Origin of the sequence: Pseudomonas delhiensis (assembly GCF_900187975.1) — a bacterium.
GTDB classification, from domain to species: Bacteria; Pseudomonadota; Gammaproteobacteria; order Pseudomonadales; family Pseudomonadaceae; genus Pseudomonas; species Pseudomonas delhiensis.
The window spans coordinates 1-56,192 of the sequence record NZ_FZPC01000022.1 but is presented as its reverse complement, the minus strand read 5'-3'; the positions used below and the strand labels follow the sequence as shown (position 1 = coordinate 56,192).

The following is a 56,192-nucleotide window of genomic DNA, read 5'->3' as shown; positions in this document are numbered from 1 at the left end:
CAACCGCTCGCTGGAGCAACGCCGGGCCCTGAACAGCCCGATGAAGGACGTGGCCGGGGTGCTGCGTTCCTTCGACTACGCCGCCGCCATGGCCGAGCGCAACCTGCAGAGCGCCGACGTCTCGGAGGAGGCGGTGCAGGTGCGTCGCGCCATCGCCCAGCGCTACCGCACCCAGGCCCGCGACGCCTTCCTCGATGCCTACCGCCTGGCGGCCGCCGGGCTGCCCCACGAATGGCACGGGCGCGAGGGGGAGGGCGCGGCCATGGCGCTGTTCAGCCTGGAGAAGGCGGCCTACGAAGTGGTCTACGAGAGCGGCCACCGGCCCGACTGGGTCGGGGTGCCGCTGCTGGGAATGCTGGAGCTCGCGCTCCACCTGCTGGGAGGAAGGACATGACACAGGCGTCGCACGACGACGAACGCAACCACCTGGAACGGCTGCAGCGGGCCGAGCACGGCGACCCCTTCGCCTTCCTCGGCGCGCACCCGGAGGGCGGCGGCTGGCGCGTGCGGGCCTGGTTGCCGGGGGCCTTCGCCTGCGAGCTGCTGGGCCGCGAGGGCGAGTTCCTCGCGGCCATGGAGCAGCAGGACGCCAGCGGGCTGTTCAGCGCCCACCTGGCTGCGCGCCAGGCCTACCTGCTGCGCATCCACTGGCCCGAGGGCGAGCAGATCACCGAGGACCCGTACGCCTTCGGCCCGCTGCTGGGCGACACCGACCTCTACCTGTTCGCCGAGGGCAACCACCGCCACCTCGGCCAGTGCTTCGGCGCCCAGGCCATGACCCTGGACGGCGTGGCCGGGGTGCGCTTCGCGGTGTGGGCGCCCAACGCCCGGCGCGTGTCGGTGGTGGGCGACTTCAACGCCTGGGACGGGCGCCGCCACGCCATGCGCCTGCGCTACCCCAGCGGCGTCTGGGAGCTGTTCGTGCCGCGCCTGCAGCCCGGCGAGGTCTACAAGTATGAAATCCTCGGCCCCGGCGGCCTGCTGCCGCTGAAGGCCGACCCGCTGGCGCTGGCCACCGAGCGGCCGCCGGCCACCGGCTCGCGGGTGGCCGAGCCCACCCCGCGGCAATGGCGGGACGCGCGCTGGATGCGCGAGCGCCACGGCCGCCAGGGGCCGCAAAGCCCGCTGGCGATCTACGAGCTGCACGCCGGTTCCTGGCAGACCCTGGACGGCCGGCCGCCGAGCTGGGACGAGCTGGCCGAGCGGCTGATCCCCTACCTGCAGGACATGGGCTTCACCCACGTCGAGCTGATGCCGGTCATGGAACACCCCTTCGGCGGCTCCTGGGGCTACCAGCCGCTGTCGCTGTTCGCGCCCACCGCGCGCTACGGCAGCCCGACGCAGTTCGCCGCCTTCGTCGAGCGCTGCCACCTGGCCGGCATCGGCGTCATCCTCGACTGGGTGCCGGCGCATTTCCCCACCGACGAGCACGGCCTGGGGCAGTTCGACGGCACCGCGCTGTACGAGTACGCGCACCCCTTCGAGGGCTTCCACCCGGACTGGGACACTTACATCTACAACCTCGGCCGCACCGAGGTGCACGGCTTCCTGCTGGCCTCGGCGCTGCACTGGCTGCGCGAGTACCACGTCGACGGCCTGCGCGTCGACGCCGTGGCCTCGATGCTCTACCGCGACTACTCGCGCAAGGAAGGCGAGTGGATCCCCAACCGCCACGGCGGGCGCGAGAACCTGGAGGCCATCGAGTTCCTCCGCCACCTCAACGAAGTGGTGGCCGCCGAGGTGCCCGACGCCCTGGTGATCGCCGAGGAATCCACCGCCTGGCCCGGCGTCAGCCGGCCGGTGGCCGAGGGCGGGCTGGGCTTCTCGCACAAGTGGAACATGGGCTGGATGCACGACACCCTGGCCTACATCCGCGAGGACCCGCTGTACCGCGGCTACCACCACCACCGCCTGACCTTCGGCCTGCTGTACGCCTTCACCGAGCGCTTCATCCTGCCCATCTCCCACGACGAGGTGGTGCACGGCAAGGGCTCGCTGCTGGCCAAGATGCCCGGCGACCGCTGGCGCCAGTTCGCCAACCTGCGCCTGTACCTGAGCCTGATGTGGACGCACCCGGGGCGCAAGCTGCTGTTCATGGGTTGCGAGTTCGGCCAGTGGCGCGAATGGGACCACGACGACCAACTGGACTGGTACCTGCTGCGCTACGCCGAGCACCTGGGGGTGCAGGCGCTGGTGCGCGACCTCAACGGCCTGTACCGCGGGCTGCCGGCGCTGCACCAGCTGGACGACGGCCCCGAGGGCTTCCACTGGCTGATCGGCGACGACCAGCGCAACAGCGTCTACGCCTGGCTGCGCCTGGACCGCGAGCGTTCGCCGCTGCTGGTGGTGCACAACTTCACCCCCCAGCCGCGCGAGGGCTACCGGGTGGGGGTGCCGCTGCAGGGCGCCTGGCGCGTGCGCCTGAACTCCGACGGCGCCGCCTACGCCGGCTCCGACGCCGGCAGCCGCGAGCGCTGCGAGACGCTCCCGGAACCCTCCCATGGCCAGCCGTACTCGCTGCTGCTGGACCTGCCGCCGCTGGGCAGCCTGATCCTGGAACCGGCTCCCGATGCGGGGCTGTAGCCACGGGAGCGCGGGCCAACGGCGGATAACCGCGAACGGTTATTCGCCCTACGGGCCAGGGAGGCATGGATTCATCTGCGATTTCGCAACGGGGCTCGGCCTATCGCGGACGGAGTCCGCTCCTACTGTTCCAGGAAGCACGGATGTAGGAGCGGGCCCTGCCCGCGATTCGCGCGCAGGGCGCGCTTCTACAGGGGAATGGCATGGCTCGGGCGTAGGAGCGGACTCCGTCCGCGATTGGACTCGCCGGCCATGCCGGACGCCCCGGTGGCACGGATGACGGCGGATAACCATAACCGGTCCGAAGCACGACCCCCATCCTACGGCGCATTCTCCGCCGCCCGCGCCAGGCGTCGCTGGCGGCGGCGCAGGCGGCGGGCCCGGCGTTCCAGCCAGAGGTAGACCAGGCAGGCGAGGAACAGCGGCACCAGGAAGTACAGCACCCGGTAGCCGATCAGCGCCGCCAGCAGGGTGCCGCGGCCCAGGTGGTCGTGGAGGATGGCGATGAACACCGCCTCCAGCACCCCCAGCCCGGCGGGCACGTGCAGCACCACCCCGGCGATGCTGCTGATCAGCAGGGTCGCCAGCACTTCCGTGTAGCTGGCCCTGTCCGGCAGCAGCACGCTCACCAGCAGCGCCATCAGCGACCAGTTGGCCGCCCCCATGGCGCCCTGCAGCAGCGCCAGGCGCCAGCTCGGCAGGGCCAGGCTGTACTGCCGCCAGCCCCAGGCGCGGCGCCGGGCGAAGCGGCAGGCCAGGGGGTAGGCCACGCTCAGGGCCAGCAGCAGGGCGCCGATCAGCCGCAGGCCGTTGCGGCCCACCGACCAGTCGTCCGGCAGGTCGGGGTAGCCGGCGACGAACAGCGCGCCGGCCAGCAGCAGGTAGCCGTACCAGTTGGTCACCAGGCTGAAGCTGAGGATGCGGGTGATGTCCGCCGCGCTCATGCCCAGGCGGCCGTACAGGCGGTAGCGCAGGGCCACGCCGCCGACCCAGGAGCTGAGGTTGAGGTTGAAGGCGTTGCACACGAAGGCCACGGTGAACACCCGCCGCACCGGCAGCGGGTGGCCGATGTAGTAGCGGCTGAGCACGTCGAAGCTGCTGAACACCGCGTAGCTGGCCAGGCTGATGGCCAGCCCCAGGAGCAGGGTGGTGGCGCGGTACTCGCGCAGCAGGTGGAACACCTCCTGCCAATCGGTGGCGCGGATCAGCAGGAACAGCAGCACCGGCAGCAGCACCAGCAGGGCGATGGAGAACCCGCGCCGGGCCAGCTTCCAGGCCTGCTTGTGCCGCTCCCGCGGCGCGGCGGCGTTCATGGCCGCACCCGCGGGGCGTCCGCCGCCGGCTCGCCATCCAGCCCCCGTGGCGAGCGCAGCTTCTGCCGGTGCGCCGGCAACTGCCCGGCGATGGCCGGGAAATGGCGCAGGAAGTGGAAGCTCAGGAACACCAGGGGCGCGCGCCACCAGTAGCCGCGGCGCGCCACCTTGCGGCTGATGCGCCGGCAGTTGTCGCGGGCCAGGGCGTCCAGGTGCGCTTCCAGCGCCTGGGCGAAACCCGCGTCGTCGATCATCAGGTTGCCCTCCAGGTTCAGCGACAGGCTCAGCGGGTCCAGGTTGCTCGAACCCACCGTGGCCCAGCGGCCGTCGGCCACCGCCACCTTGCCGTGCAGCGGGCGGTCGCAGTACTCGTAGATCCGTACGCCATCGCGCAGCAGGGTGTCGTAGAGCAGCTTGCTGCACAGGCGCACCAGCGGCATGTCCGGCAGGCCCTGGAGGATCAGGCGCACCTCCACGCCGCGCTGCGCGGCCTGGCGCAGCGCCCGCAGCAGGCGGTAGCCGGGGAAGAAATAGGCGTTGGCGATGGTCAGCCGCCGGCGCGCGCCCTGGATCGCCGCCAGGTAGTGCCGCTCGATGGCCGTGCTGCGCGGGCCGTTGTCGCGCAGCACCAGGCAGGCGCGGGTCTCGCCGGCCAGGCTCGGCAGGCCGGGCGGCAGCCGCTCGGGGGTGCTGCCGTACTCCTCCAGCAGGGCCAGGCTGGCCTGGCGGATGTCCTGGGCCACCGGGCCCTGCACCAGCACCGCGTAGTCCTGCTTGGCCATGGCGCCGAAGTCGGCCAGGTGGTCGGCGCTGAAGTTGATGCCGCCGACGAAGGCGGTGCTGCCGTCCACCACCAGCAGCTTGCGGTGCAGGCGGCGGAACAGGTTGGTGCGCAGGCCCAGCAGCCGCGGGCGCGGGTCGAACAGGTGCAGGCGCACCCCGGCCTCCAGCAGGCTGCCGATGTAGTCCGTGCCCAGGTCGGCGGTGCCGTAGCCGTCGACGATCAGCTCGACCCGCACGCCGCGCCGGGCCGCCGCCAGCAATGCCTTGCGCAAGGCCAGGCCGACCTTGTCCTCGTAGATGATGAAGGTCTCCAGCAGCACCTCGCGGCGGGCCCTGGCGATGGCCTCGAACACCCGCGGGTAGAAGGCCTCGCCGTTGACCAGCAGTTCGACGCGGTTGCCCGCGTGCCAGCGCTCGTTCATGGGCTCACCTCGGCGAGCAGGGGAAGATGGTCGGACAGGTGCGGCCAGGGCCGGTTGCCCAGCACCTGGCTGGCGTGCACCCGCAGGTTGCGCAGGTAGATGCGGTCCAGGCGCAGCAGCGGCCAGCGCGCCGGGAAGCTGCGCGGGGCGCCCGCCTTGTGGGCGAAGGCCGGCGCCAGGCCGCAGCCGGCGAGCAGGGCGCCGGCCTGGCAGCGCCAGTCGTTGAAGTCGCCGGCGACGATCAGCGGCGCCTGGGCGGGGAGGCTTTCCACCAGGCGGCAGAGCAGCGCCAGTTGCTGCCGCCGCTGCGCCTCGCGCAGCCCCAGGTGCACGCACACGGCGTGCAGCGGGGCGCCGCCGGGCAGGTCGATGCAGGCGTGCAGCAGGCCGCGCTGCTCGTTGCCGGCGATGGAGATGTCGTGGTTGTCGTGGCTGAGGATCGGGTAGCGCGAGAGCAGGGCGTTGCCGTGGTGGCCCTCGGGGTAGACGGCGTTGCGGCCGTAGGCGAAGGCCGGCCACATGCTGTCGGCGAGGAACTCGTAGTGCGGCGTGGCCGGCCAGCCGGGGTGGCGCCCGGCGTGCAGCTGGTGCTCGCCGTGCACTTCCTGGAGGAACACCAGGTCCGCCGCGGTGGCGCGCACCGCCTCGCGCAGCTCGTGGAGGATGAAGCGGCGGTTGAAGGCGTTGAAGCCCTTGTGGGTGTTCACCGTCAGCACCCGCAGCGAAAGGCCGCAGGCCGTCGCCTGGCCGGCGCCGGCGCGGGCCGGCTGGTTCATGCCCAGCCCTCCACCGCGGCGCCCGGCACCTGCTGCTGCGGCAGGTGGACGTCGAGCAGCTGCATCAGGCGGAAGGCATCGAAGGGCGCGCGCACCTTGATGTCGTTGTCGAAGTAGCAGTACAGCTCGCGGTGCCGGCGGTCGCCGCGCCTGTCCGCGTCGATCAGCTCGGCATCCGCGGGCTGCAGGCCGTTGCGCCACAGGCGGATGCGCTCGCACCAGCGGCGCAGGGCCTTCTCGCCGTAGCCGCTGGCATAGAGTTCCTCGGCGCCGTGCAGGCGCAGGTAGGTGAAGTCCGGGGCGGTGAGGTCCTCGGCGTAGGGCCACTTCGACGGCGCGTCGGCCATTACCAGGGCCACGCCGTGCCGGCGCAGCTGGTCGGTGAACCCGGGGGTGCAGAAGCTCTTGTGGCGCACCTCCAGGGCGTGGCGCAGGGGGAAGCGCCGGCCTGGCGGGCGCTGCCCGTGGCGCAGGCGCTCGTCCGCGGAGCCCGCCAGTTCGGCCGCCGCATGGCTGTCGCGCGGCAGCAAGGCGAGGAAGTCTTCCAGCAGTTCGCCGCTGTAGGCCAGGCTGGGCGGCAGCTGCCAGAGGAAGGCGCCGAGCTTCTCGTCCAGCTCCAGGGGGCCGGAGGCGAAGAAGTTGGCCAGGCCCTGTTCCGGCTCGCGCAGGCGCCGCAGGTGGGTGACGAAGCGCGGGCCCTTGACGCTGAAGCGGAAGCCCTCGGGGGTCTGCGCCTTCCACTGGCGGTAGCGCTCGGGCGTCTGCAGGCCGTAGAAGGAGCCGTTCAGCTCGATGCTGGCGAAGGCATGGGAGGCATAGCGCAGCTCCTCGCGCTGGGGCAGGCCCTTGGGGTAGAACTCGCCGCGCCAGGGGGCGTAGCGCCAGCCGGAAATGCCGATGTGCAGGCCGTCCGTTCCCATGGCGTCACTCCGTGGCGGGCGGCGCCGGCTGGCGGACGCGTTCCTCGTCGCCCGCGGCGGCGTGCCGGCGCTGCGGTTGCAGCTCCACCTTCACCCAGCCGGTCCGGCGCTGGTCGAACGCCTCGAAGGCGGCGATGGCGTCGCTGATGGGCTTGACCTGGGTGAGCACCTTGGCCGGGTCGATGCGCCCGCTCAGCACCAGTTCGATCAGCTGCGGGATGTACTTGCGGTGGTGGCAGTTGCCCATCTTCAGCGTCAGGTTGCGGTTCATCGCGATGCCGATGGGGAAGGTCCGCGAGTCCGGCCCGTACACGCCGATGATGCCGAGGGTGCCGGCCTTGGCCAGGCCGGCCACCGCCCAGTCGAGCACCTGGGCCGGCGCGTTGCCCGGCGTCCAGGGCGACTCGTGGCCTTCGCTGGGCGCCGGGGTGACCTCGCCGTGGCTGCGCTCGGCATCCACCCCGACGGCGTCGATGGCGCGGTCCACGCCGATGCCGTCGGTGAGCCAGAGCAGCGCCTGCAGCGGGTCCTCGCGCTCGAAGTCGATCACCTCCGCGCCCTGCTGGCGGGCCATGTGCAGGCGGTCGGGGTGGCGGTCGATGGCGAACACCCGCGAGGCGCCCTTCAGCAGCGCGCTGGCGATGGCGAACTGGCCCACCGGGCCGCAACCGAACACCGCCACCGTGTCGCCGCTGCCCACCTCGGCCAGCTCGGCGCCGAACCAGCCGGTGGGGAAGATGTCGGACAGCAGGATCGCCTGGTCGTCGCTGATCTGCGAGGGCAGGCGGATGAGCCCGATGTTGGCGTAGGGGATGCGCGCCTTCTCGGCCTGCAGCCCGTGGAACGCGCCGTTGGCCTCGGGCCCGCCGAAGAAGGCGGTGCCGGCGCGCTGGCCGCCGGGGTTGGCGACGTCGCACTGGGCGTAGTAGCCGGCGCGGCAGTACACGCAGTTGCCGCAGGCGATGGTGGAGGGGACCACCACCCGGTCGCCCACCTGCAGGTTGCGCACCTCGTCGCCCAGTTCCTCGACTATGCCCACGCCTTCGTGGCCGAGGATGGTGCCGGGCCTCATGCCGCCCACGCTGCCGCGCACGAAGTGCAGGTCGGTGCCGCAGATCGCCGAGGCGGTGAGGCGCACGATGGCGTCGTTGGGCTGGCGCAGCGTCGGCTCCGGGACCTCGTCCAGGCGGATGTCGCCGACGTCGTGGAATACCACAGCTTTCATGTCGTTCTCCCGCTGTGCGGACGGCCACGGCCCGGGCGGCGCCGTGGCCAGGGGGCTGGTCAGTGGGCCTGGGCCACGCCGCGCAGCACGGTGTCGCTGGCCTGGGCGTCGCGGCAGGCGGCGATGTTGCCGAGGGAGACCACGCCCACCAGGCGCTTCTCGCGGGTCAGCACCGGCAGCCGGCGCATCTTCACCTGCGCCATGTTGCGGGCCACGTGCTGCACTTCCTCGTCCTCGAAGCAGTAGTGGATGTCGCCGCTCATCACCCGCGACACCGGGGTATCCACCCCCAGCCCGGCGGCCACCGCGCGAACGACGATGTCGCGGTCGGTGACCATGCCCACCAGGCGGTCGCCGTCGTTGACCAGCAAGGCGCCACTGTCGATCCGCGCCATGGCCGCGGCCGCCTCTTGCAGCGAGGTGTCGGGGGCGGTGGTCTGGACGTTGCGCGTCATGATTTCGCTGATTTTCATGCTGTCCTCCATAGCGGTTGCGGTTGGGGACGCCTTCGCGGGCGCCTATAGCTTCCGACTGGACGCCGGGGGCACCGTTCAGGCGGATTTCATCCGATTGTCCGGGGGAGGGTGTGCTGGCGCCGAAAGCGGATAACACAGCGTCAGCCGGCAGGTTCGTAGGGCGAATAACCGTTCGCGGTTATCCGCCGTCGTTCCATGCACCCAGGCCCGACGCAAACGGCGGATAACGCCGTAGGCGTTATGCGCCCTACGGGAAACCACGCCCGTCACCCATCCCCCTCCTTGCGCAACACGAACAACGCCAGCGCCCGCGGGCCCAGGTCGAAGGCGGCGTCGAAGCCGTGCACCAGGCCGTCGTCCAGGGCCGGCGGCTCGGCCATGGTGTCCAGCAGGCATTGCCAGTCGCGGCCCTGGGCCACGCCGGGGAGTTGGAACTGCAGCGGCTCGTGGTGGGCATTGAGCAACAGCAGCAGGGTGGCGTCGGCGCCGCTGCGGCGGATGCCGGTGGGTTGCGCGCGGCCGTCCAGGAGCATGCCCAGGCAGCGGGCCTGGGGCGTTTCCCAGTCTTCCTGGGTCATCTCGCGGCCGTCGGGGGCCAGCCAGGTCACATCCTTCACCCCCAGCTCGGCGTTGTACTCGCCGACCAGGAAGCGCCCGCGGCGCAGGATCGGGTAGCGCCGCCGCAGGCGGATCAGGTAGCGGGTGAAGGCCTGCAGCTGGCGGCCCTCGTCGTCGAGGTTCCAGTCGATCCAGCCCAGTTCGTTGTCCTGGCAGTAGACGTTGTTGTTGCCCTGCTGGGTGCGGCTGAACTCGTCGCCGGCCAGCAGCATGGGGGTGCCCTGGGCCAGCAGCAGGGTGGCCATCAGGTTGCACATCTGCCGCAGGCGCAGCTGGCGGATCGCCGGGTCGCCCGTGGGGCCTTCCTCGCCGTGGTTCCAGGAACGGTTGTCGTCGTGGCCGTCGCGGTTGTCCTCGCCGTTGGCCTCGTTGTGCTTGTGGTCGTAGGACACCACGTCGCGCAGGGTGAAGCCGTCGTGGGCGGTGATGAAGTTGACCGAGGCGTAGGGCCGGCGGCCGCGGTGGTTGTACAGGTCGCCGGAGGCGGTGAGGCGCCGCGCCAGGTCCGGCAGCTGGCCCTCGTCGCCGCGCCAGTAGCTGCGCAGGGTGTCGCGGAAGCGGTCGTTCCATTCCACCCAGCCGGGCGGGAAGCGGCCCACCTGGTAGCCACCGGGGCCGCAGTCCCAGGGTTCGGCGATCAGCTTGCGGTGGCTGAGCAGCGGGTCCTGGCGGCAGGCCACCAGGAAGCTGTGGCGCTCGTCGAAGCCTTCGGCGTAGCGGCCGAGGATGGAGGCGAGGTCGAAGCGGAAGCCGTCCACGCGCATCTCGGTGGCCCAGTAGCGCAGCGAGTCGGTGACCATCTGCAGCACGCAGGGGTGGCTGAGGTCCAGGGTGTTGCCGGTGCCGGAGTCGTTCACGTAGTAGCGCCGGTCGTCGGCCTGCAGGCGGTAGTAGGAGACGTTGTCGATGCCGCGCATGCTCAGCGTCGGGCCCAGCTCGTTGCCCTCGGCGGTGTGGTTGTAGACCACGTCGAGGATCAGCTCGATGCCGGCGTCGTGCAGGTGCGCCACCATTTCCTTGAACTCGTTGACCTGGCCGCTGGCCAGGTAGCGGGCGTGGGGGGCGAAGAAGGCGATGCTGTTGTAGCCCCAGTAGTTGCTCATGCCCTTTTCCAGCAGGTGCTTGTCGTCGACGAAGCCGTGCACCGGCAGCAGCTCCAGGCTGGTGATGCCCAGGTGGCGCAGGTGCTTGATCAGCTCGGCGTTCATCAGCCCCGCGCAGGTGCCGCGCAGGCGCTCGGGCACCGCCGGGTGGCGCATGCTGATGCCGCGCAGGTGCGCCTCGTAGAGCAGCGTCTCGTCCCAGGGGATGCGGGTGAACTGCTGCTCGCCCCAGGTGAAGGCCGGGTCGATGACCTTGCACCTGGGCACGAAGGGCGCGCTGTCGCGCGTGTCGAAGCTCAGGTCCGCGTCGGGCGAGCCGATGGTGTAGCCGAACAGCGCCTCGGACCAGCGCAGCTGGCCCACCAGCTGGCGGGCGTAGGGGTCGATCAGCAGCTTGTTGGGGTTGAAGCGGTGCCCGGCGTCCGGCTCGAAGGGGCCGTGCACGCGGTAGCCGTAGATCTGCCCGGGGTGGGCGTCGGGCAGGTAGCCGTGCCAGATCTCGTCGCTGTATTCGGGCAGCTCGATGCGTTCCAGCTCGCGCTTGCCGCTGGCGTCGAACAGGCATAGTTCGACGCGGGTGGCGTGGGCCGAGAACAGCGCGAAGTTGACGCCCAGGCCGTCCCAGGTGGCACCCAGGGGGAAGGGACGGCCTTCGGTGACTCGCGAGTGCGAGCGTTTGCTCATGAGGGGGTCCTCTGCTTGCCGATGGGGCGGGGAAGGCGCCGGGCTCAGCCCTCGTCAGGGCGCTCGGGGTCGGCGGCGGGCAGCTTGCCCTTGCGCCGCGGCGGTTTCTGCAGCAGGGCCGGCTTCTCCGGCGCCTCGCCGGGGGCCTCGCGCTGGGCGATCTGTTCCTGCTCGGCCTCGGCCAGGCTGCGGGCCATCCGCCAGTGGCGTTCGGCCTGGCCCTCGGGGCGGCCTTCGGATTCCCAGATCTGGTGGGCCAGTTCGCGTACCCGGCGTTCGTCGATGTTCATGGGCTTGCCTCCTCGTCGGCGCAGGTCAGCAGGTTGGCCGGCAGCTCGCCCAGCAGGGCGGCCACCGCCAGTTCGGCGTCGTCGTCGCGGTGCCCGCCGACCAGGCCCTGCCAGTGGCGGCCGGCCAGCCCGGCCGGCAGGCGCACGCGGGTGTCGCCCCAGCGCTCGGCGTCCACCCGCGGCAGCGGCGTGTCTTCCAGCAGGCCCGCGCACAGCCGCGGCACCAGCACCAGCAGGTGCCGGCCGGCATGGCTTCGCAGGAAGGCGAGCAGGCAGCCGGCGTGCTCGCCGTGCAGGTCGAGGGGCTGGTAGCCGCCGTGCTCGAACAGTTGCGGCCAGCGCCGGCGCAGCTGCAGCGCCTGGTGCAGCAGGGCCTGCTTGATGCGCCCGTCGCGCCAGTGCTCCAGCAGCTGCGGCCAGTCGGGGTTCGCTTGCAGGGTGGCCTGGCGCCGGGCGTAGTCCGGGGTGCGGCGGTTGTCCGGGTCGACCAGGCTGAAGTCCCAGAACTCGCAGCCCTGGTACAGGTCCGGCACCCCGGGGGCGGTGCAGCGCAGCAGGCACTGGGCCAGGCCGTTGAGGGCGCCGGCGGGCATCAGCGCCCGGGCCGCCGCGGCCACGGCGCCGCGCAGTTCCCGGCCGGCGGGTTGCAGGAGCAGGGTGTCGAGGAAGTCCGCGCAGGCGCTTTCGTAGGCCTGCACGGGGGCGCTCCAGTCGGTTTCCAGCTTGGCTTCGCGCAGCGCCTTGAGCTGCCACCGGGCGATGCGTTGGTGGTAGGCGCGCAGCCCCTCGGCGTCGTCCTCGGCCAGCTCGTGAGGCCAACTGGCCAGCAGGCACTGGTAGAGGATCAGCTCGTCGCCGCCGCTGGGCGCGGGGGGCGTCCCGGGGTGGCGCAGGGCCGCGGCCAGGGGGCGCCACTGCGCGACCTGCTCGGCGAACCAGGGGGCGCGTTCGCTCAGCGCGGCCAGGCGGGCGCGGCAGTCCTCGCCGCGCTTGTGGTCGTGGGTGGCGGTGGCCAGCAGGGCGCGGGGGAATTCGGCCAGGCGCACCTGGCAGGCGGCGTGGAATTCCGCGGGTGGCGCCGCCAGGCGCTGCGGGTCGAAGCCCACGTCGTTGCGTCCCAGGGCGGCGGCGTGGCGGTAGCAGGCGGTGTCTTCCAGGGCCTTGGCGGCGATGGGCGGGGTCAGTTGCTGGAAGCGCGCCAGCACCTGCCGGCGCTTCTGCCGCAGCGGCCCGGGCGGCACCGCGCGCAGGGGCTCGCCGCCCAGCACCCGGCCGAGCCAGGCCAGGGTGCGCCGGTCATGCTCGTCCAGGCGTTCCTCCGCGGCGCCGCGGGCCTGTTCGAAATAGCGCCGGTCCTGGGCCGAACGGCCGCAGGCGCCGGCGTAGGTGCGGTACACCGGGAAGGCCCGCAGCAGCTGGAACAGCGCGCGGCGGATGGAGCCCAGGGGCAGGTCACGGCTGGCCAGGTCGGTGCGCGCCAGTTGCCAGAGCTCCTGGGCCATGCCTTCCAGGTCGCCGGCGAAGGCGCCGCCCAGCACCCATTCGCGGGCCGCCAGGCGTTCGTCGTCGAAGCCCTGGCGGCGGCCGCTGGTCTGCTCCCAAAGCGCCCGCAGGGGGATTTCGCCGCGCGGGTCGTGCTGCAGCAGCGACACCTGGTTCATGAAGTCGTAGCCGCTGCTGCCGTCCACCCGCCAGTCGGCCGGCAGCCGTTCGCCGACGGCGAGGATCTTCTCCACGTACAGCGGCGCCGTTCCGTCGCGGAATGCCCGGCGCAGGCGCCGGCAGTAGCCGCGCGGGTCGGCCAGGCCGTCGACGTGGTCGATGCGCAGGCCGTCCACCAGGCCTTCCTGCATCAGTTGCAGGAGGTAGGCGTGGCAGGCGCCGAACACGTCCGGCAGCTCCACGCGCAGGCCGACCAGTTCGTTGATGTCGAAGAAGCGCCGCCAGTTGATGTCGTCGGCCGCCACCCGCCAGTTGGCCAGGCGGTAGTGCTGGTGCTCCAGCAGGCGGTGCAGGGGCCGCCAGTCCTGGCCCTCGGCCACCTGGTAGAAGCCCAGCAGGCGTTCGCACAGCGCCCCGTCGCCCAGCAGTGCCGCCAGGCGCCGGCACAGGGCGGTGGCCAGCACGCGGGCCTGGGGGTGGCCGCGCAGTTCGGCGAAGCGCGGCGCCAGTTCGTACAGCGGGCCTTCGCCGGCATGCACCAGGATCATCCCGTAGGTGGCCGGGCACACCGGGAAGCACTGCTCGCCGTAGTGCAGCTGGAAGCAGCCGGCGTGCTCGGCGAAGCCCAGGCGGATGCGCCCGGCCCGCAGTTCGTCGAAGTAGTCGCCGCCCAGGCAGGGCAGCAGCACCTGGCGGTCCAGCAGCGGGTCGTCGCTGCGCCAGTGGATGTCGAAGAAGTGCGCGTAGGGGCTGGCCAGGCCCCAGCGCAGCACGTCCTGCCACCAGGGGTTGGCCTGGCCGATGCGCATGTGGTTGGCCACGGTGTCGACGATCAGCCCCATGCCGCGCAGGCGCAGGCCGCCGACCAGCCGGCGCAGGGCCGCCTCGCCGCCCAGCTCGGGGTTGATGCGGGTGGGGTCGACCACGTCGTAGCCGTGGCCGGAGCCGGGCTGGGCGGTGAGCAGCGGCGAGGCGTAGAGGTGGCTGATGCCCAGTTCGGCGAAGTAGTCCAGCCAGGGCAGGGCGTCGTCCAGGGTGAAGTCGCGGTTGAACTGCAGCCGCAGGGTGGCGCGGATGGCGTTCATGAGTCGTGCCCCCGGCGCGCCTGGTCCAGGCGTTCCAGGCGCGCGTTCACCGCGGGGATGTCGAGCATCTGAGCGGCCCGGGCCGGGTAGCGCCGGCGCCAGTTCGGGTGTTCGTCGCCGGGGCCGGGCAGGTTGGGCTGCTCGATGCTGCCCAGGGCGTCTTCCAGGGGCAGCAGCACCAGCGGCGCCGGGGTGCGGCCGACGAACTCGATGGCGCCGTCCAGCGGCTCGCGGGCGATGCCGTTCCCGGCCAGCGCCCGGGCCAGGCCCTGGACGTCCCGCTGGCGTTCCTCGCGGTCGTGCCGTGCCTGTTCCTCGCTGCGCTGGCCCAGGCGCTCGCGCCAGTCGATGTCGTGGCCCTGGCGCCAGCCCTCCAGGCTCGGCAGGTCGTGGGTGGTGGTGGTGGCCAGGGCCGCGTCCGGCCAGTGCGCCGGGGCGTGGAAGTGGCCGCCGGCCTGCTCGAACAGCAGCACCCGCATGCCCAGGATGCCGTGTTCGGCGAGCCGCTCACGCAGGCCCCCGGGGATGGTGCCGAGGTCTTCGCCGATGATCAGCGCCCGGGCCCGCCGGGCCTCCAGGCAGATGAGCCGGAGCAGGTCGTCCAGCGGGTATTCCAGGTAGGCGCCGGCTTCCGGCGGTGCGCCCTCGGGGATCACCCACAGGCGGCGCAGCCCCAGCACATGGTCGATGCGCAGGCCGCCGGGGTAGCGCAGGTTGGCCCGCAGCATCTCGATGAAGGCGCGGTAGCCGTGCAGGCGCAGGCCGTGGGGCGAGAAGGCGCAGATGCCCCAGTTCTGCCCGGCGCGGTTGAGCACGTCGGGCGGGGCGCCGACGCTGACCCCGGCCAGCAGTTCGTCCTGCCGCATCCAGGCCTGGCTGCCGCGTGGGTCGGCGCCCACCGCGAGGTCGGCGATCAGGCCGATGCCCATGCCGGCGTCGCGCGCCGCCCGCTGGGTGTGTTGCAGGCAGCGCGCCAGCAGCCATTGGCAGAACTGCTGGAAGTCGATTTCCTCCGGCTGTTCGAGCATGAACTGGCGCACGCCTTCGGCCTCCGGGCGGAGGAATGCCGCCGGCCAGTGGCGCCAGTCCAGGCCGTCGCCGGCCTCGCCGCGGCGGCGTTGCAGGGCCTGGAAGCAGCAGTGCTGCAGCAGGGCCTCGCCACCCTCGTGGCGGAAGCGCTGGAAGTCACGCTGCAGGCCGGCGTCGGCCCGGGCGAAGCCGCCATGCAGTTGCCGCAGCAGGCGCTCGCGGGCCCGGGCGCTGCCTGGCCAGTCCACCAGGGGCAGGCTTTCCAGCTCGTGCAGTTCCTCGCCCAGCCCGGCCTCGGCGATGGCCTGCTCCACCGCGGCCTGGCCGAAGACCTGGCGCGGCGCGGCGTGCAGTTCGTTGAAGAACAGCCGGCTGGAGGGCGAGTAGGGGCTGCAGGCCTGGCGGGCGGCGGCGAACATGGCATGCAGCGGGCTGATGGCCAGGGCGTCGGCGCCCTTGGCGGCGGCGCTGCGGGCCAGGGCCTCCAGCGCCGCCAGGTCGCCCAGGCCACCGTCGCCGGGCTCGCGCAGGGCATACAGCTGCGCCGCCAGGCCCCAGGCGTGGCGGCGCCCATCGCAGAGTTCCTGCACCTGGGGGCAGCGGGGCGGGGCGACGGCCAGGCTCAGCTCCCGCTCGGCCAGTTGCAGGCGGTAGTAGCCGCATCGGGCCACGGGGGGCAGGGCGCTGGCCTCGTCCAGGCGCCCCTCGATGTCCTCGCCGTGCTCGGGGACCAGCCGGAACGCCTCGTTGGGCCTGGCCAGGGGGCCCAGTTGCAGCGGCCGGCCCTGGTCCAGGGTCAGCAGCGAGGGCGGCGCGGCGCGCTCCTGGCGCACCTGGCCGAGGCTCTGGCGCAGCTGCCCGGGGCTCTGCGCCGGCAACCCCAGGGCCTCCAGCACCTGGCGCAACACCTCGGGGCTGGCCTGCTGCGGGCGGTTGTCGGCATCCACCCAGTCGAGCTTCAGGCCCGCCTCGCCGGCCAGTTCGCGCAGCAGCGCATCGCTCATGGGCTGTCCTCCAGGCTCAGGGCCAGGCTGCCGGGGGCGAGCCGGCCGGCGCGGTAGTCGGCGACTTCCTGGCCTTCGCAGAAGAGGATCTGCGTCTGCGCCGCCGGCGCCTCGACGAAGACTTCCTCGCTGCCCAGGTTGAGCTCGATGCGCCACAGGCTGCCATCGCCCAGGCGCCAGCGCGCGCTCACCGCCGCCTCGCCCAGGGGCACCGCGCCCAGGGCGCGGGTGCCGTCCAGGCGTGGGATGAGCCAGGCGTGGCGCAGCTCCAGCAGGCGCCGGTAATGGGCGCGCCAGGCGCTGTCGGCGTGTTCCGGGCGCGGCCGCGAGGCGACGAAGGTCTCGTAGTCGTTGGGCTCGGGGAGGGCGCCGGAGAAGCGGCCGAAGGCTGCGAACTCCTGGCGCCGCCCGTCGCTGACCGCCTTGGCCAGGTCGCCCTGGTAGTCGGTGAAATAGAGGAAGGGGTTGCGCTCGCCCCATTCCTCGCCCATGAACAGCATCGGCACCATGGGCGCCAGCAGCACCAGGGCCACCGCCACGCGCAGGCGCTCGGGACGGCTCAGGGCGATCAGGCGCTCGCCCAGGGCGCGGTTGCCGACCTGGTCGTGGTTCTGCAGGAAGGCCACGAAGGCCAGCGGCGACAGCTCGGCGCTGGGTTCGCCGCGCACCCGCCCGCGGTAGTCGCGCTGGCCCTGGAAGACGAAGCCCTCGGCCAGGCAGGCGCACAGCTTGGCGGTGGTGGCCCCGGCGTAGTCGGCGTAGTAGCCCTCGCGCTCGCCGGTCAGCAGGTGGTGCAGCACGTGGTGCAGGTCGTCGTTCCACTGCGCGTCGAAGCCCTGGCGCAGCAGGCTCGCCTGGTTGTCCTCGTTCTCCAGCACCAGGTGCAGGTGGCGGCCCTGGGCGGCGCTGCGGGCGCGCCCGGCCAGCTCGACCAGGAAGGCCTTGTCGGCGATGGCGTGCACGGCGTCCAGGCGCAGGCCGTCGACGCGGTAGTCGCGCACCCACATCTCGGCGTTGCCGATGAAGAACTCGCGCACCGCCGGGCGGGCGAAGTCGATGGCGTGGCCCCAGGGCGTGGGTTGCTCGCCGAAGAAGCCCGAGGCGTATTCGCCCAGGTAGTTGCCCTGGGGGCCGAAGTGGTTGTAGACCACGTCGACGAAGACCATCAGGCCCAGCAGGTGGGCCTGGTCGATCAGCCGCCTGAGGTTCTCCGGGGTGCCATAGGCCGAGGCGGGGGCGTAGGGCAGCACGCCGTCGTAGCCCCAGTTGCGGCGCCCGGGGAAGGCGTTGAGCGGCATCAGTTCGATGGCGGTGACGCCCAGTTCGACCAGCCCCGGGAGGAAGTCGAGCAGGGCGCCGAAGCCGTCGAACAGGCCCACGTGCAGTTCGTAGAGCACCGTCTCGTGCCAGGGCCGGCCGCGCCACTCGCGGCTCTGCCAGGCGTAGGCGGTGGGGTCCTGCACCAGGCTGTCGGCCTCCACGCCGCCGGCCTGGGCCCGCGAGGCCGGGTCGGCCACCGACAGCCGCTCGTCGATGCAGAAGCGGTAGGCGCTGCCGGCCGCGCAGGGGATTTCCAGGCTGTACCAGCCGTCGTCCAGGGCCTGCATGGGCAGGCGGCTGCCGTCGCCCAGCTGCAGGTCCACCCGGCGCGCGTCCGGCGCCCAGATGGCGAAGCGCGTCAGCCCGTCGGGCTGCGGCAGGGCTCCGGCCCGGGGCATCTGGCGGCTCATCGGCGCACGCTCACGGGCAGTTCCGCGAGCAGGTCGCGGTACAGCCGGGTATAGGGGCGCACCGCCTTGCTCCAGTACTGCGGGGCTTCCATGGCCTTGCAGCGCATGGCGTTGAGCAGTTCGGGGTAGCGGTGGATGTTCAGCGCGCGCTGCACCGCTTCGAAGTAGCTGTCCGGGTCGCCCTCGCGGAACAGCAGGCCGGTGACGCCGTCGACGATGGTGTCGGCCAGGCCGCCGGTGCAGCGGGCGATGGGCAGCGAGCCGAGGCGCTGGGCGTACATCTGGCTCAGCCCGCAGGGTTCGTAGCGCGAGGGCATCAGCAGGAAGTCGCTGGCGGCGTAGATGCGCCGCGCCTCGGTCTCGTCGAAGCCGATGCGCACGCCGACGCGCCCCGGGTAGCGCTCGGCCAGTTGCGCCATGGCCCGCTCCAGCGGCGGCTCGCCGCGGCCGATCGCCACCAGGCGGCCGCCGGCCTCGACCATGCGGTCGGCGATGGCCAGGGTCAGGTCGATGCCTTTCTGCTGCACCAGGCGCGAGACCACGGCGAACAGCGGGCCGCGCCCGGGCAGCAGGCCGAAGCTGCGCTCCACGTACTCGGCATTGCGCCGCTTGCCTTGCAGGCGGCGGGCGTCGAAGCGCGCCACCAGGTGCGGGTCGCTGCGCGCGTCCCAGCTGGCGTCGATGCCATGGGTGATGCCGCTCAGGCGGCCTTCCCGGCGGCGCTGCGCGAGCACGCCCTGCAGGCCGCAGCCGAAGGCCTCGCCGGTGATCTCGCGGGCGTAGGTCTCGCTGACGGTGGTGATGTGGCTGGCATGGTTGATGCCCGCCTTGAGGAACGACAGCTTGCCGTAGAACTCCATGCTCTCCGGCAGCCCGGCGTGCTCGGGCAGGCCCAGCTCGGCGCAGCTGCCCAGGGGGCAGGCGCCCTGGTAGCCGAGGTTGTGGATGGTCAGCACGCTGGGCGTGGCCTGCCCGCGCCAGGCCATGTAGGCCGGAGCCAGGGCGCTGGGCCAGTCGTTGACGTGGAGCAGGTCGGGGCACCAGCCGGGGGTGGCCAGGCCGGCGGCCATGTCGGCGGCGGCCAGGCTCAGGCGGGCGAAGCGGATGTGGTTGTCCGGCCATTCGTTGCCGGCGTCGTCGCCATAGGGCGTGCCCTCGCGGTCGTAGAGTTCGGGGCAGATGACCACGTAGACGCGCAGGCCGTCGGCCAGTTGCAGCTCGCCGATGTCGCAGGGCGGCAGCGCGGCCTGGCCCGGCAGGTGGCCGACCACCCGGCAGGCGACCGCGCCCTTGAGCACCTGGCGGTAGCCGGGCAGCAGCACGCGGATGTCGTGCTCGGCCAGCAGCGCCCGCGGCAGGGCGGCGGAGACGTCGCCCAGGCCGCCGGCCTTGACGAAGTCGGTGAGCTCCGATGTGACGAAGAGGATCCGCCTGCGCCGCACGGGGGTGACTTCCGCCGTCAGGGAAAACGGCGGCAGCGTAGGTGGGCAGGGGTCTTCCAGGCGGGCATCGGCCAGCAGGTTTCGCATCTTCCACTTCCTCTTTGCAGTGGGCCGGACAATCCTGCCGGCCTTCGTTGGGAGTCTCCGCTTCGCCGGCGACCTCTTCAGGGGGACCGGGCCGCGCGGTGCGAAGTTTCGATTTTCTGCCGGGCCGGGCCGGCGTTCGCCGCTGCGGAACGCACTGCGGGGCAGGCGGCCCGGGCCCAGTACGCAAAGCAGGCTCCGTACCAGGCGGTGCGCTTGTTTCAGGCCGTTGATTCAGAAGGGGAAATGGTGGGTCTGATGGCGTTGTGATGCGGGCGCGTTGCACGACCGGGATGGAGGTGCCGCGCATTTTGCAGGGGTGGGTGGGGGCCGTGGTTTTGTTCGATGATTCGTGCGGCCGCGCCGGACGCCCGGTAGCACGGCCGACGGCGGATAACCGCGAACGGTTATTCGCCCTACGGACTTGCCGGCTGACGCTGTGTTGTCCGACTGCTCGGGACAGCCCTCTCTTCCTTACAGAGAAAGGGGCGGACTTCGCCCACGCACCTCTGCCAAACCCTGACGCCGCTCCCCCTCCCTAACCCTCCCCCGCAAGCGGGAGAGGGGACCGTTCGGTGCGCTGCGGCACCACGAAGCTCCCGGGTTCCCCGTAGGGCGCATAACGCCTGCGGCGTTATCCGCCGGGAGGATTTCGCCCAGGTGTTCCCGGGTCATTCGCCAGTGGCGTTCGGCCTGGCCGCTGGGGCGGCCTTCGGCTTCCCGGATTTCGCGGGCCTTCTGGCGTATCTGCGCCTCGCGGTCCTGGTCCGTCGCCCTGTCCTCGCTTCATCGACTCCGTAGAACCACTGACTGCGGGCACAGTCGAGTGTTCATACGCCACGCACGAAGGGAGCGGCCGCATGATCCACGCCGAGAATCGACGTATCGTCATCGCCACCTCGCCGCAGGCCGACCCTGCGCCCGAGGACGCCTGCAGCAACCGCGAGCTGGCCCGCTGGCTGGCGGAAATCCAGGGGCTGGAGTTCTTCGACGGCCCGCCCGCGGCACGGGACCCGCGGCGACGCTACTACTGGGTGCCCAGCGACACCCTGGTGGGCCGCGAGCAGGCCCGCCGGCTGGGCGTGCAGGGGCCGCTGGACCTGTTCGGCGGCTATGTCGAGCAGGCCCACCAGGCCGGCAAGGCGATCGTCCACCCGCTGATCGAGCACGCCGCGCTCACCCCGCGGGGCTGGGCGGCCGGCTTCGCCGAGCGGGTGGCGTCGGTGGTGCTGGATGGCCACAGCGCGTTCTGCCGCCAGGACGCCTGGCGCTGCGCCAGCGCGCGCCTGCCGCGTGGCCCGCAGCGGCTCAAGCCGGCGGGCGGGCGCGGCGGCCTGGGGCAGCGGGTGGTGGCCGACGCGGACGAACTGGAGGCGGCGCTGGCCGGCTACGACGAGGCGGACTTGCTGGCCGGCCTGGCCATCGAGGACGACCTCGCCGAGGTGCGCACCCTCAGCGTCGGCCAGGCCCAGGTCAGCGGCGTGCTGCTGTCCTACCATGGCTTCCAGCAGCAGAACCGCAATGCCCGCGGCGAGCTGGTCTACGGCGGCTCCGACCTGCTGGTGGTGCGCGGCGACTTCGACGCCCTGCTGGGGCTGGACCTGGCCGCCGAGGTTCGCCTGGCGATCCAGCAGGGCCGGGCCTTCGACCGCGCCGCCAGCCAGTGCCTGCCGCACTTCTTCGCTTCGCGGCGCAACTACGACATCGCCCAGGGCGTGGATGCCCGGGGCCGCCAGCGCAGCGGCGTGCTGGAGCAGTCCTGGCGCGTGGGCGGCGCCACCGGCGCCGAGCTGGCCGCCCTGCAGGCCTTCGTGGCGGACCCGGCGCTGCAGGCGGTGCGCGCCTCGTCCTTCGAGATCTTCGAGGACAAGGCGCTGCCGGCCAACGCCCGGGTGATCTACCGCGGCCCCGACCGGCATGGCGACTTCCTGCTGAAATACGCAATGGTGGAGGACCTATGACGCCTTATGACGAGCGCATCGACATCAACGTCGACTCCCTGCGCCTGCAGGGCAACTTCCTCAGCCCGCGTACCCATGTGCCCGGCGTGCTCTTCGTGCACGGCTGGGGCGGCAGCCAGCAGCGCGACCTCAGGCGCGCCCGCGGCATCGCCGGCCTGGGCTGCGTGTGCCTGACCTTCGACCTGCGCGGGCACGGCGCCGAGGAGCGCCAGCGCGAGTGGATCACCCGCGAGCACAACCTGCGCGACCTGCTGGCCGCCTACGACCGCCTGGCCGCGCACCCGCAGATCGACCCCGGGGCCATCGCCGTGGTCGGCACCAGCTATGGCGGCTACCTCGCCTGCATCCTCAGCGAGCTGCGCAAGATCCGCTGGCTGGCCCTGCGCGTGCCGGCGCTGTACCGCGACGAGGACTGGGACCGGCCCAAGCGCGAGCTGCCGCGGGACGACCTGATGGCCTACCGCTCCAGCCGCGTGCCGGCGGCGAGCAACCGCGCCCTGCGCGCCTGCGCCGCCTTCACCGGCGACGTGCTGCTGGTGCAGTCGGAGCACGACGACTTCATCCCCCGCGCGACCATCCTCAGCTACCGGGCCGCCTTCCAGCAGACCCACTCGCTGACGCACCGGATCATCGACGCGGCCGATCATGCGCTGAGCACCGAGCTGGCCCAGGACGCCTATACCGACATCCTGGTGCGCTGGATCACCGAGATGGTGGTGGGCGAGCGCGCCAACCGCCTGGTGCTGGGCTGACGCGGGCCGGGGCGGGGCCGCCCCGGCGGCCGCCGTCACCTGGAGGGGGGCGCCGGGGCCGGGCCCTGGACCATCCGCAGGTGCTGCCGGTCTGTGAGATGGCCCCGGGGCATGGGGCCCACAGGGTTGACGGGGCCTGGCGGGGCGGGTTCAGACTTTCCACCCGGCGGGCCCCTTTTGGCGGCCGATGAGGTGCGCCCCGCGAAGCTGTGCTTTGCTGAAGCGATTCGGTGGAGGAACGCCATGTCAGGAACGATCGCCAGCAACGCGCAACTGGTGGAGGACGCCCGCTATCGGTTGCTGATGGAGGCGGTGACGGACTACGCCATCTACATGCTCGACCCCAACGGCCTGGTCGGCAGCTGGAGTTCCGGGGCACAACGGCTCAAGGGCTACGAGGCCCGCGAGATCATCGGCCGGCATTTCTCCTGTTTCTACCTGCCCGCCGACCGCGAGGCGGGGCTGCCCGAGCGGGCGCTGGCCACCGCGGCTCGCGAGGGGCGCTACGAAAGCGAGGGCTGGCGGCTGCACCGCGACGGCTCGACCTTCTGGGCCCACGTGGTGATGGACGCGGTGCGCGACGACAGCGGCGAGCTGCTGGGCTACGTGAAGATCACCCGCGACCGCACCGCCCAGCACGAGACCGAGCAGGCGCTGCGCCGCAGCGAGGAACAGTTCCGCCTGCTGGTCAACGGCGTGTCCGACTACGCGCTGTACATGCTCGAGCCGGACGGCCGGGTGGCCAGCTGGAACTCCGGGGCGCAGCGGATCAAGGGCTACCGCCCCGAGGAGATCATCGGCCGGCATTTCTCCTGCTTCTACACCGTCGAGGATTGCAACGACGGCGTACCCGAGCGCAGCCTGAACATCGCCCTGGCCGAGGGGCGCTACGAGGAGGAAGGGCTGCAGGTGCGCAAGGATGGCAGCCGCTTCTGGGCCAACCTGGTGATCGACCCGGTCCACGACGACGCGGGCACTCTGCTGGGCTTCGCCAAGATCACCCGCGACATCACCGACAAGCGCTACGCCCAGGAGGAGCTGGAGCGGGCGCGCAACGAGCTGATCCAGTCGCAGAAGATGGAGTCCCTGGGGCAGCTCACCGGCGGCGTCGCCCACGACTTCAACAACCTGCTCACGGTGATCATCGGCGGCCTGCAACTGCTGCACCGGCACCTGCCGGCCGACGCCGAGCGCGTCCAGGACATCTGGCGCAACGCCCTGGAGGCCACCCGCCGCGGCGCCCAGCTGACGCAGCGGATGCTCGCCTTCGCCCGCAAGCAGCGGCTGTTCCCGCAGCCGATCGAGCTGCCGACGCTGCTGCAGGACATGAGCGAGCTGCTGCTCAGCTCGCTGGGGCCGACCATCACCATCGAGACGCGTTTCCCCCTGCACCTGAACCGGATGATGAGCGACCAGAACCAGCTGGAGCTGTCGATCATCAACCTGGCGACCAACGCCCGCGACGCCATGCCCCAGGGCGGCGCCATCACCATCTCGGCGCGCAACGAGACGCTGCTGGACGGCCAGCGCACCAACCTGGCCGGCGGCGACTACGTGTGCCTGGCGATCTCCGACACGGGGCAGGGCATGGATGCCGAGACCCTGCGCCGGGCGGCGGAGCCCTTCTACACCACCAAGGCCACCGGCAAGGGCACCGGCCTGGGCTTGTCCATCGTCCATGGCATCGCCCAGCAGCAGGGCGGCGCGCTGATGCTGCACAGCGCGCCGGGGCAGGGCACCACCGCGGAAATCTGGCTGCCGGCGGTGCTCCCCGCGGTGGACGGCGAAGAGGACGCCCAGGAAATTGCGGCCCAGGCGGCTATGCCGGAAAGGGTGGAACTGAGCGTGCTCATCGTCGACGACGACCCGCTGGTGCTGACCGGCACCGCGGCCCTGCTGCTGGAGCTGGGCTGCGAAGTGCGCCGCGCCGACTCCTCGCAGCATGCGCTGGAGCTGCTGGCGAAGGAGGGGGAGGCGTTCGACCTGCTGCTGACCGACTACGCGATGCCCGACCTGGACGGCATGCAGCTGATCCAGCGCGCCCGGCAGGCGCTCCCGACGCTGTGCTGCGTGCTGATGACCGGCTACCCGGCACGCCTGGAAGGCTGCCCCGCGTCACTGCGGCGCCTGGCCAAGCCCTTCGACCGCGAGCAGTTGCTGGCGCTGCTGGTGGAGGTGCAGGCCGAGGCCGGAAAAACCGAACCAAACTGACGCGGCGCTTCCAAAGCAAGGGTGACAGCCACCCTTGCCCAGGAGGTACGCCATGGTCCCTTTCATCCAGCTCCAGCGGCTCATCCAGCTCCAGCGGCCCCAGCCCGAGCAGCCGCCGACGCTTCCCGACCGGGAAAGCCAGGTGCCCGAGGAGTTCCCCGAGGAAGTGCCCATGCGGCAACCCCCGGAGGAGCCGCTGCCGCCGCCGCACTCACTGCTCCAGGTATTCGCCGCTGCCGGCCATGCTCTGCCCCCAGAGTTCCAGGAAGGCGAAGGCCGTGGTCAGTAGCGCCAGGAAGCCGAAGCCGAGGATGCACGAGGCGTAGAACACCGCCGAGCGCCGACGCAGGTGCATGAACACCGGCAGCCCGCTGAACAGCAGGAAGGCCGAGCAGGCCGTGGCCAGCGCCGCGGCGAGCAGCATCACCCAGCGGTAGGGCACCAGCGCCACCACCCCGGCCAGCATCAGCGGCACGGCGATGGTGGTGGTGAAGGCCATGCTGCGGCCGATGTCCGGCCGGCTCTCGGTGCGGAACAGCACCCAGCGCACCAGGTAGGCCATGATCACCACCCCGCAGAGAAAGCCCAGGTAGCACCACAGCGCCAGCAGCGCCCCGCTGCTGGCGCTCAGGTATTGCACCTGGTCGTTGCCCGGCAGTTGCCAGCCCACCTGGGTGGTGCCGATGAACAGGCAGACCGCCGGGATCAGCGGCAAGGCCAGCCACAGCGGCACGAAGGCCCGCGGGTGGCGGTCGACGCTGGCGCTGAGGTCGCCCCAGGCATGTTTCGGTTGGGTCAGCAGGGTCGTGAACGGGATCATCGATGAGCCTCCTTCCGTTGCGGCGGGCCGTCAGCGGGAATGTTTGGTGGGGTCGTCCGGCCGTTCGCTTTCCAGCAGCGAGCCGGGGTCCTCGTTGCCCGGGTCGTTGATGCCGCCGGCGGGCGGCGGCGTGGTTTCCTGCAGGGGGATGTCCATCGGCAGGACGGTGGCCCCGGACACCTCCTTGAGCCGCGGCAGCAACTCGTCGCGGAAGCGTTGCTGCTGCTCCTCGGACAGCGCGGCGAAACCGTGTTCGAGGATGTAGCGGGCGAGTATCTCCTCGCGGCTGTCCGGCTCCAGGCTGCCCTGGGCGAACAGTTGCCGCAGCGCAGCCGTGAACGCGGCGTCCCGATGGTCGTTCCAACCCATGTGCCAGTCCTCCTGTCGGTCGGTGGATGCCCGCGGGCATGCGGCCGGCGGTCTCTCGGAGGACTGGGGGGGCGGTGGCCACGTTCAGCCACCGGGACGAACGGTAGGTCGCCGCGGCGCCGGTCCAGGCGATGGAACCTTGGCCGCGCGGGCCGGCCCACCGCAGACATCGAACGAGCCGAGGAGGTGCGCCATGACCACGTTCGTATCCCTGATGCTGATCGCCGCCGCAGTGATCATCGTGCTGCTGGACCTGTGGGCTATCGTCAGCGTGTTCCGCAGCGACAAGGGCGTGAACGCCAAGGCCCTGTGGGCGCTGCTGATCGCCATTTTCCCGGTGCTGGGCCTGGCCATCTGGGGCATCGCCGGGCCCCGCGGCCTGGCCCAGCCGCCCGGCTCGACGGAACAGGGCGAGTGAGCGGGAACGGCCGGTTCAGTCGGGCTGCAGCGGGTTGTGCGAAGTCTTCAGGCGCTCTATCTGCTCGGCCGGTGTGCCGATCAGCAGGTGGGCGAACAGCCAGGGCTCCATGCCCATGCAGCGGGCGTGGATGCACAGCTCGGCCCAGCCCTTGCGCAGGCGGTAGGCCTGTTCGTCCTCGTTTTCCTCGAGGCGGGAGCGCTTAATCTCCTGCGCCAGGGCAGGGATGCGACGAAGAAACTCCGCCACCGCAGCCTGCTGCTGCGCGGGACTCAATAGGGTTCGCATGGAGGGGGGAGCAACCTGACAGGAGGGAAGGCCCCGAAGACAGCCGGGGAAGAGTGCTGCGGAAGAACTGGAAAAGTAATCCTCTGACCACGATGACTCAAGCGAAAAAAGGTATTGGTTGAAATTATGAATACGAGGCAGAGCAGGGAAATCGGGGGATTATCCGTAGGCCGCGTATTCAGCGGATTTCGGGATGGGTGGCATTACCTTGATATCAGCATGATGCGGCCTGCCGCTGCGCCTTCTTCATGCAATATGCAGGAATCGACTTTATAGGCTCGATATTTCGAACATGGCTTGCGCAGCCCCTGGCGCTCTGCCTGAATGATTCGGGCGAACTCCCCTTACTTATGGCCCCAGGGACGGGGCGCTTCTTTTGTCCTTTTGCATCGCCTGCCCGCGCATTTCGCCGCATTCTTCCTTCCCATGGAGCACCTGCAACGAGGGCCGCGCGCAGTCGCCGGCGCGGCACGATCGACATTGGCGAAAGTGCTGGCCGGCAGGAAGGCTGAAGATGGCCTCAGCGGATAGTGAGATGTCTGCGCAACGCCTTGAGTCTTTCCAGTTCCGCGGCCGAAGTGCCGATCAACATATGGGCGAACAGCCAGGGCTCCAGCCCGGTGCACCTGGCTTGCGCACAAAGTTCGGCCCAGCCTTTCCTGAGTCGATAGGCGTCCAGGTCTTCATCGCTGGCCAGTTGTGAAAGTTCTATCTCCCTGGCCAGGGTGGGTACCAGGCGCAGGTAGACATCGACCGCCTCTTTTTGCTGTTGCGGGGAGAGCAATCTTTCCATCGGGCGACTTCACGTTCCAGGGGTTGATTTCTGCAAGACGCCGACAGGTTTGCGGAAAGGAAAACTAAGGCAAGCACCGGGCTGTTTCAAGTTGGAAAACCGGCCGGAAGAGATTTTGAATATAACCTTGGCAAAGTGTGTTCCGAATGCCCGGTTATATGCAGGAAAACCACCCGCAATAGCGTCACGATAGCCACTGGATATCAGGCGAATTGCACGACGACATGGCAAAATGCATGCGGTATCAAGGCCTTGCGAGGGCTTTCAACAGTATTTTCAATGGATGTGGCATCGCCCTGGAGTTGTTCCTAGAATCCTTCTGGTTCCTTTGTTCAGATGCCTTGCTTCAGGGATGAAGCTTCTTTTTCATTCGGTTCCCCCCAATAAGCCCCAGGGCCCGGCGCGGCCCTCCGACCGCGCCGGGGCAAGGTCACTTGCGTGCCTCGCCGTGGCTGTGCTGGCCAACCTGGCGGGCCTTTTCCGAGACCGGTTGATGTCGCTGCGCACGTTGCCGCCGGTGGTGCCGCTGCCCTGGCGGCCGGCCGGCTGGCCGAGCAGCGCCGCCTTGACCTGGCAATGGCCGCTGAGCCCGCGCTTGAGCATCAGCGCCGCGGCGCCCACTTCCAGCCAGCCCTGCAGGCCGCCGCGACGGAAGCCGTTGCGCACGCCGGCCAGGCCCAGGGCCACCGAGAACAGCCGCTCCCAGCGGCCCAGGTTCGGTGTACTCATCTGTTGTCCCTCCGTCTGTTCGGTGAATGGGCGTCAGGCCGCCTGCAGGGCCTTGCCGATGGCCGCGTCGAAGGCCGGCAGGTCGTCGGGGTTGCGCGAGGTGACCAGGGTCCAGCCCCGGGCCGGGCAGACCATGACCTCGGCGTCCACCCAGTCGGCCCCGGCATTGACCAGGTCGGTGCGCACGCTGGAATAGGAGGTCAGCGTCTTGCCGGAAACCACGCCGGCGTCGATCAGCAGCCAGGGCCCATGGCAGATGGCGGCGACTGTCTTGCCGGCCTCGGAGAACTCGCGGACCAGGCGCTGCGCATCGGCATCCTGGCGCAGGGTGTCGGCGTTCACCGTGCCGCCGGGAATCACCAGGGCATCGTAGTCCGCGGCGCTCAGGCCCTGGAGACGGGCATCGGAGGTCACCTTCAGGTCCTTCTCGCTGTCCTTGAGCCAGGTCTGGGCCTCGCCGCCCTCGACGCTGCCATGGGTGACGCTGGCGCCTTGCTCCTTCAGGGCCTGCAGCGGGCGCAGCAACTCGTCGCGCTCGATGCCGGCGTTGGCGGTGATGATCAGGACCTTCTTGCCTTGCAGGTTCGTACTCATGGTCGGGCTCCTTCGCTGAACGGTGGCTGGCCACGCTTCGCGGCGCGGCACTCACCAGGGTTTGGAACCCCTGGCGGCGACGAGTTCGAAAGAATTGCCCAACGGAAAAGGCGCGCCGTTGCTCGGTGCGTTCGAACCCCCGGCCGGCCCGGCAGTCGCAACAGGCAGGACCGGCGGCGAACGCCGGCAAGCCATCGACCCACGCGGGAGACACGCCATGAGCTACGACTGGGACCTGATCGAACAACTGCTGCTGCACGCCCAGCAATGCGCCGACGAACCCTACAAGGCCCGCGAGTACGGCGAGGAAGTGGCCGAGGAACGCATCGCCCGGGGCGAGCCCCTGGAAGGCAGCGTCGACCACGTCAAGCGCGTGGCGGGCGACCTGGAAGGCGTGCTGTTCGATGGCGGCTTCATCCAGGACCGGCCGCGCGACCACGGCGGCACCGGCAACAACTTCGAGCTGACCGACCGCGGCCTGCGCCTGCTGACGCTGATCGGCCGCAGCTTCCCGGAGCACCTGGTGTTCCGCCGGCTGCTCGACGAGCAGGGCGAGGAGGCACTGACGGCGGGCGCCTTCGACGCCCTGGCCGCCCGCGCCGCCCGGGACCGCGTCGACGACAAGCCGATGGCGTGAGGCGAGGTCAGGGCGGGGATGGCTGCGGATCGTTCCATGTTGCAACGCAGCCGTGAACATTCCGGTCGATAGCCGGAGAGAACTTGCTTCAAATATTCCGCATATACCTGGCACTACGAAAAATGCGGTTTTTACCCCCATGCAGAGAACAAGATCGTATTGGCAGGCATGTTCACAAGGCTCCCGGCCTGGAACGCGTAGTTTGGGCCGGATGGGCTGCCAGCGCATATGCGATATCGCCGTATCGAATGAGCGAGCCTGGAATGAAGATTGAAAACGAGGTGATTTCCCCGAAGGCCTGCCTTATGGTTCGGCAGGCATATCCGAATGTATGCTTTCGGCACTCCAGGTGTTTGGATTCGCAGAGTGCGTCCGGTATATTCTTCGATTGGAAAAACTTTTGTTGAAGAGGTTTCCCATGTCCAAGCTGGCAGAATTTCGCGCGGCCGAAAAAGCGCTCGCCGAACAGATCGCCCATCTGGAGTCGCTGAAGAACGACGACAAACTCCAGAAGGAAATCGAGTTCGAGAAAAAACTGAAGAAACTCATGGAGGCCTATGGAAAATCACTGCGCGACCTGATCCTCATCCTCGATCCGCAGGCGCTCAGCGCCGCGCCTTCGCGCGCCGACCGGGGCGCGAAGACGCGGCGTCGCGAGCGAGCGATCAAGGTCTACCGGAACCCGCACAGCGGCGAAGTCGTGGAAACCAAGGGCGGCAACCATAAAGTGCTGAAGGCCTGGAAGACGGAATATGGCGCCGACGTCATCGATTCCTGGCTGCAGAAGTAAGTACCTTCGGGAAGTTGCTCCGCTAGACCCGGCTAGACTTTTGGGATCAGTGACGCCCCTGCGTCCTGGCGCGCTTTCTTTCAGGGTTTCATTGGTGTTCCGTCACCGTGGCGATAGTGGTTCTGCCATGGTTTGCCTTTCGCTCGTATGATTCAAGTCGTGCACCTGGCCGGCGCTGTATCGCGGCAGGAATGTGTATCTGCAGGCTGGTCAGGAAAGCCGGGGCCGCCATCTTCGCCATCAATTCAACGCACTTGCGGGGGTGTCGCTGTTTTCCTGGGCGACCATGACCGGGCTGCTCGACGGGGGCGCGCCTGTCAGGGCGACGGGCTGTAGAGCCTGGGCAGGCTGTGGTGGGGAACGTGGATGAGGTTGAGTTGGTAGCGGCGCGCCCATTCCACGGTCAGCGCGGTGGGCGCCGAGAGGCTGACCAGGGTGCCGACGCGGGCCCGCACCGCCTTGTGGACGAGTTCCAGGCCGCAACGGCTGGTGACGACGACGAAGCCCTCGGCGGGGTCGACGCGCGCCTGGGCCATGGCGCCTATCAGCTTGTCCAGGGCGTTGTGCCGGCCGATGTCCTCGCGGCACAGGCGCACTTCGCCCTGGCCGTCGAGGTACAGGGCGGCGTGCAGGGCGCCGCTGCCGCGGGCGGCGGTCTGGGCGAGGCCGATGCGCTCGCGCAGGCCTTCCAGCAGGCCCGCCTCCGGCAGCGGCGCGAAACGCAGCGGGGTCAGCGCCGGCAGCGCCTGGTCCAGCGCCTCGACGCCGCAGATGCCGCAGCCGCCGGTGCCGGCCAGTTGCCGGCGGCGCTCCTTCAGCGCCCAGAAGGCGCGGTTGGCTATTTCGACCTGCGCCAGGTACGCCTCGCCGGAACGGCTGACTTTCATATCGTGGATTTCATCCAGGGACGTGACGATTTCATTGGTCAGGCTGAAGCCCCTGACGAAATCTTCCATATTGCCGGGCGATACCATCATCACGGCCTGGTTGATGCCGTTGTAACTGATGGCCAGTGCGGCCTCCTGGGCAAGTACGGCCTCGCCGATAATCCAGTTCTCGCCCAACTCCACATAACTGTAGGCTTGCGCGGGGTCGGGTGGCGCATTGATGTCGGATGTATCGGTTCGCGTTTCGTCGATCAGCACCATCACGACACCCTTGAGTCCTGTTGCCTGTCTTTCAGGTTACGCACGTGGCCAAATAGCGTCCAATCGCTTCTTCCGATCCGCCGATAAGACATCTCTATGGCGCAAACGACGTATTGCATGGGGTTTGAAAACGGCTTCAGGGCTACGGGCGGCTAGCCGCCGGTCACGTTCATGAAGCGGAGGATCTGCACCTCGCCGCCGACCTCGAAGTGGTGGCGCTGGGGCTTCAGGCGCATGGCCTGGCGGATCGCCCGGTCCAGCCGCTCGGCGTCGCCGGGGTGGGCGCGCAGCACCTGCTTGAGGTCGGCCGAATGTTCGTTGCCCAGGCACAGCAGCAGGCGGCCCTCGACGGTCAGGCGCACGCGGTTGCAAGTGCCGCAGAAGTTGTGGCTGTGCGGCGAGATGAAGCCGATGCGGATGTCCGGCGCCTCGGCCAGGCGGCAGTAGCGGGACGGGCCCTGGGTGGATTCGGCGGATTCGATGAGGCTGAACTTCTCGCCGATGCGTTCGCGCACCTCGTCGCTGGAGCAGTAGGACTCGCCACGCTGGTGCTCGCTGATGACGCCCAGGGGCATTTCCTTGATGAAGGAAATGTCCAGCTGGCGGTCGATGGCGAAGCGCACCAGGTCGACCACTTCGTGGTCGTTGCGGCCCTTGAGCACCACGCAGTTGAGCTTGGTGTGGCGAAAGCCCGCGCGGCGCGCGGCGTCGATGCCGGCGATCACCTGGTCGAGGTCGCCGGTGCGGGTGAGCGCCTTGAAGCGCTGCGCATCCAGGCTGTCGAGGCTGATGTTCAGCCGCGCGAGGCCGGCGTCGTGCAGCGGTTGCGCCAGGCGCTGCAGCTGCGAGCCGTTGCTGGTCATGCACAGCTCGCGCAGGCCGGGGAGGGCGGCGATGCGCGCGCACAGCTCGACGATGCCCTGGCGCACCAGGGGCTCGCCGCCGGTGAGGCGGATCTTGCGCGTGCCCAGGGCGACGAAGCGCTCCGCCACGCGGTACAGCTCGTCGAGGCTGAGGATGCGCTGGCGGGGCAGGAACTGCATGTTCTCGGCCATGCAGTACACGCAGCGGAAGTCGCAGCGGTCGGTCACCGACATGCGCAAGTAATCGATCTTGCGATTGAAACCGTCGATGAGTTCGCCAGTGGTGTTGTTCAATTCAGAGTTGCCTCTCGAGTTGATCGCTCGTTGCTCTTTGCACGCATGCATTGATGTTTCAATCAATAACCTGGCGATCTTCGGAATGAGGCTAGCCAGCCACTATTGGAGCGTCAAATTGCTTTTGATTACCGGTTGATAAGAACGCTCTATCAAGTGGCTCAATTATCCTGGAAAACGCTCTGGATCGGGAGCGGGAGGGCTGATAGACGGTTCTGATCGGGGCGTAATTTATTTCGATTGGACGCAATGTCTGATTCTCAATAGCCTGAGATCACAAGGCGAGCCAATGTCTCTCCGGTTTCCAGGCCACGGCTTTGGAAGATGAACCCGAATGCAACTTCAATTCGCGGCGAAGAAGAAGTTTCGCCCGCAGTAGTTGCTCGTCCGGAGTTCGATATCGGTACGCCCGTAGTGTCGCCTTTTTCTGCCTGAGAACTTTCATTCTCTGCGTGTAATCGAGGAATGCCTGAATGAGCCAAGACGAACACATAAGGAGCTATACCGCGCCGGCCGCCGGCTGGGGCGCGCTCAAGAGCGTGACCAAGAGTTGGCTGGGCAGCGAGAACGCCGTCAAGAACCTGCGGGCGATGCTCAAGACCAACCAGAACAGCGGCTTCGACTGCCCCGGTTGCGCCTGGGGCGAGTCCCCCGAGAACGGCCTGGTGAAGTTCTGCGAGAACGGCGCCAAGGCGGTCAACTGGGAGTCCACCGGGCGCTCCGTCGACCCCGACTTCTTCGCCAAGTACAGCGTCAGCGCGCTGGCCGGGCAGAGCGACTACTGGCTCGAATACCAGGGCCGGCTCACCCACCCCATGCGCTACGACGCGGCCACCGACCACTACGTGGAGACCACCTGGGAGGAGGCCTTCGCCCTGGTCGCCCGGCACCTGAAGGCGCTGAAGTCGCCGGACGAGGCGGAGTTCTACACCTCCGGCCGGGCCAGCAACGAGGCGGCCTTCCTCTACCAGCTGTTCGTCCGCGCCTTCGGCACCAACAACTTCCCCGACTGCTCGAACATGTGCCACGAGGCCAGCGGCCTGGGCATGGCGGAAACCCTCGGGGTGGGCAAGGGCACCGTGGTCTTCGACGACCTGGAGAAGGCCGACGCCATCTTCGTCATCGGCCAGAACCCCGGCACCAACCACCCGCGCATGCTCGAACCGCTGCGCGAGGCCGTGCACCGCGGCGCCCAGGTGATCTGCATCAACCCGCTGAAGGAGCGCGGCCTGGAGCGCTTCCAGCACCCGCAGCACCCCCTGGAGATGCTGAGCAACGGCTCGGAGCCGACCAACACCGCCTACTTCCGCCCGGCCCTGGGCGGCGACATGGCGATGTTCCGCGGCATGGCCAAGTTCCTCCTGCAGTGGGAACGCGAGGCCCAGGCCAACGGCGAGCCGCCGGTGTTCGACCATGCCTTCATCCGCGAGCACACCAGCGGCCTGGACGCCTACCTGGCGGCGGTGGACGCCACCCCCTGGGAGCACATCGTCGGCCAGTCCGGCCTGAGCATGGCCGAGCTGGAGCTGGCGGCGCGCATGTACCGCCGCGCCGAGCGGGTGATCATGTGCTGGGCCATGGGCCTGACGCAGCACCGCCACTCGGTGCCGACCATCCAGGAGGTGGTCAACCTGCAGCTGCTGCGCGGCAACGTCGGCAAGCCCGGCGCCGGCCTGTCGCCGGTGCGCGGCCACAGCAACGTGCAGGGCGACCGCACCATGGGCATCGACGAGAAACCGCCGACCTGGCTGCTGGACGCCCTGGAGAAACGCTTCAAGTTCAAGGTGCCGCGTGGCCACGGCGACAACGCCGTGCTGGCCATCCAGGCCATGGAAGCCAGGCGCGCCAAGGTGTTCCTGGCCCTGGGCGGCAACTTCGCCCAGGCCACCCCGGACACCCCGCGCACCCACGCCGCGCTGCGCAACTGCGAGCTGACCGTGCACATCGCCACCAAGCTCAACCGTTCGCACCTGGTCACCGGCCGCGACGCGCTGATCCTGCCGTGCCTGGGCCGCACCGAGGTCGACCTGCAGGCCGACGGGCCCCAGGGTGTCACCGTGGAAGACACCTTCAGCATGGTGCACATCTCCCACGGCCAGCTGAAGCCGCGCTCGCCGCACCTGCGCTCGGAGCCGGCGATCATCGCCGGCATCGCCAAGGCCACCCTGGGCAACCAGCCGATCGACTGGGACTGGGCCATCGCCGACTACGGGCACATCCGCGACCTGATCGCCGACGTCATCCCCGGCTTCGCCGACTTCAACGCCCGGCTGCGGCACCCCGGCGGCTTCCACCTGGGCAACGACGCGGCCGAGCGGGTCTGGAAGACCACCAGCGGCAAGGCCCGCTTCACCCCCAGCGAACTGCCGCAGGAGCTGGTCAACCAGGCGGTGCTGGCGCGCGGCGAGCGGCCCGACCTGATCCTCCAGACGCTGCGTTCCCACGACCAGTACAACACCACCCTGTACGGCCTGGACGACCGCTACCGCGGGGTGTTCGGCCTGCGCGAGGTGGTCTTCGCCAACGAGCGGGACATCCGCCGCCTGGGCTTCGCCCCGGGCGACAAGGTCGACCTGGTATCGCTGTGGGAAGACGGCATCGAGCGTCGCGTCAGCGGCTTCCAGCTGGTGGCCTACGACCTGCCGGCGGGGCAGGCGGCGGCCTATTACCCGGAAACCAATCCGCTGGTACCGCTGGAAAGCTATGGCGAGCGCACCTTCACGCCGACTTCCAAGTTCATCGCGATCAGGCTCGAGAAAGCCCGGGAAGACAGCCTGATTCATTGCGCCCTAGCGCCGATTCCCACCACCGGCCGGGGCCGCGCGCCCCGGCCTCATTCCCCTGCAAGGAGAACCCCGATGGAAAGAACCCTCGGTGCCCTGGCCTGCGCCGCCGGCCTGCTCATGGCCGCTGGCGCGTCCGCCGCCGCCAACCCACCGTGGTGCTGGTCCACGGCGCCTTCGCCGACGCCTCCAGCTGGAACGGCGTGACGCGCATTCTCGGACACGACGGCTACAGCGTGGTGGCCGCCGCCAACCCGCTGCACGGCGTCGCCAGCGACGGCGCCTACGTCGCCAACATCCTCGCCAGCCTGAACACGCCGGTGGTGCTGGTCGGGCACTCCTACGGCGGCAACGTCAAGGCGCTGGTCTACGTCGCCGCCTTCGCCCCGGAGGCGGGGGAGAGCGCCGCCGACGTGCCCGCCGCACGCCAGCGGAGTCGGGGATCGAGGAGGGGAGCCAGGCGAATGCCTGGCTCCCGGCCTGACCAGCCACGTATGAAGGCGAGCAGTGATGGTGTCGGCCTGGGTGGTCGGCATCCCGTGCGGGAAGCCGGGACCCAGTGGTCCCTGTCGTGGCCGTCCCAGACCAGGCTCGAGCGCCCATGCCCGCGGCGCACGAACGGCTCGGGCCGTTTCATCGCCCGGCCATCCGGTCACTGCAGGATTGAAGTAAGCTTCAAGGTCAACGCTTTCCCCGAGGGTGCTGCATGAGAATTGGAGAACTGGCGAAGCTCAGTGGGCTGGCGCCTTCGCGCATTCGCTTCTACGAGGCGAGCGGCCTGATCAACTCGGTCGAGCGCAAGGCCAACGGCTACCGCGACTACGCCCCGGATACCCTGTGGATCCTGGAGATCATCACCGGCGCCCAGGGTGCGGGCTTCTCGCTGGAGGAGATCCGCCACCTGCTGCCGCTGAACCCCAGTGGCTGGAAGCACGACGAGTTGCTGGAGGGGCTCAAGCGCAAGGTGGGAGAGATCGAGGTGCTGCAGAAGCGCCTGGCGCAGAGCAGGGCGCAGTTGCTCGTGGCCATCGAGAGCATCGAGAACAAGCCCGAAGGGATGCAATGCGCCGACAACACCCAGCGGGTGCTGGACCGCCTGCGCCAGGAAATGGACGTGGCGGCGGAAAAGAAAAGTCAGGCCATGCGGGCCTGACTTCGACTGCCTGCAGCTGACGCTGCGGCGTCAGTTCCTGCCGACGAGGGTGTTCAGCGGCCTGGGCGCATAGAGCGCGCTCTGGAACTGCGGAACGTATTCGTACTTCATCATCTTCCCGAGCTTCAACGCCCTGATGTAGGCGGAAAGTTCCCCGTCGCCGAGGATCAGCCGCGCCGAGTCGCCATCGGTGCTGGATGCATGGCTGAGCTGGCGCGAAACCGCATAGCCATAGGTCAGTTCACCCTTCGGGTCGGTATTGGTGAAACTGTTGGTGACCCACTCGTCATCCTTCGAGAGGTCGGCCAGTTTGTCGGCCTTGAACACGACATCCACTTTTCCGGTCCGGCTATCGACGATGTCGTAGGCCACGCTGCGCTCGTCTTCCCTGACATCGATGCCGGTGAGCCACTTCGGCAGGTTGTAGCCCACGACGCCGCGGACTCTTGCCAACTCGGTATTCACCGGAAGTTTGAGCACATAGCCCCAATAGTCCCTGGACAGCGACTGGCCGATCAGCGAGATGGGGCCGAGGTTGGACTTGCCGGGCTTGTTGGTGATGATGGAAAGCGCGACTTCGTTATAACTGTCGTTGTCGCAGTAATGGTAGGAATAAGCGGTAAAGGCCACCAGGCCCCGCCCCGGCCAGACCTGCAGCGGCTGCACCTGTTCCAGTACCCTGGCCGGCATCAGTTCCTTCAACTTCGCCAGGTCCGCCGTATAGACGGCGGTGACCCTGCTGTTCCTGTAGTAGAAGTTCGGCGAGTAGGATTCGAAGCCTATGTCCACCTTCGTCTTGGCAAGCCCCTTGAACCAGCTCAGGTCGACATCCGGCGCCTCGGCGGCGATGACCGAGAGGGGCGGGTTGGAACGGTAGCGGTCATACAGCCCGCCCTTCACCACGGGGACTTCATGGCCGGCGATGTCGATGAGGGTGGTCTCCGGCTGGCTGTTCGTCGCTGTGGCGTCAGCCCAGGCAGAGGCTGTGACGAAAAGTCCGGCTATTGCGGCAACACTTCCGAGTTTCACTGTCGAGGGTCTCCAGGGTTGGGCATGGGGCTTGGGGCACGCTGTCCAGCAGCTTGCGGAAGGCACCCTAACCTTCAACTGAACTTCAAGGTCAAGAGGTGGACCTGGGGCTTTTTCCCTGGCGACGAGTGGGGGAGGGGGTGGCCATCGAGGCGGTGGAAAAGCCTCTTGACCTTGAAGTTGACTTCAAGGTTACGGTAGCGCAGTCGCCCAACCTGGAGCCCGTGATGACCCCCTTCACTGCGTTGACCCTGCCCAATGGGGCAGTCATTCCCAACCGCCTGGCCAAGGCCGCCATGGAAGAGAACATGGCGGACAGGGACCATGCCCCCTCGGCGGCGCTGATCCGCCTCTACCGCGCCTGGGCCGAGGGCGGGGTGGGCCTGATGATCACCGGCAACGTCATGGTCGATCACCGCGCCATGACCGGGCCGGGCGGGGTGGTGCTGGAGTCCGGGCGCTTCGGCGAGCGCTTCGGCGCCTGGGCGCAGGCCGCGCGCTCCCAGGGTGCCCAGGTGTGGATGCAGATCAACCACCCGGGCCGCCAGATGCCCGCGGCCTTGAAGCAGGACACCATCGCCCCCTCGGAGGTGCCCATGGACCTGGGCAACTTCTCCAGGCAGTTCATCCCGCCACGGGCGATGACGGAGAAGGACATCGCCGAAGTCCAGGCACGCTTCGTCAGGACGGCCGTGCTCGCCGAACGCTTCGGCTTCACCGGCGTGCAGGTCCATGCCGCGCACGGCTACCTGCTCAGCCAGTTCCTGTCGCCGATCACCAACAAGCGCACGGACCAGTGGGGTGGTTCGCTGGAGAACCGCGCCCGGCTGCTGCTCGACGTGGTCAGGGAAATCCGCGCGGCCGTGGGCGCCAGCTTCGCCGTGGCGGTGAAGCTCAACTCGGCCGACTTCCAGCGCGGCGGGTTCAGCACGGACGACGCGAAGAAGGTCATCGCGCTGCTCAACCCCCTGGGGGTGGACCTGATCGAGCTGTCCGGCGGCAGCTACGAAGCGCCGGCCATGCACGGCCAGGCCCGCGACGGCCGCACCCTGGCCCGGGAAGCCTATTTCCTGGAGTTCGCCAAGGACATCTCGTCCGTCGCGCGGATGCCGGTCATGGTCACCGGCGGCGTGCGCCGGCTACCGGTGGCGGAGCAGGTGCTGGACAGCGGCATCGACATGGTGGGCATGGGCACCGCGCTGGCCATCGACCCCAACCTGCCCAGGGACTGGCGGGCAGGGCTCGGCAACGCGCCCGTGCTCAGGCCCATCACCTGGAAGAACAAGGTGCTGGCCTCGGTCGGCTACATGGCGATGGTGAAGCACCAGCTGCGCCGCCTGAGCCTCGGCAAGCTGGCCAACCCGGATGTCGCGCCGGCGCTGGCGCTGCTGGAGCAGCAGCTGGATACCCAGGTCCGCAGCTGGCGCTATCGGCGCTGGGTGAGAAGCCTCGGCGCCTGATCCGGGCCCTGGCCGACGCGGCCTCGTGCGTGCTGGTCAGCGCTCAGGCGCCCCGGGGCGCTTGCGCGCGCGAGGTGAGCCAGCCCAGCAGGGCGGCGAGCAGCAGCACCGCCGCGCTCGCCACGAAGGTGGCGCGGTAGCCGCTGCCATCGAACAGCAGGCCGCCCAGGGTGGAGCCCAGGGCGATGGACAGCTGGATCACCGCCACCATCAGCCCGCCGCCGGCCTCGGCGTTGCCGGGCAGGGCCCGGGCGATCCAGCTCCACCAGCCGACCGGGGCCGCGGTGGCCAGCAGGCCCCACAAGCCCAGCAAGGCCGCGACGGCGAAGGCCCAGGCGCCGAAGGGGATCAGCGCCAGGGCGATCGCCGCCATCAGCGCCGGCAGGACGATCAGCGGCCCGAACAGGCTCCGCTTCAGCAGCGTACCGATCAGCAGGGTGCCGATGAAGCCGGCCACGCCGATGACCAGCAGGATCAGCGAGAGCGTGGAAACCTCCACCCGCGTCACCGTTTCGAGGAAGGGCCGCACGTAGGTGAACAGGGCGAACTGCCCCATGAAGAAGGCCCCGCAGGCGCCCATGCCCAGCGCCACGGCGCGGTTGCCCAGCAGCCTGAAGGGGTTGCCGGCGCCCGGCGAGCGCTCCCCGGCTGGCATGGACGGCAGGCTGGCCCACTGCCAGGCGAGGGCCAGCGCCGCCACCGGCACCAGGCAGAAGAAGGCGCCGCGCCAGCCGATGACCGCGCCCAGGTAGCTGCCCAGGGGCGCCGCCATCACGGTGGCCAGGGCATTGCCGCCATTGAAGATGGCCAGCGCCCGCGGCACCTGCCGGGCGGGCACCAGGCGCATGGCGGTGGCCGCCGACAGCGACCAGAAGCCGCCGATGACCACGCCGATGAGCGCACGGCCGAGCAGGTAGGCCAGGTAGTTCGTCGCCAGCGCGACCACGGCGCCGGACAGCGCCATCACCCCGGTCAGCGCCAGCAGCAGCGTCTTGCGGTTGAGGGTGCCGGCCAGCGCGGGGATCGACAGGCTGGTCAGCACCGCGAGGGCGCCGGAAATGGCGACGCCTTGCCCGGCCATGCCTTCGCTGACGCCCAGGTCGGCGGCCATGGGCGTGAGCAGGCTGACGGGCATGAACTCGGAGGCGATCAGCGCGAAGACGCACAGCGACATGGCGAAGACGCCGCTCCAGTAGGCCGGCTGGGTCTGTTGCGGGGTAGTGGCGGTGCCCGCGGGGGCATCGAGGGTGTGGGCTTTCATGGACTTCTTCTGGGGTTGCGGGCGCACCGGCAATGAAGGGTGTGGCTTTCGCCGGCGGCGGGTGACTTTTTCGTGGGTGAATGCTCCCGTAGAAGGGCGGCCATGACTAGCTAATCAATGCTTAAAGCGGCTATAAGCCCACCTAATCAATGCTTCGATCCCTCCTCCAAGCGCGCTAGCGCCTTTGCCGGCGCTCCACCCGCAGCGCGTCGAGCACCAGGGAAAAGGCCGGGGAGGGCTGGCGCCGGCTCGGGTAGTAGAGGTGGTAGCCGGAGAACGCCGGGCACCAGTCCTCCAGCACCCGCTGCAGGCGCCCCTCGGCGAGGTGGGGGGCGAACTCCTCCTCCGGCAGGTAGGCGATGCCCACGCCGGCGAGCGCGGCGTCGGCCACGTGCACGGTGGTGTTGAACACCAGCTGGCTATCCACGTGCACCTTCAGCTTCTTGCCCCGCCGCTCGAACTCCCAGGCATCCACGCCGCCATAGGTGGGAAAGCGGATGTTGATGCAGCGGTGCCCCACCAGGTCGCTGGGTGTCCTGGGGATGGGGTTGTCGGCGAAGTAGGACGGCGCCGCCACCACGGCCATGCGCAGGTCAGGGCCGATGGGCACGGCGATCATGTCCCGGTCGAGGGTTTCGCCGAAGCGCACGCCCGCGTCGAAGCGGTCGGCGACTATGTCGCGGAAACCGTAGTTGATGTCGAACTCGAGGCGGACGTCGGGGTATTCCCGCAGCAGCGGCATCAGCCTGGGCAGCAGCGTCGTCTTCAGGACGTGGTCGCCACAGGTGATGCGCACCGTGCCGCCCGGCTTGTCGCGCAGCTCGGTCAGGGCGTCCAGCTCGGACTCGATTTCGTCGAAGCGGTGGCCGATCGCCTGCAGCAGGCGCTCGCCGGCGGCGGTCAGCGAGACGCTGCGGGTGGTGCGCGTCAGCAGGCGGATCTCCAGCCGCGCCTCCAGCCCGGAGACGACCTGGCTGACGGCGGACTGGGTCACCCCCAGGTGCGCCGCCGCCCGGGTGAAGCTGCCTTCCCGGGCCACCACCACGAAGGCCATGAGGTCGTTGAAGTTGTGCCTGGCCATGCCGCGCCCCTCTGAACTGATTAGCCCAGTTTATAACCGCATTAAGCATTCATTACCTAATCAATGGCTCGCGCTTGCGCGAGAATGCCCCCATCCCCTCGCCAGAGGGGTTCTTCAACCAGGGGCGCGCGCCGCCCGCCAATCGAAAGAGAGGGTCCGGTGAAAAGACTCATCGTGTTGCTCGGGCTGCTGCTCGCTTCGTTCATCGCCATGGGAGCCGATATGTCCAAGGGTGCAGACAACTTCTACAAGAGCGACAAGGTGACGGTGCAGCCGGTCGTCTTCAGGAACCAGTACCAGTTGAACGTGGCGGGCAACCTCTTCCTGCCCAAGGGCCTGGGGGAGGGCGCCAGGGCTCCCGCCATCGTCGTCGGCCACCCCATGGGCGCGGTGAAGGAGCAGAGCGCCAACCTGTACGCGCAGAAGCTGGCCGAGCAGGGCTTCGTGACCCTGTCCCTGGACCTGTCCTTCTGGGGCGGCAGCGAGGGCCAGCCACGCAATGCCGTGCTGCCCGACCTGTACGCCGAGGACTTCAGCGCCGCGGTGGACTTCCTGGGCACCCGCCCCTTCGTCGACCGCGAGCGGATCGGCGCGCTGGGCATCTGCGGCAGCGGCAGCTTCGTCATCAGCGCGGCGAAGATCGACCCGCGCATGAAGGCGATCGCCACCGTCAGCATGTACGACATGGGCGCGGCCAACCGCAACGGGCTCAGGCATGGGCAGACGCTGGAGCAGCGCAAGCAGGTGATAGCTGCGGCGGCGCAGCAGCGCTACGTGGAGTTCAGCGGCGGCAAGACGCTGTACACCAGCGGGACCGTGCACGAACTCAGCCCCGACACGCCCGCCATCCAGCGCGAGTTCTACGACTTCTACCGTACCCCGCGCGGCGAGTTCACCCCGGCGGGCGCCTCGCCGGAGCTGACCACCCACCCGACCTTGAGCAGCAACGCCAAGTTCATGAACTTCTACCCGTTCAACGACATCGAGACTCTCTCGCCGCGCCCCATGCTGTTCATCACCGGGGCAGAGGCGCACTCCCGGGAGTTCAGCGAAGAGGCCTACCGCCTGGCCGGCGAACCCAAGGAGCTGTACATCGTCCCCGGCGCGGGCCACGTCGACCTCTACGACCGCGTGGAGCTGATCCCCTTCGACAAGCTGGGCCGCTTCTTCCGCGACAACCTGAAGTAGCTGCCGGGAGGAAGCCCTGGAGGATCAGGCAAGAAAGCCGGCGGAATGATCTACGGCTTCGGCCGGCCCCGCCGGGAAAATGAATCTCACGAAATGCAGAGGCCCAGACGTCCGGTCGGGAACGCGCCGTCCGGCCAGGCCCGCGTGCTCATGAGATATGGCATTTCCCATCGGCGAAAAGCTCCCGGAGGCCCCATGGAAAGCATCGATCTGCTGGTCCTGCGTACCGCCCGCGACTGGCTCGCCGCCGGCGAACGGGTGCTGCTGGTGACCGTGGCGCGCACCTGGGGCTCGTCGCCGCGGCCGGTGGGCTCGATGATGGCGCTGCGCAACGATGGCCGGGTGGCCGGCAGCGTTTCCGGCGGCTGCATCGAGGACGACCTGATCCATCGCCATACCACCGCCCATGGGGGCGACGGCTTGCCGGAAGCCTTGCCGGCCCTCGTGCAGTACGGCATCAGCGCCGATGAAGCCCATCGCTTCGGCTTGCCTTGCGGCGGCACGCTGGAGCTGGTGCTCGAGTTCATGCCGTCCCTGTCGTCGCTGGAGCGGTTGCTCGCGCGGCTCGACGCGGGCAGCCTGGCGCGGCGCATCCTGGACCTGAATAGCGGGCAGGTGACCGTCGAAGGCGCCTCGACGCCGGAGCGGTTCCTCTTCAACGGCAGGCGCATGGTCAACACCCTGGGGCCCGGCTACCGCATGCTGCTGATCGGGGCGGGCGCCCTGGCCGAGTATGTCGCCACCATGGCGCTGTTCAACGGCTTCAAGGTCACCATCTGCGACCCCAGGGCCCAGTACCTGGACGCCTGGAGCGTGGAGGGGGTGGAACGGGCCAGGGGAATGCCCGATGACGTGGTCAGGGCGTTCTCGCCCGACCTGCGCACCTGCATCATCGCGCTCAGCCACGACCCCAGGCTCGACGACCTGGCCTTGCTGGAGGCCCTGCAGAGCCCGGCCTTCTACATCGGCGCCATCGGCTCGCGGCGCAACAGCCAGAGCCGGAGAGAGCGGCTGATCGAGCATTTCGGCGAGACGGAGGCGTCGCTGCGCCGCTTGCGCGGGCCGATCGGCATCTACATCGGCAGCAAGACGCCGCCCGAAATAGCGGTCAGCGTCATGGCGGAAGTCCTCGCCGCCAAGAACGACGTGTCGCTGCCCGATGAGCTTTCCGTGTCCCAGGCGAAGCACGCCAGGGATCCGCTGCGGTTCACCCCGGCCCTCTCCCGGAGGGAGAGGGGGCCGTTCGGTGTGAACGGATAACGCAGCATCGGCCGGCAAACTCGTAGGGCGAATAACCGTTCGCGGTTATCCGCCGCTGGCCCGGGTACCGATGCCAGACGATTGGCGCGGCCGGAGGCCAATCGCGGACGGAGTCCGCTCCTACGCCGCCACCGCTGTCCCACCTGTAGGAGCGCGCCCTGCGCGCGAATCGCGGGCAGGGCCCTACGTCCGTGCTTCCTGGAACCGTAGGAGCGGACTCTGTCCGCGATTCGGCGGATAACGCCGTAGGCGTTATGCGCCCTACGGGGAGCCCGGGAGCTTCGTGGTTTCGCATCGCGCCGGACAGTCCCCTCTCCCGCTTGCGGGGGAGGGTTAGGGAGGGGGTGCGGCGTCAGGCCCGAGCAAGCGGATAGCGGAGCGTCAGCCGGAAAACTCGTAGGGCGAATAACCGTTCGCGGTTATCCGCCGTTGGCCGATGCGCCGATACACGATGCAAACGGCGCTCAGGAGGTCATGCGACATGGGTGTCGCTAGAGTCCCGATCAGCACAGGGACGTATACACCCAGGCTCAGGCCGCGCCAGGCCCGGCGAAGTACTGCTCGTCGCTGACGTGCTCCATCCACTCGACGTTCTTGCCGTCCAGGGCCTCCTGGATGGCGATGTGGGTCATCGCCGTGGTCGCCGACGCGCCGTGCCAATGGCGGTGGCCGGGCGGGCACCAGATGACGTCGCCGGCGCGGATCTCGACGATGGGCTCGCCTTCGCATTGCGTCCAGCCGCAGCCTGCCGTCACCACCAGCGTCTGGCCCAGCGGGTGGCTGTGCCAGGCGGTGCGGGCACCGGGCTCGAAGGTGACGCTCGCACAGGAAACCCGGGAGGGTGCCGGCGGGGCGTTCAGGGGGTCGATGCGTACGGTCCCGGTGAACCATTCCGCCGGGCCTTTGATGGAGGGCTGGGAGCCTGCGCGCTTGAGTTGCATGTGAATCACCATGGCTGAAAGAGGAGGGCACTGACAGGGAATGCCAGGAAGGCTTTCAGTCTGGAGCGAAGTCGATTAGCTTTGTAGATGGAAAATTCAGGATGCTTTGGTGCAGCAGATTCACCTATGGCTCGCGATAACCTCAACGATCTGCAAGCCTTCGTCCTGGTGGCGAGGGAGCGCAGCTTCACGAAAGCGGCCGCCCGGCTCGGCATGTCCCGCTCGGCGCTGAGCCACGCCATCCTCGGGCTGGAGGAGCGCCTGGGCGTGCGCCTGCTCACCCGCACGACCCGCAGCGTATCGCCGACCGAGGCGGGCAGTCGGCTGCTGGAGACCGTGGCGGCGCGCCTGGACGAGATCGAGCAGGAACTGAGTTCGCTCGGCGCATGGCGCGAGAAGCCGGCGGGAAAGGTGCGCATCACCGCGCACGACCACGCGATCGCGACCGTGCTCTGGCCACGGCTCCTGCCATTGCTCGAGCAGTACCCCGACATCGAGGTCGAGCTGTGCACCGACTACGCCCTGGTCGACATCGCGGCACAGGGCTTCGATGCCGGCGTGCGGGTAGGCGACCTGGTCGACAAGGACATGATCGCCGTCCGCCTCACCCCCGAGCTGCGCATGGCGGTCGCCGGCTCGCCGGCATACCTGCAGGCCGCCGGCACCCCGGGCACGCCGCAGGACCTGGCCCGGCACCGCTGCATCAACCTCCGGCTGCCCACCCATGGGGACCTGTACGCCTGGGATTTCGAGAAGGACGGGCAGGGCGTCAAGGTCCGGGTACGTGGGCAGGCGGTGTTCAACAACACCTACCACATGCTGCAAGCCGCGATCGATGGCGTCGGCCTGGCCTACGTGCCCCATGACCTTCTGGCGCCTCACATCGAGGCGAAGCGGCTGGTCCCGGTCCTGGATGACTGGTGCCCGGTGTTTCCCGGCTACCACCTGTACTACGCCAGTCGGCGGCATGTTTCGCCGGCGCTGGGCCTGGTGATCCAGGCGCTCAGGGGGGCAGAGGGTACGGAAGGCCTGCAAGGCGGAAAGCGCGCCTGACGACCGAAATCACGGCAAACTTCGAGCATCCATTAATCGGACTTGTATCAAGAAATCATCTTTTCTTTGAGACCGATCAGATTCAACGCCATCGGGGGGCGGGGATAACATCCGGGTGAATACATATCGAAGAGCGACAAGCCAATGCATCGGTCCGTCAGCAAGACGCTTATACTCTGCGAGAACGCAGGCAATATAATCGAATACACCCGGATGATGAATGTTCTGGGCTTCTTCAGCCTGACGCTTTGTGCCAATGTGAAAGAAGCATTGAGCATGGTCAGGGAGGGCAGGTCTTTCGACTACATGATCTATGATGATTTCAGCTATGGCGTGCGCGGCTGCATGGAAGTGAAAGAGCTGGGGCGCAGGATCCAGCACATCATTCTGCTGGCGGATGTGACGGAAACGCGACGACTGTCCATGTTGCGCTGGGCATGGGTGAACAAGGTTCCGCTACTTGGCTTGCTTCCGCGGCCGATGAACATCTATCAACTCGAAAACCTCATGTCCTTCCATCATCGGGTGCGTGACATTGCCGAGCCCGGTCGCCATGCCGCTGCAATGCCCTCGGCACCTCCAGGCCCGCTGCCGCGAGTGAATTGATTCAGCCTGGTACCCGCCGCGAAAGCCTTTTCCGGCGGGCCTCGCGGGCGAAACCGAGTGCGCCGGAAATAGGCCCCGCATGATTCGAGTTCATCTCATCCGGAGCCTGTTCGTGCCGTCAGATGAACTTGACTTCCTTCGATTGCCCCATCTGCGCGATGAGTTCCATGGCTTGGTCGCGGGCCCGCTCCGAGTCATAGAGGTGGCTGGTGATGATTTCTTCGTTGGCTTTATCCTTCAGCGAAAAATAGTTCTTTCCGCTGGAGTGGATAACGCGCTTGTATCGGTCCGGGCTTGCACAGACCTGACTCATGCGTTCGATCGCGCCGACTGCATCATTCTTGCTGTCATAAGCGGAACTTTCAATCAGCATCCGGCCTTCGGGGCACCTGAGCCGGAAACGGAAGGTTCCGGTGGAGTTTGCTTTTACTTCGTACCAACTGCTCATTTCACTAAACCTGCAAAGGTTGATGGGGAAATGATAAGTCTGGATGAGCGCTATGGATGGGTAAACTGGACAGGTATGAAACCCGCTGTTTAATGATGATACTGTCTCGCTTTTAATTGGGAAAAGTTCGAACCCGGACTTTCCCAGGCCATCGCTCGATCAACGCTTCTCAGGGTAGGCTGCGCACTGATCCGGGATACGAAGGCCGAGCCGTTTTCATGGGCGTCTCATGGATCGCCACCTCCCGCGGTGAACTCCGTCCACGGCCCTGGAGAGCCGAGAAGAGCTGCCATTCGCGCTGGATGATGTCGTAGGGCACATAGACGGTGAGGGGCTTGCTGCTCGCGAGCGACGCGGGCAGCGGCAGGTGCGGCAAGTAGATGCCGACCGTAATGCCCACCACGGCCTGGTCGGCGCCGTAGACCGGCCCGCCGGACATGCCTTCCACTACCGGTGCGTCGCTGAGGGCATAGCGGGTGCGGTCACCCTCCACGTCCAGGCGCACCCGTTGCGCCTTGCTGGTACCGGTCCCCTTCAAGGTGCCCAGGAAAGGGTTCTGCCCAACGGTGTTCAGGACTTCGCCGGTTATCGCCGGACGCCAGACGGGTGGCCTGCCCTCGGCGTCCCGGCGAATGAACACCAGGTCGCAGCCGGTGCTGCAGTGGTGGACCACATTGCGCAACGAAGGGATGTGCGCTGCGCTGACCGCGTAGTGCGTGTTCCACTGTACCGCGCTGCCCATGTAGAGCAGCGCCGCCGCACCACTCGAGCTGACCGGGAAGTAGCCGGGCAGCGGCTCGTCGGGTGATACGCTGCGGACCGCGCCCGTGCAGCCGGCCAGGGCTGCGGATATGGCGAGACCGAGAAGCCTGATCCAGAGACGCGACATGGCCCATCTCCCGCAAACACCTCTTTACGGAAGAATAGGATCGGTCCTGGTCTTTTATCGGTCGCGTCAGTCGTCTTTTGGCGTGAGCGGTTCGATATGACGACTGAATCACATTCAGCCCGGCCCAACGCTGGTCGCATCCGGCCAGCCGTGTGCTTCGGTACCGTCAGTTTCCCTTGTGCTCCATGGCGGAAATCCGGTTGGCCATCTCGTGCCTTGCCAGATAACCGATGAAGGCGCCGACCTCCAGGGGCGCGCTCAGGCCGAAGCCCTGGGCGCGGGAACAGCCCATGTCCCGCAGCAGAATCGCCTGCTCGCCGGTTTCGACGCCTTCGGCCACTACCTGGATCCCCAGCTTGGCGCCAAGGCTCAGCGAGGTTTGCACGACGGCGTGGGAGGCCGGGTTGGCGATCTCCTGCACGAACATCCGGTCGATCTTGAGCTCGGAGAAGGGCAGCGAGACAAGTCGCTTCATCGTGGACCGACCGACGCCGAAGTCATCCATGCTGACGCCGATGCCGCATTTGCGAACCCCGGAAAGCCGGACCGCGAGCGCTTCCAGATCCGGCGCGGCGACATCCTCGGTGATCTCGATCTTCAGCAGGTGCGCGGGCAGGCCGGATTGCCTCAGGCGTGCGTCAAGGCTGCCTGGCATGTCCGCGCAGGACATTATCGTTGCCGAGGCATTCACCGAGATCGGGCACTGGATATTGAAGGATTCCAGTGTCAGGAGCAGGTTCTGGGCCTGGTCGAGCACGAACTCGAACAGGTCACGCTCCAGTCCGAGCCGAATCAGGGGCGGCAGGAAGTGCTCCGGAGCGATCTCTCGCCCCTGGTACCGCCAGCGCACCAGTGCTTCCGCGCCCACGATCCTCCCCGTATCGAGGTTGAACTGGGGCTGCACCACGATGCGCAAGCCATCGCTCATGCGTAGCGCCGCTCTCAGCGCTGCCTCGGTAAAGTCGATGGTCTCTGCGGTAACGCGCAGCGAGGAACTGTCAGCTAGGCGGTGGCGGTGGGGAAAGCGCATTTTCCATCTCGTCTGAAAGAGTTTCCAGGGAAGCGATTTCGGACTCCCACTGCTCGACATAAAGCTTGCGACGCTTGTGTGAGGCCAGCAGGAATTTGTTCATGATCGAAATGAACGCATTCTGTTCGGATTCGTTGAGTTTCGAGAACTCCAATAGCGCGCTGGTGACAGCGCGATATTTTGATTTGCGCATGTGCTTCCTTGGTTTGTCTTCTTTCTAGTGATTGAGCCAGACCCGAGAACTGAATTCCGCGTCATAATCTGGAACCTGTGGTCGTGTTGCCGGTTATTTCGCCAACGAGCCGGATGGAAATGAAAGCGACTCAGCTTGTCGCGTAGGTTTTCCCTTGCTGGATATTGGGAGCTTCCGGAATAGAGGATTCCGCCGGCTGGCAGGAATCCACTATTCCCGTTTCATAGGCGAAGCGGAACAGGTCGGCATCCCGGGTGATTCCAAGCTTGCGCATGGCGCTGGACTTCTGGGAACTGACGGTTTGCTTGGTACGCTTCAGCTGATTCGCAATATTGTTGATCGAGAGGCCTGAGACATACAGGCGAATGACTTCGGACTCCCGGCGCGTGAGCTTGTGGCTGGAGCTGCGCGAGCCATTGTTATGGGAAAGCTGCTGGGCCGCCGCCTTGAGTTGCGGCGAGATGTAGGTGGCGCCGGCATATACCGCATGCACTGCGGAAATGAGGTGGCCGACGTCATCGACCTTGTTCAGCACCGAGCCAACGCCCAGCTTGAGTATCTCGGTGATGATCGCCGAGTTGTTGATGGTCGTGAATACGATGATCTTCAGGTCGGGATAGCGACGGCGCAGGAAGGACAGCATGGCTATCCCGTCTCCCGCGCTGCCACCCGGCATGACATAGTCGGTTATCAGGATGTCGCAACTGAGCGTGGAAAGAAGTTCTATGACTTCAGTCGAGTTCTTCGCTTTGCCGACGATTTCCAGTGTGGGGATGGCCGCAAGCTCATGGGTAACACCCAGAAGCACTGCAGGATGGTCGTCAGCGATGATGATCTTGATCTTCATGATGTTCTCCGAGCGCCTGTGGCATGCTCGATCCGAGAGCCGATACTGCATGGGTATCAGGCTCCATAAGAATCAGGGTTGGTACGAGGGTTGCCCGCCTGGCGTGGTTCAAGTCTGAAATTCGCTTGGCGGGCACGCCCTATTCTTTGGCTGCCTGGCTGCCGCGTAGCCACTGGGTCAACTGGCCGGCGCTCGAGTAGGCTTTCAGGATGGCCTGGTAGCCATCGAAGCGGTTGGCGACCTCGCTGATCCGGTTGTTGTTGTGGTCGCTCTCGGCGATCAGGACATCCAGCAAGGTGCGTCGGCCCAGGTGGTACCACTGCTCGAAGAAGGCCTTGCGCACGGCATCGGTCTCGCTGGTCAGGTCGCGGTACAGGTCTGCCCGGGCGAGCAGGGTGATGGCGTCCTGCTCGGCGGTGCGCGTCTCGAACTCCAGGTCCAGTTGCTGCTGGGCCTTGCGCTCGCGCTCGGCGTCGGCGCGCATCAGTGCGGCCTCACGCGCGGCGCGGGCGGAGCCGCCGCGGAACAACGGCCAGTTCACGGTCAGCATGGTCTGCCAGGGTTGTTCGCGACCCAACTGGTCCTCGCCCGTCGTTTTGCTGACCACCCAGTTCAGTTGCGGCTTCTCGCCGGCGCGCAGCGATTCGGCGTGGCGTTCGGAAGCGTTGGCTTCGTGCTCGGCCTGCCGCAGGGTCGGGTGCTGTTGCGCCGCGGCCAGGAGGTCGTTGAGGTTGGCGCTGACCAGGGCCCAGTCGCCGTTTTCGGGCAGCTTCACCGGCGCGTCGCCGATCAGCTTGCGCAGCTGGATCTCGTTGTCCCGTTCACGGGCCCGCGAGGCGTCGAGGCTGGCCTGGGCCTCCATGAGGCGGGCACGGGCCTGGGTCAGCTCGCTGGAGCGCCCACGGTCGGTGGCGACGATCTCCTTGAGCATGCCCACCAGGGTACTCATGCGCTCGACATAGTGCTGGCTGATGGCGCTGACACGGCGGTTCTTCTCCAGCTCCACCACGTTCAGCGACACATCGCGGGCCAGGGTCTCGAGGCTGGCCAGGTACTTCTGGTCGGCTGCGCTGTTGAGCTCCTTGCGGCTGCCGATGGTGTTGCTGGTACGCCCCCAGTCGAACACGTTCGTGGTCATGTTCAGGTTGATGGCCTGGGGGTTGGTGCTGTCGTTCGAGGCGCCACCCAGCGAGGCCGGCCGGCTGTTCGCCCCCACGTCGATCTGCGGCCAGCGCTGGCCCTGGGCTTCGCGGACCTCGGCTGCGGCGGCCGCGCGCTCGGCATGGGCCTGGCGCAGCAGTGGGCTGCGGTCGATGGCGCGCTCCAGCGCACCCGAGAGGGCCGTGCGAATCTCGCTCTCCTGTATGCTGCCGCTGTTGCGGCGGCGTACGGCATCGGGGTTGTCCCTGAGCCACTCGGAGAAGTGCACGGTGCCGCGCCCCTTGTCGGCGCTTGCCGGCGCGGCGGGCGAAGCCATGCGGCCATTGCCATTGCCATTGCCATTGCCATTGCCGTTGGCACTCGTTGTGGCCGGTGCGGCCAGCGCACGCGCGGCCTGCTTCGGCGTGTCATCCGCCGCTTTCAGGTTGACGTCGCTCGCGGCTTTCAGGCCGATGTCGCGCGCGGCCTTGAGTTGAACGTCCTGGGCCACGGGTTGTGCCAGCAGGCTCTGCGGCAGCAGGAGCATGCCGCTGGCCATTACCATGAACAGGGTCCGCAGGGGCCAGTCGCGACGCGCGGACACGGCCGGTGTGATCTTCGTGGAATGCATGCTCCGTTACCTTTCGCGGAAGGCTTCTTTGGCCTTGAAAATGGGCTTCAGGAGGTAGTCCAAGATGGTTTTCTCACCGGTGCGGATCTCCACCGTGGCGGTCATGCCTGGGATGATCGGCAGGCGCTTGCCGGCGGACTCCAGCCAGCTGGTGTCGGTGAGCACCTGGACCCGGTAATAGGTGGCGTCCGGACGGCCGGCGGCGAGCTTCTTCTCGTCCTGCAGGGTGTCGGGGCTGATGTGCATGACGGTCCCCTTGAGGCCGCCGTAGATGCCGTAGTCGTATGCCGAGACCTTGACCGTGGCCGGCAGGCCAGGGCGCAGGAAGGCGACGTCCTGCGGCTTGATCTGGCCCTCGACGATCAACTGGTCCTCCAGCGGGACGATTTCCATGACGTCTTCGCCGGGCTGGATGACCCCGCCGATGGTGCTGACGCGAACGTTCTTCACGGTCCCGTACACCGGGGCATAGATCGTGGTGCGTTCGAGGACGTCCTTGCGTCCGACCAGCCCTTCGGCGACCTGCGCGACTTCGAGCTCGATCTTGACCAGTTCGCTGTTCGCCTCGCCCTGGTAGCGGTTGCGTCGTTCGACCATCTGGATCTTCAGGTCGTTGGCCTGGCGCCGCATGCGCAGGATCTCGACCTCCGAAAGCAGGCCGCGGGCGGCGAGGGGCTCGGCCAGGGCGATCTCTTTCAGGATCAGGTCATGGCTGTTCTGAAGCGCCCTGATGCTGTCTTCCAACGCCTGCTTGCGAGCGTTGTAGGCATTCGTCTCCTGCTCGATCATCAGCGTCTCGGCCTGGAGTTCCTCCGGGAAGCGCAGTGGTTGCTGATAGGCCTCCGCCTGCAGGCGCGCCATCATGGTCTTCAGGCCCACCAGCTTGGTGCGCATTTCCTGGTAGGTGGATTCGGCGCGGATCGGGTTGATCTTGATCAGCGGCTGGCCCTTGTCGACGATGTCGCCTTCGCGAACGAGCAGTTCGTCGATGATGCCGCCCTCCAGGCTCGAGATGAGCTGTTCACGGCTCTTCGAGACGATCTTGCCTTCGCCCTGGGTGATTTCTTCGACCCGGGCGAAATGCGCCCAGGTCAGGCCTGCGATCAGCAGCGCGCCGATCACCCCCAGCACCAGGCGCGAGCCGGGGGTGGACTGGATCAGCAGCGATTCGCGAAGATCGCTCATGAAGGCCGCATCGCCGGGTTTCAGCGCTGCGTCCTTGGGGGGGCGTCGGAAAGGACGCGAGATTGCATTGAGCATGTTGCTGTTCCTCAGCGGGCGATACGGGAGGTGGCTTCCACCTTCGCCGCGGGGTTCGTGTTCGGGCGGGCCGCTACCGGTTGTGCCGGGGCCGCTTTCTGGCTGGGCGCCGGGTCGTTCGACGCGGTCAGCGCAGCGATGATGTCGTTCTTGGGGCCATCGGCCACGATGCGGCCCTCGTCCACCACGAGGATGCGGTCCACGAGGTTGAGCAACGAGGTGCGGTGGGTGACCAGGACCAGGGTCTGGCCTTCGGTGGCGCGTGCCAGGTGCGACATGAAGATCGCTTCGGTCTGCGTGTCCATGGCGCTGGTGGGTTCGTCCAGCAGCAGTGTCTGCGGGCGGGCCAGCAGGCTGCGGGCGAGGGACACGAGTTGTCGCTGCCCACCCGACAGGCCTTCGCCCATCTCGCCGATCGGCAGGTTGATGCCCATGGGGTGCTTCTGCGCGACCTGGTCCAGGCCGGTCAGCTTCAGTACCCGCAGCAGCTCGTCGGCAGAGGCGTCGGGGCGGCCGATCATGATGTTTTCCCGCAGCGTGCCGTAGAACAGGCGAGCATCCTGGCCGACGTAGCCGACCGCGTTGCGCCAGTCGGCGGGGTCGATCTGCTCGACGTCCAGGCCAGCCATCAGCATCTGTCCGGCGGTGGGCCGATAGAGGCGGGCGATCAGGCGCAGCAGCGTCGACTTGCCGCTGCCGATCTTGCCCAGGATGGCCACGCGCTCGCCCGGCCGGATCGCCACGGTGATGTTTTCCAGCACCGGCGGGTTGGGCTTGTCCGGCGGCGCCGGATAGGAGAACTGGACGGCCTTGAGTTCCAGGTTGCCCTGCAGGGAGGGTTGCTGGAGGTACTTCTTCTCCGGCTCGCGGTCCAGGGGCATCTCCATCAGGCGGTTCAGGGTCGACAGGGCGGCCTTGGCCTGCTGGAAGCGCACGGCGAGGCCGGCTACCTGGGTGAGGGGAGCCGTGGCGCGGCTCGCCAGCATGACGGTGCCGATCAGCGCACCCTGGGAAAGATCGCCGGCACCGATGAGGTAGACACCGATCACGACCAGTACGACGGTCTGCAGCTGCTGCAGGAAGGTCACCAGGTTCAGGGCGGTGCTGGTCAGCTGGCGCGACTTCATCGAGGTGCTCGCGGCGGCGGCGCTGAACGCTTCCCAACGGCGCGTCATGTGGCCTTCGCCGCCCACGGACTTGAGGGTTTCCATGCCCTCGACCGACTCCAGCAGGACACCCTGCTTGAGCGAGGACTCGCGGAGGTTTTCACGCATGGTGCGGGCCAGCGGCCACTGGATCGCGACACTGATCGCCAGGATGCACGGCACCATCAGCAGGCACACCCAGCCGAGCGGGCCACCGATCATGAAGATCACGCCGACGAACAGCAGTACGAACGGCAGGTCGGAAAGCGCCGCCAGCGTGGCCGAGGTGAAGAAGTCGCGCACGGATTCGAATTCGCGCAGCTGGTTGGCGAAGGCGCCGGCGGAGGAGGGCTTGTGCTCCATGCGCACGCCCAGGGCCTGGCGAAAGAGGCGTGAGCCGAGCACCAGGTCCGCCTTTTTCGCGGCGACATCCAGCAGGTGGGCACGCAGGTAGCGGGTGGTCGCCTCGAAGCCCATGGCAATGCACACGCCGATCGCCAGCGACCAGAGCGTGACGTAGGCCTGGTTCGGCACGACCCGGTCGTACACGTTCATGGTGAAGAAGATGCTGGCCAGGGCAAGGATGTTGACCAGGACCGTCGCGATCGCGGCGCTCCGGTAGTAGCGGCGGTAGTGCCACAAGGTGCTGAACAGCCAGTGGCCCGCGGAGCGCGGCGTCTCGTCGCCGGCGCGGGTGTCCACCTTGGCGCTCGGCTTCACCAGGATGGCGTGCTCCGAGTACCACTCGGAAAGCTCCTGCCCATCGATCTCGACACGGGTGTCGGTACCCATTTCCGGCAGCATCACCTGGTAGACCAGCTTCCCTTCGGCGTTGCGTCGGGAGCCGAACAGAACGGCAGCGCCCTGGTCCTTGCGCAGCAGGATGATCGGCATCAGGTGCTGGGAGAACTCATGGGCACGGCGACGCACGATACCGGTGGTGAGGCCGGCATTGCTCAATGCGGTCTGTGCCTGGGAAGGCGTCAGCAGGTTGCCCTTGGGCAGGCCGGCGCACAGGCTTTCGGCGCTGCGCGGTACGCCCTGGTGCTTGCAAATCCACAGTGCGGATTCGAGCAGCGTGTCGAGCACTCGCGTGGGAGGCGGAAGCGTCAATGACGCGTCCTGCTGGTTGGGGTGTTGGTTTGCCGATGACATCTCTGTGCTCCTTTGGGTTCTGGAGTGGCGGCAGCCGGGTGCCACCTTTCGAGGCGTCGCAGATCCTGGACCGGGGAGAGGTTGCCAAGCCGCGCAAGCCGCAAGGGCAGGTGTCAGGGGGAAACAGCGGTTCGAAGGAGAAGGCCCCTGTGCCTACCGATGGGTCAGAATTTTGGGGTTTGGCAGGGGGCAGCGTCTGTCGGGCCAGTTCGAATACGGCCCAGAGGGATTGAGACGAGTACGAGACTCCCGTTTTGACGGAGAAACGCATGCGCGAGGGGGCACGGGAAGAGAGTCCATCCTCTCCCCGTACCGGGTTGGCGACAGCGCGGTTGCCTCGCCCTTCACTCCCCGCTGCGAGCCCGGTTTCGCAGCGGGAAGCCGGCAGGTCCATCTGCCCTCAGGGGGCAGCCGCCTGAAGCCGGGGGTGGGTCCGCTACACCCCCTGATATGCAGCGGGCCTCCTGACCGCAGGCAGGCCCTGGACGGTCAAAGGGCCGACTTGCAGACCGGAGCTTCCGCGCGGGAGATCGCATGCGTCTGCTCGCGGGCGCCATTCAGGCTGCGTTCCGCCTCTTCGCGCCCCACCGAAACGGGCTGGCCCTTGGCATCCTCGGACACTTTCACGAAGTAGGTCTTCCCGGCCTCCAGGCTCACGCGGTAGAGCTCTTCGGTCTTGCCGCGATACAAGGGTGCCTCGTTCTGGTAGGCGCCGAGCAGATGCTGGCCAGGCGGCAGGCAGAAGGTGGTGAAGCCGCCCGGAAGCAGCGAGGTGTGGAAGTGGCCGCCTATGTAGACATTGGCCCCGGTGGGCTTGGCCGCCGCGGAAGCCGGGCGGTAGTAGATCACCCGCGCCTGGTCCGGCGCTGCGGGAGGTACCGCGCGGTACGCTTCGCCGAAGACCTGGGGCTTGCTGGCCTGCCCGGTTTGCGCCAGCGCCAGGGAGGGTACCAGGAGTCCCGCCAGCACAACGGCCAGGGCAAGCTTCCGGTATCGGGTTTGGATTCTCATATCTTCCTCAGGATGAAAACGGACCCCGCGGTCGACGCGGGATCCTTTGCTTGAGAAAAGCCGGGGGCGGTGTCCGCCGCCCCCGGCGAGCGGGTTACATCTGCACGGTGACGCCCTGTTGGACGAGGATCTCCGCGGCCAGCTCGGTGTGGTGGTAGACCTCGTAGACGACGCCCGCGGCGGTGACATCGCCGAGCAGTTCCCAGTCGCCGACGTCCATGCCGTTGGGCAGCAGGTCGCTGAGCTGGACGGTGTCGCCGACGTTGCCCTTGATCGCCAGCTGTACGCTGTCATCGTTGATGAAGGCGCCACGATGGCCGGTGTCGAGGACGTCGCCCAGGGAGACCTTGAGGGTGTTGTTGCCCGAACCGGTGATGTCGATCACCTCGACGGAACTCAGGCGGCCCTGCCAGGCGGACAGGTCCAGCACCTGGTTGGCGCCGGTCAGCTTCAGGGTGTCCACGCCGGCGTTGCCTTCGATCACCTTGATGTCCTGCAGCACGCTGACGTCGCCGATGGTGAACACGTTGTCCTTGGTGGTGCCGTAGACCTCGGCCACATCACCGGTCAGGACGTAGTTCACGCTCGGAGCGCTGCCCGTGTTGGCAAAGCCGGACAGGTTGCCGGCCTGGTCCACCAGGGCGGCGCTGGCCGAGCTGACCGCGCCCACTTCCAGGCTGACGCTGCCGGCGATGATGTCGACCGCGGTCAGGGTGTACTCGAAGCGCTGGG

Annotated in this window: 48 protein-coding genes and 3 pseudogenes (1 of these 51 running past the window's edge); 16 read left to right on the top strand and 35 right to left on the bottom strand. The window is 68.3% G+C overall.

Annotated features, from left to right (window positions below; all coding sequences use genetic code 11):
* On the top strand, positions 1-394 hold the 3' portion of the coding sequence (treS, locus tag CHC02_RS20025) for a maltose alpha-D-glucosyltransferase (protein WP_089393185.1). 2,933 nt of this gene lie to the left of the window's left edge; only the last 394 of its 3,327 coding nucleotides appear in the window; its start codon lies off the left edge, out of view; the stop codon is at positions 392-394.
* The gene (glgB, locus tag CHC02_RS20020) at positions 391-2,583 is read left to right on the top strand and encodes a 1,4-alpha-glucan branching protein GlgB (RefSeq protein ID WP_089393184.1); all 2,193 of its coding nucleotides are present in this window, start codon (positions 391-393) and stop codon (positions 2,581-2,583) included. Before treS ends, glgB begins: the two co-directional genes overlap by 4 nt.
* Before the next feature lie 320 nt (positions 2,584-2,903).
* On the opposite strand, the gene CHC02_RS20015 is transcribed toward glgB, so the two are convergent.
* The 13 genes and pseudogenes from CHC02_RS20015 to CHC02_RS19955 all read right to left on the bottom strand — a co-directional run.
* Positions 2,904-3,896, bottom strand: coding sequence for a lysylphosphatidylglycerol synthase domain-containing protein (locus CHC02_RS20015; RefSeq protein ID WP_089393183.1), 993 nt, complete (start codon positions 3,894-3,896; stop codon positions 2,904-2,906).
* Positions 3,893-5,101 (bottom strand): cardiolipin synthase ClsB, encoded by a 1,209-nt coding sequence (gene clsB, locus CHC02_RS20010; protein WP_089393182.1) that lies wholly within the window; start codon positions 5,099-5,101, stop codon positions 3,893-3,895. Before clsB ends, CHC02_RS20015 begins: the two co-directional genes overlap by 4 nt.
* A complete protein-coding gene (locus CHC02_RS20005) occupies positions 5,098-5,877 on the bottom strand; it encodes an endonuclease/exonuclease/phosphatase family protein (protein WP_089393181.1) in 780 nt (259 codons plus the stop codon). The genes clsB and CHC02_RS20005 overlap by 4 nt, the downstream gene beginning before the upstream one ends.
* On the bottom strand, positions 5,874-6,797 hold the full coding sequence (locus CHC02_RS20000) for a DUF72 domain-containing protein (protein ID WP_089393180.1): 924 nt from the start codon (positions 6,795-6,797) through the stop codon (positions 5,874-5,876). Before CHC02_RS20000 ends, CHC02_RS20005 begins: the two co-directional genes overlap by 4 nt.
* A gap of 4 nt (positions 6,798-6,801) precedes the next feature.
* Complete coding sequence (locus CHC02_RS19995) at positions 6,802-8,022, bottom strand: zinc-dependent alcohol dehydrogenase (protein WP_089393179.1); 1,221 nt, start codon at positions 8,020-8,022, stop codon at positions 6,802-6,804.
* A gap of 59 nt (positions 8,023-8,081) precedes the next feature.
* Complete coding sequence (locus tag CHC02_RS19990; RefSeq protein ID WP_089393178.1) at positions 8,082-8,495, bottom strand: CBS domain-containing protein; 414 nt, start codon at positions 8,493-8,495, stop codon at positions 8,082-8,084.
* A 269-nt stretch (positions 8,496-8,764) separates the two neighbouring features.
* A complete protein-coding gene (glgX, locus tag CHC02_RS19985; protein ID WP_089393177.1) occupies positions 8,765-10,903 on the bottom strand; it encodes a glycogen debranching protein GlgX in 2,139 nt (712 codons plus the stop codon).
* 44 nt (positions 10,904-10,947) lie between these two features.
* Entirely contained in the window at positions 10,948-11,193 is a 246-nt protein-coding gene (locus CHC02_RS19980; protein WP_089393176.1) for a DUF2934 domain-containing protein, read from the bottom strand.
* On the bottom strand, positions 11,190-13,940 hold the full coding sequence (treY, locus tag CHC02_RS19975) for a malto-oligosyltrehalose synthase (RefSeq protein WP_089393175.1): 2,751 nt from the start codon (positions 13,938-13,940) through the stop codon (positions 11,190-11,192). Before treY ends, CHC02_RS19980 begins: the two co-directional genes overlap by 4 nt.
* Entirely contained in the window at positions 13,937-15,973 is a 2,037-nt protein-coding gene (gene malQ / locus CHC02_RS19970; RefSeq protein ID WP_089393174.1) for a 4-alpha-glucanotransferase, read from the bottom strand. The genes treY and malQ overlap by 4 nt, the downstream gene beginning before the upstream one ends.
* Positions 15,970-17,691 (bottom strand): malto-oligosyltrehalose trehalohydrolase, encoded by a 1,722-nt coding sequence (gene treZ / locus CHC02_RS19965; RefSeq protein WP_244160875.1) that lies wholly within the window; start codon positions 17,689-17,691, stop codon positions 15,970-15,972. Before treZ ends, malQ begins: the two co-directional genes overlap by 4 nt.
* A gap of 8 nt (positions 17,692-17,699) precedes the next feature.
* Positions 17,700-19,232 (bottom strand): glycogen synthase GlgA, encoded by a 1,533-nt coding sequence (glgA, locus tag CHC02_RS19960; RefSeq protein WP_089393172.1) that lies wholly within the window; start codon positions 19,230-19,232, stop codon positions 17,700-17,702.
* Between the two features lie 471 nt (positions 19,233-19,703).
* A pseudogene (locus tag CHC02_RS19955) lies at positions 19,704-19,979 on the bottom strand (DUF2934 domain-containing protein); the annotation flags it as partial.
* A 110-nt stretch (positions 19,980-20,089) separates the two neighbouring features.
* Here CHC02_RS19955 and CHC02_RS19950 point away from each other — a divergent pair.
* The 3 genes from CHC02_RS19950 (at position 20,090) to CHC02_RS19940 (ending at position 24,153) form a co-directional block, all read left to right on the top strand.
* The gene (locus CHC02_RS19950) at positions 20,090-21,190 is read left to right on the top strand and encodes a DUF3182 family protein (protein ID WP_089393170.1); all 1,101 of its coding nucleotides are present in this window, start codon (positions 20,090-20,092) and stop codon (positions 21,188-21,190) included.
* Entirely contained in the window at positions 21,187-21,942 is a 756-nt protein-coding gene (locus CHC02_RS19945) for an alpha/beta hydrolase family protein (RefSeq protein ID WP_089393169.1), read from the top strand. Before CHC02_RS19950 ends, CHC02_RS19945 begins: the two co-directional genes overlap by 4 nt.
* Positions 21,943-22,185: 243 nt before the next feature.
* Positions 22,186-24,153, top strand: coding sequence for a hybrid sensor histidine kinase/response regulator (locus CHC02_RS19940; protein WP_089393168.1), 1,968 nt, complete (start codon positions 22,186-22,188; stop codon positions 24,151-24,153).
* A gap of 211 nt (positions 24,154-24,364) precedes the next feature.
* On the opposite strand, the gene CHC02_RS19935 is transcribed toward CHC02_RS19940, so the two are convergent.
* A complete protein-coding gene (locus tag CHC02_RS19935; protein WP_089393167.1) occupies positions 24,365-24,973 on the bottom strand; it encodes a Yip1 family protein in 609 nt (202 codons plus the stop codon).
* 30 nt (positions 24,974-25,003) lie between these two features.
* Positions 25,004-25,342, bottom strand: a complete 339-nt coding sequence (locus CHC02_RS19930; protein ID WP_089393166.1) for a hypothetical protein — start codon at positions 25,340-25,342, stop codon at positions 25,004-25,006.
* A 193-nt stretch (positions 25,343-25,535) separates the two neighbouring features.
* Here CHC02_RS19930 and CHC02_RS19925 point away from each other — a divergent pair, with 193 nt between their 5' ends.
* Complete coding sequence (locus CHC02_RS19925) at positions 25,536-25,760, top strand: PLD nuclease N-terminal domain-containing protein (RefSeq protein WP_089393165.1); 225 nt, start codon at positions 25,536-25,538, stop codon at positions 25,758-25,760.
* A 15-nt stretch (positions 25,761-25,775) separates the two neighbouring features.
* Here the strand turns inward: CHC02_RS19925 and CHC02_RS19920 are convergent, their stop codons facing one another.
* The 4 genes from CHC02_RS19920 to CHC02_RS19905 form a co-directional block, all read right to left on the bottom strand.
* On the bottom strand, positions 25,776-26,048 hold the full coding sequence (locus tag CHC02_RS19920) for a hypothetical protein (protein ID WP_089393164.1): 273 nt from the start codon (positions 26,046-26,048) through the stop codon (positions 25,776-25,778).
* A 520-nt stretch (positions 26,049-26,568) separates the two neighbouring features.
* Positions 26,569-26,841: a hypothetical protein gene (locus tag CHC02_RS19915; RefSeq protein ID WP_089393163.1), complete on the bottom strand. Its 273-nt coding sequence runs from the start codon at positions 26,839-26,841 to the stop codon at positions 26,569-26,571.
* Positions 26,842-27,207: 366 nt separating this feature from the next.
* A complete protein-coding gene (locus CHC02_RS30255) occupies positions 27,208-27,570 on the bottom strand; it encodes a hypothetical protein (protein ID WP_176450338.1) in 363 nt (120 codons plus the stop codon).
* Positions 27,571-27,603: 33 nt separating this feature from the next.
* Entirely contained in the window at positions 27,604-28,164 is a 561-nt protein-coding gene (locus tag CHC02_RS19905; RefSeq protein WP_089393162.1) for a type 1 glutamine amidotransferase domain-containing protein, read from the bottom strand.
* Positions 28,165-28,381: 217 nt separating this feature from the next.
* Between CHC02_RS19905 and CHC02_RS19900 the strand changes: the two genes are divergently transcribed.
* Complete coding sequence (locus tag CHC02_RS19900; protein WP_089393161.1) at positions 28,382-28,801, top strand: transcriptional regulator; 420 nt, start codon at positions 28,382-28,384, stop codon at positions 28,799-28,801.
* A gap of 418 nt (positions 28,802-29,219) precedes the next feature.
* Complete coding sequence (locus CHC02_RS19895) at positions 29,220-29,591, top strand: histone-like nucleoid-structuring protein, MvaT/MvaU family (protein WP_089393160.1); 372 nt, start codon at positions 29,220-29,222, stop codon at positions 29,589-29,591.
* A gap of 317 nt (positions 29,592-29,908) precedes the next feature.
* Here the strand turns inward: CHC02_RS19895 and fdhD are convergent, their stop codons facing one another.
* Positions 29,909-30,739, bottom strand: coding sequence for a formate dehydrogenase accessory sulfurtransferase FdhD (fdhD, locus tag CHC02_RS19890; protein ID WP_089393159.1), 831 nt, complete (start codon positions 30,737-30,739; stop codon positions 29,909-29,911).
* Positions 30,740-30,891: 152 nt separating this feature from the next.
* The gene (gene moaA, locus CHC02_RS19885) at positions 30,892-31,896 is read right to left on the bottom strand and encodes a GTP 3',8-cyclase MoaA (RefSeq protein WP_089393158.1); all 1,005 of its coding nucleotides are present in this window, start codon (positions 31,894-31,896) and stop codon (positions 30,892-30,894) included.
* A 473-nt stretch (positions 31,897-32,369) separates the two neighbouring features.
* On the opposite strand from moaA, the pseudogene CHC02_RS19880 reads away from it, so the two are divergent.
* The 3 genes and pseudogenes from CHC02_RS19880 to CHC02_RS19870 form a co-directional block, all read left to right on the top strand.
* Positions 32,370-34,676: pseudogene (locus CHC02_RS19880) on the top strand (FdhF/YdeP family oxidoreductase); the annotation flags it as partial.
* A gap of 78 nt (positions 34,677-34,754) precedes the next feature.
* A pseudogene (locus tag CHC02_RS19875) lies at positions 34,755-35,089 on the top strand (alpha/beta fold hydrolase); the annotation flags it as partial.
* A gap of 296 nt (positions 35,090-35,385) precedes the next feature.
* Complete coding sequence (locus CHC02_RS19870; protein WP_089393157.1) at positions 35,386-35,832, top strand: MerR family transcriptional regulator; 447 nt, start codon at positions 35,386-35,388, stop codon at positions 35,830-35,832.
* A gap of 30 nt (positions 35,833-35,862) precedes the next feature.
* On the opposite strand, the gene CHC02_RS19865 is transcribed toward CHC02_RS19870, so the two are convergent.
* Positions 35,863-36,837, bottom strand: a complete 975-nt coding sequence (locus CHC02_RS19865) for an acetoacetate decarboxylase (ADC) (protein WP_425262375.1) — start codon at positions 36,835-36,837, stop codon at positions 35,863-35,865.
* A gap of 251 nt (positions 36,838-37,088) precedes the next feature.
* Here CHC02_RS19865 and CHC02_RS19860 point away from each other — a divergent pair, with 251 nt between their 5' ends.
* Entirely contained in the window at positions 37,089-38,321 is a 1,233-nt protein-coding gene (locus CHC02_RS19860; RefSeq protein WP_089393156.1) for an NADH:flavin oxidoreductase/NADH oxidase family protein, read from the top strand.
* A 43-nt stretch (positions 38,322-38,364) separates the two neighbouring features.
* On the opposite strand, the gene CHC02_RS19855 is transcribed toward CHC02_RS19860, so the two are convergent.
* Positions 38,365-39,582 carry an MFS transporter gene (locus CHC02_RS19855; protein WP_089393155.1) on the bottom strand — a complete coding sequence of 406 codons (1,218 nt, stop codon included), beginning with the start codon at positions 39,580-39,582 and terminating at the stop codon, positions 38,365-38,367.
* Between the two features lie 175 nt (positions 39,583-39,757).
* Complete coding sequence (locus CHC02_RS19850) at positions 39,758-40,663, bottom strand: LysR family transcriptional regulator (RefSeq protein WP_089393154.1); 906 nt, start codon at positions 40,661-40,663, stop codon at positions 39,758-39,760.
* Between the two features lie 210 nt (positions 40,664-40,873).
* Here CHC02_RS19850 and CHC02_RS19845 point away from each other — a divergent pair, with 210 nt between their 5' ends.
* Both CHC02_RS19845 and CHC02_RS19840 read left to right on the top strand, forming a co-directional pair.
* A complete protein-coding gene (locus CHC02_RS19845) occupies positions 40,874-41,851 on the top strand; it encodes an alpha/beta hydrolase (RefSeq protein ID WP_425262376.1) in 978 nt (325 codons plus the stop codon).
* 195 nt (positions 41,852-42,046) lie between these two features.
* A complete protein-coding gene (locus CHC02_RS19840) occupies positions 42,047-43,111 on the top strand; it encodes an XdhC family protein (RefSeq protein ID WP_089393152.1) in 1,065 nt (354 codons plus the stop codon).
* Positions 43,112-43,641: 530 nt separating this feature from the next.
* On the opposite strand, the gene CHC02_RS19835 is transcribed toward CHC02_RS19840, so the two are convergent.
* Complete coding sequence (locus CHC02_RS19835) at positions 43,642-44,052, bottom strand: (R)-mandelonitrile lyase (protein WP_089393151.1); 411 nt, start codon at positions 44,050-44,052, stop codon at positions 43,642-43,644.
* A gap of 126 nt (positions 44,053-44,178) precedes the next feature.
* Here CHC02_RS19835 and CHC02_RS19830 point away from each other — a divergent pair, with 126 nt between their 5' ends.
* The gene (locus CHC02_RS19830; protein ID WP_089393150.1) at positions 44,179-45,105 is read left to right on the top strand and encodes a LysR family transcriptional regulator; all 927 of its coding nucleotides are present in this window, start codon (positions 44,179-44,181) and stop codon (positions 45,103-45,105) included.
* Between the two features lie 213 nt (positions 45,106-45,318).
* Positions 45,319-45,711, top strand: coding sequence for a hypothetical protein (locus CHC02_RS19825; protein WP_139210171.1), 393 nt, complete (start codon positions 45,319-45,321; stop codon positions 45,709-45,711).
* 118 nt (positions 45,712-45,829) lie between these two features.
* Here CHC02_RS19825 and CHC02_RS19820 read toward each other — a convergent pair whose 3' ends face one another.
* From CHC02_RS19820 to CHC02_RS30245, 10 genes are all read right to left on the bottom strand, one after another.
* Positions 45,830-46,159, bottom strand: coding sequence for a YegP family protein (locus CHC02_RS19820; protein ID WP_089393148.1), 330 nt, complete (start codon positions 46,157-46,159; stop codon positions 45,830-45,832).
* A gap of 169 nt (positions 46,160-46,328) precedes the next feature.
* On the bottom strand, positions 46,329-47,048 hold the full coding sequence (locus tag CHC02_RS19815; RefSeq protein WP_089393147.1) for a hypothetical protein: 720 nt from the start codon (positions 47,046-47,048) through the stop codon (positions 46,329-46,331).
* A gap of 166 nt (positions 47,049-47,214) precedes the next feature.
* Positions 47,215-48,078, bottom strand: coding sequence for an EAL domain-containing protein (locus CHC02_RS19810; protein ID WP_167364773.1), 864 nt, complete (start codon positions 48,076-48,078; stop codon positions 47,215-47,217).
* Positions 48,047-48,271: a hypothetical protein gene (locus tag CHC02_RS30250; protein ID WP_167364774.1), complete on the bottom strand. Its 225-nt coding sequence runs from the start codon at positions 48,269-48,271 to the stop codon at positions 48,047-48,049. Before CHC02_RS30250 ends, CHC02_RS19810 begins: the two co-directional genes overlap by 32 nt.
* A gap of 130 nt (positions 48,272-48,401) precedes the next feature.
* Positions 48,402-49,118 (bottom strand): response regulator, encoded by a 717-nt coding sequence (locus CHC02_RS19805; RefSeq protein ID WP_089393258.1) that lies wholly within the window; start codon positions 49,116-49,118, stop codon positions 48,402-48,404.
* A gap of 139 nt (positions 49,119-49,257) precedes the next feature.
* Positions 49,258-50,889: a TolC family protein gene (locus CHC02_RS19800; protein ID WP_208604329.1), complete on the bottom strand. Its 1,632-nt coding sequence runs from the start codon at positions 50,887-50,889 to the stop codon at positions 49,258-49,260.
* Between the two features lie 6 nt (positions 50,890-50,895).
* Positions 50,896-52,074, bottom strand: a complete 1,179-nt coding sequence (locus tag CHC02_RS19795) for an HlyD family type I secretion periplasmic adaptor subunit (RefSeq protein ID WP_244160876.1) — start codon at positions 52,072-52,074, stop codon at positions 50,896-50,898.
* 86 nt (positions 52,075-52,160) lie between these two features.
* On the bottom strand, positions 52,161-54,407 hold the full coding sequence (locus tag CHC02_RS19790; protein WP_341845114.1) for a type I secretion system permease/ATPase: 2,247 nt from the start codon (positions 54,405-54,407) through the stop codon (positions 52,161-52,163).
* 531 nt (positions 54,408-54,938) lie between these two features.
* The gene (locus tag CHC02_RS19785) at positions 54,939-55,460 is read right to left on the bottom strand and encodes a DUF2846 domain-containing protein (RefSeq protein WP_139210172.1); all 522 of its coding nucleotides are present in this window, start codon (positions 55,458-55,460) and stop codon (positions 54,939-54,941) included.
* A 94-nt stretch (positions 55,461-55,554) separates the two neighbouring features.
* Positions 55,555-56,192 (bottom strand): hypothetical protein (locus CHC02_RS30245; protein ID WP_217900407.1); only part of this gene is annotated, 638 nt, incomplete at its 5' end.

What these genes read in the sequence shown, in the direction of transcription:
- CHC02_RS30250 (WP_167364774.1), bottom strand. Translation starts at nt 48,271, where the DNA reads ATGCGCAAATCAAAATATCGCGCTGTCACCAGCGCGCTATTGGAGTTC.
- CHC02_RS19820 (WP_089393148.1), bottom strand. Translation starts at nt 46,159, where the DNA reads ATGAGCAGTTGGTACGAAGTAAAAGCAAACTCCACCGGAACCTTCCGT.
- CHC02_RS19815 (WP_089393147.1), bottom strand. Translation starts at nt 47,048, where the DNA reads ATGTCGCGTCTCTGGATCAGGCTTCTCGGTCTCGCCATATCCGCAGCC.
- clsB (WP_089393182.1), bottom strand. Translation starts at nt 5,101, where the DNA reads ATGAACGAGCGCTGGCACGCGGGCAACCGCGTCGAACTGCTGGTCAAC.
- CHC02_RS19805 (WP_089393258.1), bottom strand. Translation starts at nt 49,118, where the DNA reads ATGAAGATCAAGATCATCATCGCTGACGACCATCCTGCAGTGCTTCTG.
- treY (WP_089393175.1), bottom strand. Translation starts at nt 13,940, where the DNA reads ATGAACGCCATCCGCGCCACCCTGCGGCTGCAGTTCAACCGCGACTTC.
- CHC02_RS20015 (WP_089393183.1), bottom strand. Translation starts at nt 3,896, where the DNA reads ATGAACGCCGCCGCGCCGCGGGAGCGGCACAAGCAGGCCTGGAAGCTG.
- CHC02_RS19930 (WP_089393166.1), bottom strand. Translation starts at nt 25,342, where the DNA reads ATGGGTTGGAACGACCATCGGGACGCCGCGTTCACGGCTGCGCTGCGG.
- CHC02_RS30255 (WP_176450338.1), bottom strand. Translation starts at nt 27,570, where the DNA reads ATGAGTACACCGAACCTGGGCCGCTGGGAGCGGCTGTTCTCGGTGGCC.
- CHC02_RS19935 (WP_089393167.1), bottom strand. Translation starts at nt 24,973, where the DNA reads ATGATCCCGTTCACGACCCTGCTGACCCAACCGAAACATGCCTGGGGC.
- glgA (WP_089393172.1), bottom strand. Translation starts at nt 19,232, where the DNA reads ATGCGAAACCTGCTGGCCGATGCCCGCCTGGAAGACCCCTGCCCACCT.
- glgB (WP_089393184.1), top strand. Translation starts at nt 391, where the DNA reads ATGACACAGGCGTCGCACGACGACGAACGCAACCACCTGGAACGGCTG.
- CHC02_RS19915 (WP_089393163.1), bottom strand. Translation starts at nt 26,841, where the DNA reads ATGGAAAGATTGCTCTCCCCGCAACAGCAAAAAGAGGCGGTCGATGTC.
- malQ (WP_089393174.1), bottom strand. Translation starts at nt 15,973, where the DNA reads ATGAGCGATGCGCTGCTGCGCGAACTGGCCGGCGAGGCGGGCCTGAAG.
- CHC02_RS19845 (WP_425262376.1), top strand. Translation starts at nt 40,874, where the DNA reads ATGGGAGCCGATATGTCCAAGGGTGCAGACAACTTCTACAAGAGCGAC.
- CHC02_RS19860 (WP_089393156.1), top strand. Translation starts at nt 37,089, where the DNA reads ATGACCCCCTTCACTGCGTTGACCCTGCCCAATGGGGCAGTCATTCCC.
- CHC02_RS19920 (WP_089393164.1), bottom strand. Translation starts at nt 26,048, where the DNA reads ATGCGAACCCTATTGAGTCCCGCGCAGCAGCAGGCTGCGGTGGCGGAG.
- CHC02_RS19995 (WP_089393179.1), bottom strand. Translation starts at nt 8,022, where the DNA reads ATGAAAGCTGTGGTATTCCACGACGTCGGCGACATCCGCCTGGACGAG.
- glgX (WP_089393177.1), bottom strand. Translation starts at nt 10,903, where the DNA reads ATGAGCAAACGCTCGCACTCGCGAGTCACCGAAGGCCGTCCCTTCCCC.
- CHC02_RS19855 (WP_089393155.1), bottom strand. Translation starts at nt 39,582, where the DNA reads ATGAAAGCCCACACCCTCGATGCCCCCGCGGGCACCGCCACTACCCCG.
- CHC02_RS19785 (WP_139210172.1), bottom strand. Translation starts at nt 55,460, where the DNA reads ATGAGAATCCAAACCCGATACCGGAAGCTTGCCCTGGCCGTTGTGCTG.
- CHC02_RS20000 (WP_089393180.1), bottom strand. Translation starts at nt 6,797, where the DNA reads ATGGGAACGGACGGCCTGCACATCGGCATTTCCGGCTGGCGCTACGCC.
- CHC02_RS19850 (WP_089393154.1), bottom strand. Translation starts at nt 40,663, where the DNA reads ATGGCCAGGCACAACTTCAACGACCTCATGGCCTTCGTGGTGGTGGCC.
- CHC02_RS20005 (WP_089393181.1), bottom strand. Translation starts at nt 5,877, where the DNA reads ATGAACCAGCCGGCCCGCGCCGGCGCCGGCCAGGCGACGGCCTGCGGC.
- CHC02_RS19870 (WP_089393157.1), top strand. Translation starts at nt 35,386, where the DNA reads ATGAGAATTGGAGAACTGGCGAAGCTCAGTGGGCTGGCGCCTTCGCGC.
- CHC02_RS19905 (WP_089393162.1), bottom strand. Translation starts at nt 28,164, where the DNA reads ATGAGTACGAACCTGCAAGGCAAGAAGGTCCTGATCATCACCGCCAAC.
- CHC02_RS19945 (WP_089393169.1), top strand. Translation starts at nt 21,187, where the DNA reads ATGACGCCTTATGACGAGCGCATCGACATCAACGTCGACTCCCTGCGC.
- treZ (WP_244160875.1), bottom strand. Translation starts at nt 17,691, where the DNA reads ATGCCCCGGGCCGGAGCCCTGCCGCAGCCCGACGGGCTGACGCGCTTC.
- CHC02_RS19840 (WP_089393152.1), top strand. Translation starts at nt 42,047, where the DNA reads ATGGAAAGCATCGATCTGCTGGTCCTGCGTACCGCCCGCGACTGGCTC.
- CHC02_RS19800 (WP_208604329.1), bottom strand. Translation starts at nt 50,889, where the DNA reads ATGCATTCCACGAAGATCACACCGGCCGTGTCCGCGCGTCGCGACTGG.
- CHC02_RS19980 (WP_089393176.1), bottom strand. Translation starts at nt 11,193, where the DNA reads ATGAACATCGACGAACGCCGGGTACGCGAACTGGCCCACCAGATCTGG.
- CHC02_RS19925 (WP_089393165.1), top strand. Translation starts at nt 25,536, where the DNA reads ATGACCACGTTCGTATCCCTGATGCTGATCGCCGCCGCAGTGATCATC.
- CHC02_RS19900 (WP_089393161.1), top strand. Translation starts at nt 28,382, where the DNA reads ATGAGCTACGACTGGGACCTGATCGAACAACTGCTGCTGCACGCCCAG.
- CHC02_RS19835 (WP_089393151.1), bottom strand. Translation starts at nt 44,052, where the DNA reads ATGCAACTCAAGCGCGCAGGCTCCCAGCCCTCCATCAAAGGCCCGGCG.
- CHC02_RS19940 (WP_089393168.1), top strand. Translation starts at nt 22,186, where the DNA reads ATGTCAGGAACGATCGCCAGCAACGCGCAACTGGTGGAGGACGCCCGC.
- CHC02_RS19810 (WP_167364773.1), bottom strand. Translation starts at nt 48,078, where the DNA reads ATGCGCTTTCCCCACCGCCACCGCCTAGCTGACAGTTCCTCGCTGCGC.
- fdhD (WP_089393159.1), bottom strand. Translation starts at nt 30,739, where the DNA reads ATGGTGCTGATCGACGAAACGCGAACCGATACATCCGACATCAATGCG.
- CHC02_RS19830 (WP_089393150.1), top strand. Translation starts at nt 44,179, where the DNA reads ATGGCTCGCGATAACCTCAACGATCTGCAAGCCTTCGTCCTGGTGGCG.
- CHC02_RS19795 (WP_244160876.1), bottom strand. Translation starts at nt 52,074, where the DNA reads ATGAGCGATCTTCGCGAATCGCTGCTGATCCAGTCCACCCCCGGCTCG.
- CHC02_RS19895 (WP_089393160.1), top strand. Translation starts at nt 29,220, where the DNA reads ATGTCCAAGCTGGCAGAATTTCGCGCGGCCGAAAAAGCGCTCGCCGAA.
- CHC02_RS19990 (WP_089393178.1), bottom strand. Translation starts at nt 8,495, where the DNA reads ATGAAAATCAGCGAAATCATGACGCGCAACGTCCAGACCACCGCCCCC.
- CHC02_RS19825 (WP_139210171.1), top strand. Translation starts at nt 45,319, where the DNA reads ATGATGAATGTTCTGGGCTTCTTCAGCCTGACGCTTTGTGCCAATGTG.
- CHC02_RS19950 (WP_089393170.1), top strand. Translation starts at nt 20,090, where the DNA reads ATGATCCACGCCGAGAATCGACGTATCGTCATCGCCACCTCGCCGCAG.